47 protein-coding genes and 1 tRNA gene (2 of these 48 running past the window's edge) are annotated in these 57,671 nt (G+C 59.7%); 26 read left to right on the top strand and 22 right to left on the bottom strand.

Going from position 1 to position 57,671, the window contains the following annotated elements:
• The 4 genes from ACX3YF_RS06690 to ACX3YF_RS06675 form a co-directional block, all read right to left on the bottom strand.
• Positions 1-2,569: the 5' portion of an amino acid adenylation domain-containing protein gene (locus ACX3YF_RS06690; protein ID WP_458973577.1), read on the bottom strand. 848 nt of this gene lie to the left of the window's left edge; only the first 2,569 of its 3,417 coding nucleotides appear in the window; its start codon is at positions 2,567-2,569; the stop codon falls past the left edge of the window.
• 12 nt (positions 2,570-2,581) lie between these two features.
• The gene (locus ACX3YF_RS06685) at positions 2,582-3,511 is read right to left on the bottom strand and encodes a diiron oxygenase (RefSeq protein WP_130211269.1); all 930 of its coding nucleotides are present in this window, start codon (positions 3,509-3,511) and stop codon (positions 2,582-2,584) included.
• Positions 3,508-4,284: a DUF3050 domain-containing protein gene (locus ACX3YF_RS06680; RefSeq protein WP_130211270.1), complete on the bottom strand. Its 777-nt coding sequence runs from the start codon at positions 4,282-4,284 to the stop codon at positions 3,508-3,510. Before ACX3YF_RS06680 ends, ACX3YF_RS06685 begins: the two co-directional genes overlap by 4 nt.
• A 680-nt stretch (positions 4,285-4,964) precedes the next feature.
• Entirely contained in the window at positions 4,965-5,675 is a 711-nt protein-coding gene (locus ACX3YF_RS06675) for a GntR family transcriptional regulator (protein ID WP_448645525.1), read from the bottom strand.
• A 196-nt stretch (positions 5,676-5,871) separates the two neighbouring features.
• On the opposite strand from ACX3YF_RS06675, the gene lapG reads away from it, so the two are divergent.
• Positions 5,872-6,564, top strand: a complete 693-nt coding sequence (gene lapG, locus ACX3YF_RS06670; protein WP_458973576.1) for a cysteine protease LapG — start codon at positions 5,872-5,874, stop codon at positions 6,562-6,564.
• Positions 6,565-6,578: 14 nt separating this feature from the next.
• The gene (gene lapD / locus ACX3YF_RS06665; RefSeq protein WP_458973575.1) at positions 6,579-8,525 is read left to right on the top strand and encodes a cyclic di-GMP receptor LapD; all 1,947 of its coding nucleotides are present in this window, start codon (positions 6,579-6,581) and stop codon (positions 8,523-8,525) included.
• 75 nt (positions 8,526-8,600) lie between these two features.
• Here lapD and ACX3YF_RS06660 read toward each other — a convergent pair whose 3' ends face one another.
• The 11 genes from ACX3YF_RS06660 to ACX3YF_RS06610 form a co-directional block, all read right to left on the bottom strand.
• Positions 8,601-8,966, bottom strand: coding sequence for a hypothetical protein (locus tag ACX3YF_RS06660; RefSeq protein ID WP_047535976.1), 366 nt, complete (start codon positions 8,964-8,966; stop codon positions 8,601-8,603).
• Positions 8,967-9,149: 183 nt separating this feature from the next.
• Complete coding sequence (bcsC, locus tag ACX3YF_RS06655; protein ID WP_458973574.1) at positions 9,150-12,701, bottom strand: cellulose synthase complex outer membrane protein BcsC; 3,552 nt, start codon at positions 12,699-12,701, stop codon at positions 9,150-9,152.
• Between the two features lie 38 nt (positions 12,702-12,739).
• Positions 12,740-13,873: a cellulose synthase complex periplasmic endoglucanase BcsZ gene (gene bcsZ, locus ACX3YF_RS06650; RefSeq protein WP_288099196.1), complete on the bottom strand. Its 1,134-nt coding sequence runs from the start codon at positions 13,871-13,873 to the stop codon at positions 12,740-12,742.
• A complete protein-coding gene (gene bcsB, locus ACX3YF_RS06645; RefSeq protein WP_458973573.1) occupies positions 13,863-16,169 on the bottom strand; it encodes a cellulose biosynthesis cyclic di-GMP-binding regulatory protein BcsB in 2,307 nt (768 codons plus the stop codon). The genes bcsZ and bcsB overlap by 11 nt, the downstream gene beginning before the upstream one ends.
• Entirely contained in the window at positions 16,166-18,760 is a 2,595-nt protein-coding gene (gene bcsA / locus ACX3YF_RS06640; RefSeq protein ID WP_448645529.1) for a UDP-forming cellulose synthase catalytic subunit, read from the bottom strand. The genes bcsB and bcsA overlap by 4 nt, the downstream gene beginning before the upstream one ends.
• Positions 18,757-19,476 carry a cellulose biosynthesis protein BcsQ gene (gene bcsQ / locus ACX3YF_RS06635; RefSeq protein ID WP_448645530.1) on the bottom strand — a complete coding sequence of 240 codons (720 nt, stop codon included), beginning with the start codon at positions 19,474-19,476 and terminating at the stop codon, positions 18,757-18,759. Before bcsQ ends, bcsA begins: the two co-directional genes overlap by 4 nt.
• On the bottom strand, positions 19,473-19,727 hold the full coding sequence (bcsR, locus tag ACX3YF_RS06630) for a cellulose biosynthesis protein BcsR (protein ID WP_448645531.1): 255 nt from the start codon (positions 19,725-19,727) through the stop codon (positions 19,473-19,475). Before bcsR ends, bcsQ begins: the two co-directional genes overlap by 4 nt.
• Complete coding sequence (gene bcsG, locus ACX3YF_RS06625) at positions 19,697-21,340, bottom strand: cellulose biosynthesis protein BcsG (RefSeq protein ID WP_458943928.1); 1,644 nt, start codon at positions 21,338-21,340, stop codon at positions 19,697-19,699. Before bcsG ends, bcsR begins: the two co-directional genes overlap by 31 nt.
• Complete coding sequence (gene bcsF / locus ACX3YF_RS06620; RefSeq protein ID WP_288099208.1) at positions 21,333-21,527, bottom strand: cellulose biosynthesis protein BcsF; 195 nt, start codon at positions 21,525-21,527, stop codon at positions 21,333-21,335. Before bcsF ends, bcsG begins: the two co-directional genes overlap by 8 nt.
• Positions 21,524-23,068: a cellulose biosynthesis protein BcsE gene (bcsE, locus tag ACX3YF_RS06615; RefSeq protein ID WP_288099209.1), complete on the bottom strand. Its 1,545-nt coding sequence runs from the start codon at positions 23,066-23,068 to the stop codon at positions 21,524-21,526. Before bcsE ends, bcsF begins: the two co-directional genes overlap by 4 nt.
• A gap of 515 nt (positions 23,069-23,583) precedes the next feature.
• A complete protein-coding gene (locus ACX3YF_RS06610; RefSeq protein WP_288099211.1) occupies positions 23,584-23,940 on the bottom strand; it encodes a helix-turn-helix domain-containing protein in 357 nt (118 codons plus the stop codon).
• A 206-nt stretch (positions 23,941-24,146) separates the two neighbouring features.
• Here ACX3YF_RS06610 and ACX3YF_RS06605 point away from each other — a divergent pair, with 206 nt between their 5' ends.
• From ACX3YF_RS06605 to ACX3YF_RS06575, 7 genes are all read left to right on the top strand, one after another.
• Positions 24,147-25,775 carry a methyl-accepting chemotaxis protein gene (locus ACX3YF_RS06605; RefSeq protein WP_448645533.1) on the top strand — a complete coding sequence of 543 codons (1,629 nt, stop codon included), beginning with the start codon at positions 24,147-24,149 and terminating at the stop codon, positions 25,773-25,775.
• Positions 25,776-25,871: 96 nt separating this feature from the next.
• Complete coding sequence (locus tag ACX3YF_RS06600) at positions 25,872-28,421, top strand: EAL domain-containing protein (RefSeq protein WP_288099215.1); 2,550 nt, start codon at positions 25,872-25,874, stop codon at positions 28,419-28,421.
• A gap of 73 nt (positions 28,422-28,494) precedes the next feature.
• Positions 28,495-29,415, top strand: a complete 921-nt coding sequence (locus tag ACX3YF_RS06595; RefSeq protein ID WP_458973572.1) for a LysR family transcriptional regulator — start codon at positions 28,495-28,497, stop codon at positions 29,413-29,415.
• A gap of 125 nt (positions 29,416-29,540) precedes the next feature.
• Positions 29,541-31,076: an MFS transporter gene (locus ACX3YF_RS06590; RefSeq protein WP_458973571.1), complete on the top strand. Its 1,536-nt coding sequence runs from the start codon at positions 29,541-29,543 to the stop codon at positions 31,074-31,076.
• Positions 31,077-31,102: 26 nt separating this feature from the next.
• A complete protein-coding gene (locus ACX3YF_RS06585) occupies positions 31,103-32,167 on the top strand; it encodes an HlyD family secretion protein (RefSeq protein ID WP_458973570.1) in 1,065 nt (354 codons plus the stop codon).
• Positions 32,164-33,726: an efflux transporter outer membrane subunit gene (locus ACX3YF_RS06580; RefSeq protein WP_458973569.1), complete on the top strand. Its 1,563-nt coding sequence runs from the start codon at positions 32,164-32,166 to the stop codon at positions 33,724-33,726. Before ACX3YF_RS06585 ends, ACX3YF_RS06580 begins: the two co-directional genes overlap by 4 nt.
• A gap of 37 nt (positions 33,727-33,763) precedes the next feature.
• On the top strand, positions 33,764-35,341 hold the full coding sequence (locus ACX3YF_RS06575; protein ID WP_458974833.1) for a glycosyltransferase family 39 protein: 1,578 nt from the start codon (positions 33,764-33,766) through the stop codon (positions 35,339-35,341).
• Positions 35,342-35,347: 6 nt separating this feature from the next.
• On the opposite strand, the gene ACX3YF_RS06570 is transcribed toward ACX3YF_RS06575, so the two are convergent.
• Both ACX3YF_RS06570 and ACX3YF_RS06565 read right to left on the bottom strand, forming a co-directional pair.
• Positions 35,348-36,106, bottom strand: coding sequence for a slipin family protein (locus ACX3YF_RS06570; protein WP_047536013.1), 759 nt, complete (start codon positions 36,104-36,106; stop codon positions 35,348-35,350).
• A gap of 2 nt (positions 36,107-36,108) precedes the next feature.
• Positions 36,109-36,642 (bottom strand): NfeD family protein, encoded by a 534-nt coding sequence (locus ACX3YF_RS06565; RefSeq protein WP_196585665.1) that lies wholly within the window; start codon positions 36,640-36,642, stop codon positions 36,109-36,111.
• 196 nt (positions 36,643-36,838) lie between these two features.
• Here ACX3YF_RS06565 and ACX3YF_RS06560 point away from each other — a divergent pair, with 196 nt between their 5' ends.
• Positions 36,839-37,300: an aminoacyl-tRNA deacylase gene (locus ACX3YF_RS06560; protein WP_047536019.1), complete on the top strand. Its 462-nt coding sequence runs from the start codon at positions 36,839-36,841 to the stop codon at positions 37,298-37,300.
• Positions 37,301-37,462: 162 nt separating this feature from the next.
• Positions 37,463-37,708: a DUF2789 domain-containing protein gene (locus tag ACX3YF_RS06555; RefSeq protein WP_196585666.1), complete on the top strand. Its 246-nt coding sequence runs from the start codon at positions 37,463-37,465 to the stop codon at positions 37,706-37,708.
• Positions 37,709-37,712: 4 nt separating this feature from the next.
• On the opposite strand, the gene ACX3YF_RS06550 is transcribed toward ACX3YF_RS06555, so the two are convergent.
• Together ACX3YF_RS06550 and ACX3YF_RS06545 are read right to left on the bottom strand one after the other, a co-directional pair.
• Complete coding sequence (locus ACX3YF_RS06550) at positions 37,713-37,994, bottom strand: type II toxin-antitoxin system RelE/ParE family toxin (RefSeq protein ID WP_130210827.1); 282 nt, start codon at positions 37,992-37,994, stop codon at positions 37,713-37,715.
• Positions 37,991-38,269, bottom strand: coding sequence for an antitoxin of toxin-antitoxin stability system (locus ACX3YF_RS06545; RefSeq protein ID WP_130210825.1), 279 nt, complete (start codon positions 38,267-38,269; stop codon positions 37,991-37,993). Before ACX3YF_RS06545 ends, ACX3YF_RS06550 begins: the two co-directional genes overlap by 4 nt.
• Positions 38,270-38,466: 197 nt before the next feature.
• Here ACX3YF_RS06545 and ACX3YF_RS06540 point away from each other — a divergent pair, with 197 nt between their 5' ends.
• The 9 genes from ACX3YF_RS06540 (at position 38,467) to ACX3YF_RS06500 (ending at position 47,121) form a co-directional block, all read left to right on the top strand.
• Positions 38,467-38,895, top strand: a complete 429-nt coding sequence (locus tag ACX3YF_RS06540) for a MarR family winged helix-turn-helix transcriptional regulator (protein WP_130210823.1) — start codon at positions 38,467-38,469, stop codon at positions 38,893-38,895.
• Positions 38,892-40,964 (top strand): FUSC family protein, encoded by a 2,073-nt coding sequence (locus tag ACX3YF_RS06535; protein WP_458973568.1) that lies wholly within the window; start codon positions 38,892-38,894, stop codon positions 40,962-40,964. Before ACX3YF_RS06540 ends, ACX3YF_RS06535 begins: the two co-directional genes overlap by 4 nt.
• Positions 40,961-41,170 carry a DUF1656 domain-containing protein gene (locus ACX3YF_RS06530; protein ID WP_047536034.1) on the top strand — a complete coding sequence of 70 codons (210 nt, stop codon included), beginning with the start codon at positions 40,961-40,963 and terminating at the stop codon, positions 41,168-41,170. Before ACX3YF_RS06535 ends, ACX3YF_RS06530 begins: the two co-directional genes overlap by 4 nt.
• Positions 41,167-42,054 carry an efflux RND transporter periplasmic adaptor subunit gene (locus ACX3YF_RS06525; protein ID WP_047536037.1) on the top strand — a complete coding sequence of 296 codons (888 nt, stop codon included), beginning with the start codon at positions 41,167-41,169 and terminating at the stop codon, positions 42,052-42,054. Before ACX3YF_RS06530 ends, ACX3YF_RS06525 begins: the two co-directional genes overlap by 4 nt.
• Positions 42,051-43,499, top strand: a complete 1,449-nt coding sequence (locus ACX3YF_RS06520) for an efflux transporter outer membrane subunit (protein WP_458973567.1) — start codon at positions 42,051-42,053, stop codon at positions 43,497-43,499. The genes ACX3YF_RS06525 and ACX3YF_RS06520 overlap by 4 nt, the downstream gene beginning before the upstream one ends.
• A gap of 90 nt (positions 43,500-43,589) precedes the next feature.
• Entirely contained in the window at positions 43,590-44,225 is a 636-nt protein-coding gene (locus ACX3YF_RS06515; protein ID WP_090465971.1) for an NADH:ubiquinone oxidoreductase subunit N, read from the top strand.
• 222 nt (positions 44,226-44,447) lie between these two features.
• Positions 44,448-45,953 (top strand): YdgA family protein, encoded by a 1,506-nt coding sequence (locus ACX3YF_RS06510; protein ID WP_458973566.1) that lies wholly within the window; start codon positions 44,448-44,450, stop codon positions 45,951-45,953.
• Positions 45,954-46,213: 260 nt separating this feature from the next.
• A complete protein-coding gene (locus tag ACX3YF_RS06505) occupies positions 46,214-46,795 on the top strand; it encodes a YbhB/YbcL family Raf kinase inhibitor-like protein (protein WP_458943913.1) in 582 nt (193 codons plus the stop codon).
• A gap of 56 nt (positions 46,796-46,851) precedes the next feature.
• A complete protein-coding gene (locus tag ACX3YF_RS06500) occupies positions 46,852-47,121 on the top strand; it encodes a hypothetical protein (protein ID WP_223272721.1) in 270 nt (89 codons plus the stop codon).
• Between the two features lie 82 nt (positions 47,122-47,203).
• On the opposite strand, the gene ACX3YF_RS06495 is transcribed toward ACX3YF_RS06500, so the two are convergent.
• Positions 47,204-47,280: transfer RNA gene (locus tag ACX3YF_RS06495), tRNA-Arg, on the bottom strand.
• Between the two features lie 350 nt (positions 47,281-47,630).
• Here ACX3YF_RS06495 and gabD point away from each other — a divergent pair.
• The 3 genes from gabD (at position 47,631) to ACX3YF_RS06480 (ending at position 51,902) form a co-directional block, all read left to right on the top strand.
• Complete coding sequence (gene gabD, locus ACX3YF_RS06490) at positions 47,631-49,073, top strand: NADP-dependent succinate-semialdehyde dehydrogenase (protein WP_130210809.1); 1,443 nt, start codon at positions 47,631-47,633, stop codon at positions 49,071-49,073.
• Between the two features lie 197 nt (positions 49,074-49,270).
• Entirely contained in the window at positions 49,271-50,551 is a 1,281-nt protein-coding gene (gene gabT, locus ACX3YF_RS06485; RefSeq protein WP_130210807.1) for a 4-aminobutyrate--2-oxoglutarate transaminase, read from the top strand.
• Positions 50,552-50,687: 136 nt separating this feature from the next.
• The gene (locus ACX3YF_RS06480; protein WP_130210805.1) at positions 50,688-51,902 is read left to right on the top strand and encodes a response regulator; all 1,215 of its coding nucleotides are present in this window, start codon (positions 50,688-50,690) and stop codon (positions 51,900-51,902) included.
• A gap of 51 nt (positions 51,903-51,953) precedes the next feature.
• Here the strand turns inward: ACX3YF_RS06480 and ACX3YF_RS06475 are convergent, their stop codons facing one another.
• Entirely contained in the window at positions 51,954-52,943 is a 990-nt protein-coding gene (locus ACX3YF_RS06475; protein WP_454837634.1) for a GGDEF domain-containing protein, read from the bottom strand.
• Between the two features lie 219 nt (positions 52,944-53,162).
• Complete coding sequence (desA, locus tag ACX3YF_RS06470; RefSeq protein ID WP_288099740.1) at positions 53,163-54,347, bottom strand: delta-9 fatty acid desaturase DesA; 1,185 nt, start codon at positions 54,345-54,347, stop codon at positions 53,163-53,165.
• A 145-nt stretch (positions 54,348-54,492) separates the two neighbouring features.
• Between desA and dibA the strand changes: the two genes are divergently transcribed.
• The 3 genes from dibA to ACX3YF_RS06455 all read left to right on the top strand — a co-directional run.
• Entirely contained in the window at positions 54,493-56,412 is a 1,920-nt protein-coding gene (gene dibA, locus ACX3YF_RS06465; protein WP_458973565.1) for a phosphodiesterase DibA, read from the top strand.
• A gap of 225 nt (positions 56,413-56,637) precedes the next feature.
• Complete coding sequence (gene oscA / locus ACX3YF_RS06460) at positions 56,638-56,820, top strand: sulfur starvation response protein OscA (protein WP_028943833.1); 183 nt, start codon at positions 56,638-56,640, stop codon at positions 56,818-56,820.
• A gap of 142 nt (positions 56,821-56,962) precedes the next feature.
• On the top strand, positions 56,963-57,671 hold the 5' portion of the coding sequence (locus tag ACX3YF_RS06455) for a sulfate ABC transporter substrate-binding protein (protein ID WP_103406557.1). It continues 305 nt past the right edge of the window; 709 of the gene's 1,014 nt are visible here — the first part of the coding sequence; its start codon is at positions 56,963-56,965; its stop codon lies off the right edge, out of view.

Below are 57,671 nucleotides of genomic sequence, written 5' to 3'. Positions count from 1 at the left end.
CGGCCAGCCCCAGTTGGGGACGTGTGATGTCCGCTGCGTATACCCGAATCCGACTCAGGTCCAAGTGCTCCAGACGGTTTTCCCGGAGCGCATGGGCAAACCGTTCTGGAGCCGGTTGCCCATCGCTGTCGCGCACCAGGCATGCGACTTCACTGGCACCCCACGCCAGCAGCGCTTCGACAATGTGGACGCCGACAAAACTGTTGGCACCGGTGACGATGACTTTGTGCACGTCACCCAGGCGGTTGGCGGGCAATGGCTGCACCTCCAGTTCACGCAGGACATCGGCCATGGCTTGCGGGCTCAACACCTCTTCGCTGCCGGAGCCGCGAACCAGCGTCGCCAGCTTGGTGATGGTGGGCAGCTCGATGAAGCGGTTGATCGAAATGCTGCGACCGAACTCCTCGCGTAAACGCAGGAGCATGCGCGACAGCAGGATCGAGTGACCGCCCAGATTGAAGAAGCTTTCGTCGGTGGAAATATCGCTGCTCGGCAACTCCAACAGCTCGGCCCAGATCTGCAGCAACAGCGCTTCATCGGCACTGACAGGCAAGCGTCGGGGGGTGTTTTCGCTGACGGTCATCGGCAGTTCCAGCAGCGCCTTGCGATCGATTTTGCCGTTGCTGGCGTACGGCATGCTCGCCATTTCGGTCCAGGCGATGGGTTGCATGTAGTCCGGCAAGTGCTGCGCCGCATGGGCCTTCAGTGCCTGGCGAGCGGCGCCGGTTCGATCTTCCTGAGGCTGGGCGAGGAAGGCCAGAATCCGTCGCTGGGCGTCGATGACCACCGCCACCTGCCGGTACAACTGACTGTCGCGCAGGCAGCGTTCGATTTCCTCCGGCTCGACCCGAAAGCCGCGAATTTTCACTTGATTATCACGCCGTCCGCACAGCTCGACCCCCTCAGGGGTCCACTTCGCCATGTCGCCGGTTCGGTAGGCGCGCAGGCTTTGGCCATTGGGCAGGCTCAAGCTCAGATAACGTTCGGCGGTCTGCTGTGGATTATTCAGGTAACCCAGGCAAACACCCGGTCCGACAATGAACAACTCGCCAACGGTCTGCTCGCCAACAGGCTGCAAGTCTTCATCGAGAATCAGCACCTGGCTGTTGGCGATCGGACCGCCCAGCGACCGATTGTTATCGCCGGTCCGCAGTCGTCGCGCCGTAATCAGCACCGTGGCTTCGGTGGGGCCGTACAGGTTGTAGAGCGTGCCTTGGCGGGTCAGTTGCTGGATGACCCAGGGCTCGCAGACATCGCCGCCGGTCATCACGTGATCGAGGCCTTGCAGTTGCTCCAGCGGCAGGATGCTCAGCAAGGCCGGCGGCAAAAAGGCGTGGCTCAGACGTTGATGGCGGATCAACTCAACCAATTGCAGTGTGTCGCGACGCTGGTCCTCGCTGGGCACGATCAACTCGGCACCTTGCAGCAGGGTCGGGAAAATATCGATTAACGAAGAGTCGAAACTCAGCGACGAAAACTGCAGCACCCGACTTTGCTCGGTCAGCTGCACATAGTCGGCGTACCACGCCGTGAAGTGGGCGAGATTGGCCTGGCTGAGCAGCACGCCTTTGGGGTGACCCGTCGTGCCCGACGTGTAGAGCGCCATGCACGGTGCGTCGAGATTGAGGCGTTGGTGCATCAGCGGTTGATCGGGATCCGCGTCATCGACGTCGATAAGGGAAATGTCCAGCCCCGGCATTTCTGATGAGAGCGGATGTTGCCCGTCATGCAGCAGCAAGACCGCGCCGGCGTTCGACAGGATGTATTGCTGACGCTGTAACGGATGGCTCGGCTCCAGTGGCAGATACACAGCGCCGCAACCGAGGATCGCCAGAATTCCCGCGTACAACGCGCTGCATTTTGGCAGGCAGATACCCACCACAATGGGTCCTGGATGCCGGGCCAGCAGCGGTTGCAAACGCTGGGCGATGGCTCGGCTGTGGTTATGCAGTTGGCCGTAGTCGATTGATGTGCCGGCAATGTTCAGCGCAGGGCGATCGGCAGACCGAGTCAATCGCTGCTCCAGCCGCTCGATCATTGGCGTCTGTGCCAATTGCAGCAGGCGCGGTTCATCGGTGGCATTGAGCCGATGCACAAATGCCAGGCTCTCGAGAAACAGCAGACTTTCCACGCGCTCGAAGGGCGCCGAAGGGGTGGGGCCGGCGAGCAAAAAATAGTCGGCGTCCCTGGAGAAGCGGCTGACCAGCAGGGCCGCATGGTCCACCAGTTCCGCTACTGCGCGCAGACGCAAGGACTGGCCATTGCCCGAGGGTTCATCGGCTATCGGGACACGGCTGACCAGCGCGCAGTCGTGCAGGCACAGCAAGTCCAGCGACGGCAGCCCGGAAGCGCCCGGTAAACCGATGCCCAGTTGCAGCGTCAGTCGCGGCACATCCTCGAAGCGCTGAATCGTCAATGTGGCATCGTCGATCAACAAGTCCACGGGCTTTGGCATCAGCGCATCGCCGGCCTTTACCCGCGTCAGTACATGACCGTGTTGTTCGAGTTCCAGCGCCAGGTCGGTCAGGGCCTGGCTGTGTCCTACGAGCAATATGTCGAGACGTCTCATGATGGCTCCTCCTCAAATCAGGTAGTCGCTCAAGGCGCGTTGCACGCACGGCGAATCCAGCAGCGAACTGCTGTGGAAGAACCGCACGATGTTGGTCACCAACGGGTGATGGCGATTGATCGGGAAGGCCAGCCCCGACACTTCACGCCTGAGGGCGTGCCGCGCCGTGTCGCTGATCCGCAAGGCGTCGATCAACCGGAAGTCGAAGGACTTCTGGATGTCGTTGGTCAGGTAGTGGCCGATGAACACCGGCAGGATCCGCGCGATGCATTGGCGGTCTTCTTCGCTCGCGGTGTGCCAGTAGATGCGCACCATCCGCGACCAGAAGCCAGAGTGCCGGCCTTCGTCCAACAAGTGATCGGCCATCAAGCCCTTGATCGACTGCTTGACCGTATCGTCCTTGGCGAAGGCCGCCACATCGCCGGTCACGGTGTTTTCGGCGATGGCCACGCAGATCAGTTCCACGGCCCCACGCAGGTGCTGCGGCGCGAGTGCCACGGCCGTCGGGATCGCGCGGCTCAGCTCGATTTCGCCCGGCAGTTCGATGGGTGCGATGCCGGTCATGGCGACCGTCTGCTGCATGAAATCCATCGCCACCAGCGCGTGGTAATCCTCGTCCACGACGACGGTCATGGCGTCATAACGGCAGGCGAACGGGAAGGCCACGTCGAAGCGATTCTTGGCGATGCTGCGGGCGGTCTTGTCGACGATCTCGGTTTCGAAAATCACCACGTCGTTGATGAATTTGTAGAGCGTCTGCACCAGGGCGAAGTCGCGCTGTTCCGGGCACTCACGCTGGAAGCTATCACTGAGCACCAGCGGTTGGCGGCTTAGTGGGTAGATCAGTTTGTCGTCGTTCTCCAGCACGCGACGCGGGCGGGTGCGAATGGTCGCGCGGCTTTCCCAGGCGTCGGCGAAGGATTGGTAGTCGGCGGCGTTCATGCGTTCACCTGCGCAAGCTGTTCGCTCATGCTCAGGCGCAAGCCGTCCCACAGAGCGATGCGGCTTTCCACCGCGGCGATGGCGCTGGCATACACGTCTTCCTGTCGTTGCGGATCACCATCGACCAGTCGGGCGAGGAGTTTTTCCGCGGCCGGGCCGTGGTCTTCGGAGTCGACTTCAATGTGTCGTTGGAGGTAATAGCGGAAGGTCGGCGCCTGTTCGATGCCGATGCCCCAATCGTCGAGAATGCGCTGGAACATCTGCGGAATGACGCTCTCGCGGCCGTGTAGAAACGCTGCCGCCACGCTATGGCCTGGCGCATGTAGTGCGGTGTGCAGCGTATGGCGTACAAACCGAGCCGCCGCTGGATCGACGTTCACGCTTTGCAACGCCACGTCGTAACTCACGCCTTCTTGTTGCAGCGCGACGAAGTGCTCGATGGCGGATGTGCTGGCGCCGACTTCACGCATCGCATCCAGATACAGTTCGAAATGGCTGTAGTGACCATGGACCGGGCGGTCGTCGGACTCTTCGCCCAACACGATCTCATTGATTAACCGAGCGGCCTGTGGATCTTGCGGCGGCAGCCACGGCAGATGGATGCACGTCAATTCCTGCTGTAGACGCTTGGTCAGGGACATGAAGTCCCACACTGCAAACACATGGGTTTCCATAAAACGTTGCAATACGGACAGTGAATGTATTTCCGAGAAAATCGGGTGTGAACCAAGCTCGGCTTTCTTCTGATTGAGACGGTCTTTAGTTGGTTTCATGGGTGAACCTCTAAATAGTCAGATGGACTGTAATTGCGCACTAACTGTTGATGTTTCTTTTCTGCTGGCGAACGCGCGCCTCAAATGAATTGATCGGTTTAGTTGTATTTGGATCAGCGTTATATGGCGCTGCCGTCGGTGTGCATGGGCGGCGTGGAAAAATTAGTACACAAGTTAAGTGTTGGGCAAGTTATTTCGTTGACTTTTTAAAGTTAAACTTTCTTGGGTGTGAGAAGTTCCAATAAAACTTCTTATATAAGTTTTATTGGCATGTCGTTGCTCCTTCCGTCTTATATAAGTCAGAATTTAAATAAAGAGTGAATGCCTCACTCGAAGCAACTTTCTTATCTGAATGGTTGAGGTGATTTGACTAAGGGAGAAGTGACGGGGGTGACACCGACTCTTCCGCTCCCGTGGCGAGGCTCCTTCCGTAGGTTTCTGGTGCGAGGACTGCTCCGCGGTGGCGGCGCTTCACCCGTTCATCGTTCGTTGTCGACCCAAGAGTGAGCGTAATTCAAGGCAGCCGCTATCACCGAGGTGTGCGGATTGGAAAGGGAGGTAGAGGCGGGAAATTTGTAAGGGGATGGTTCGCTTTCAGGTACTAAAGAAACCGTGTGCAGGTTTTGTGGCCGCTGCGCAGCCCGGCGAGAGCAAGCTCCCTCGTCACAGGCCGATCGGTGTCATTTGGAGGTTTTTTTGTTTTGGGCTTCAAGGCTGCCCAGGTAGCGAGTAATGACTTCGACCCCACGATTGAGGTGGTTTTCCAGCAACGTTACCGACCTTTCGACGTCCCGGTCTTCGGCGGCCCGCAGCAGTGCCCGGTGATCTTCCTGGGATAACTTGCCCAGGCCCATGGCTTCCAGATTGAAGCGCAGGAAACGCTCTTCTTCGTTCAACCCGTCTTCGACCAGTTTCAACAGCCGGCGATTGGGGGCCTTGTTGTAGAGCGACATATGGAACAAGCGATTGAGTCGACCGATTTCGGTGTAGTCCTTTTCCGTTTCCAACTCGTCGATGTAACGGGCAGCTTGGTCAATATCCTCGTCTTCGAGCAAGGGAATCGACAAGCGCAGCGCTTCGGACTCCAGCAGGATCCGCAGTGCATAGGTTTCAGCAGCGTCGCCCTGCACCAGCGGCGCAACGACCGCGCCTTTATGGGCGATCACGTTGAGCAGTGCCTGGGCTTCGAGTTGGCGCAGGGCTTCGCGAACCGGCATGCGGCTGACGCCAAACAAGTCGGCGAGGTCTTGCTGGCGCAAGGCCGTACCGCAGGGAATACGACCGTCGAGAATGGCTGAGCGCAGGGTTTGTTCTATCACTGAGCGTGCCAGATGAGCGGGAATCGGCCCGTTGACCTTGATACTGCCGAGAGGGTTGGGCTTTTGTGTCACTACTACGCACCCTGATTGATTGAGGTTTTTGGATCCAACTGACACTAGTGACTGCCGGACAGGTTGTCAAACGCCCAACATAGGGGGCTTTGTCTTAGTCTAGCGCGTGGTCGCTGATCTCAGCGTGCCATTGTTTTTTAGCGGGCGAACCGACACCATCAACCGACGTTCTCCTGACTACCCTGGATGCCTTGCATTGGCGGTACGTTTCCCGATCTCCCGGATATTGCGCTGTCTGTGCGGCGCCTTGCTCCTGGCCGGCGTGCTGCTGGGCGGGGTGCATGCCGATTGGGATTTTTCCCTGATCAGCGGTCGGGCGCGGGCATTGTACGGCCCTTTGGGTGAAGGTCAGCAGCGCATTGATGATTGGCAACACTTGTTGGCCACCCAGAAGCAGGTCAGCGAGCTGGACAAGCTCAATGCGGTCAACCGCTTTTTCAACAAACGAGTACGCTACGTCGAGGACATCGACCTGTGGCACCAGGTCGATTACTGGGAAACACCCATCGAAGCCCTGTGGAAAGGCGCCGGTGATTGCGAAGATTACGCGATCGCCAAATATTTCAGCCTGCGCCACCTCGGCGTCTCCAGTGACAAGCTGCGCATTACCTACGTAAAGGCGTTGAGCCTGAATCGCGCGCATATGGTGCTGACCTACTACTCCAGCCCGGACGCCGAGCCGCTGGTGCTCGACAGCCTGATCGACGTGATCAGGCCGGCCAGCCAAAGAAAGGATTTACTGCCGGTCTACTCTTTCAATGCCGAAGGGTTGTGGTTACCGGGGGCCAAGGGTAATCAGAAGGTTGGTGACACCAAACGTCTGTCCCGATGGCAGGATGTGCTGAAAAAAATGCAGGCCGAAGGATTCCCGGTCGAGACGACCAACTAGGAGCGCGCCCACAGATGTCTTTGTTCAAACAACTTTTGATCGCTATCTGTCTGTTTCTGGTCGTCGCCTTCACCGGCAACTTCGTGGTCAGCCTGGAGAGCTCGCGCGCCCAATACGTCAATCAACTGCGCTCCCACGCGCAGGACGCGGCGACGGCGCTGGCGCTGTCCCTGACGCCGAACATCGACGACCCGGCGATGACCGAGTTACTGGTCAGCTCGATCTTCGACAGCGGTTATTACGCGAGCATCCGAGTGGTCGATATATCCAGCGATAAAACCCTGGTCGAACGCAGCGGCATTCCGGCCGATACCCATGTGCCGGACTGGTTCGTCAAACTCATTGGCCTGGAACCCGCTGGCGGCGATGCGATTGTCAGTCGTGGATGGGAGCAGGCCGCGCGGGTCGAGGTGGTCAGTCACCCGATGTTCGCACTGGCCAAGCTGTGGCAGAGCGCCTTGGGCAGCCTGGGGTGGTTGCTGGGCTGTGGCGTGGTCAGTGCGGTATTGGGCGCGCTGTTGCTGCGTCGGCAATTGAAGCCGCTGGATTACATGGTCCAGCAGTCCCACGCCATTGCCCGTCGCGAGTTTCTCAGCTTGCCGCAATTACCGCGTACGCCGGAATTGCGTCGAGTGGTATTGGCCATGAACCAGATGGTCGAGAAGCTCCAGGCGTTGTTTCAGGAACAGGCCGAGCGCAGTGAAAAACTGCGAATCGAGTCCTATCAGGACAGCCTGACCGGACTGGCCAATCGACGTTATTTTGAGATGCAATTGAACGCACGGGTGAGCAATCCCGAACAGGCCAGTTCCGGTTATTTGCTGCTGTTGCGGGTTCAGGACCTGGCGGGTTTGAACCAACGGCTGGGCGGGCAGCGCACCGATCAGTTGCTTCAAGCGGTCGGCCAGCAGTTGTCCCGCGAGTGCGCCAGATACCCGGAAACGCAAAATCTGGTCACGCGGATCCGAGGCGGCGAATTCGCCGTGCTGGCGCCAGGGCTGGTGCGTGAGGAGGCCCTGCAACTGGCGCAGCACCTCGACATCGCCCTGGCCAGCCTGCATGCGACCGGCGCCACGGACGTGGTCTCGGTGGCCGCCATCGGCCTGGCACCCTTTATTCATGGCGATACCCCGCAAGCCGTGCTCGGGCTGGCGGACCAGGCATTGGCGCAGGCCGAGGGCCAGACTGGCTCGAACTGGGTCTGCCTCGATCACAGTGCGTTGGCCGGGGTCGGTGACGACCACCATGCCTGGCATGAGATGCTGGATCAGGCGCTGAATCAGCGGCGATTCAAACTGTATTTCCAACCGGTCGTCGCCAGTCAGGACACACAGTTGGTGCTCAATTACAAAGTGCTTTCACGCTTGATCGACGATGAGGGTCAGAGCATCCCGGCGGGACGTTTCCTGCCATGGCTTGAACGGTTCGGCTGGGCTGCACGACTGGACCGGCTGATGTTGGAGCTGGTGCTCGAGCAGATGGACGATCACGAACATTCATTGGCGTTGAACCTGTCGCTGGCGACTCTGCAAGATCCGCAAGCGTTGAATGCGCTGTTCGAGACGCTACGTTCGCATTCCAATCTGGGGCCACGACTGACCCTGGAAATCGGCGAAGAGCAATTGCCGGAGCAAGCCGATCTCGCAGACCTGACACGGCGTTTGCGCGAACTGGGGTTCTCGTTGAGCCTGCAACATTTCGGTGGGCGCTTCAGCATGATCGGCAACCTGGCGAGACTCGGATTGGCCTATCTGAAAATCGATGGCAGCTACATCCGCGCGATCGATCAGGAGAGTGACAAACGCCTGTTTATCGAAGCCGTTCAACGTGCCGCCCACGGTATTGATCTGCCGTTGATTGCCGAGCGTGTCGAAACCGAAGGGGAGTTGGCGGTGATTCGCGAGATGGGTGTGTATGGGGTTCAGGGGCGGTTGGTAGGAGAGCCCAAGCCTTGGGCTTAGGGCATGGGGTTGTGTCGTCGTTGATGCCGCCATCGCGAGCTTGTTCGCGATGGCGGCATCAACGTCAGCGAAGCGTCAGATAAATCCTTCCTCATCATCCTCAACCAGAAGACTCAGCCCACCCAAGGCCTCACGGGCCTGGCTGCGGTCCATGAATTTGGCCTGCGCCGGCGCTGGCAGATCGGTGACCAGGATCACGCCTTTGCTGATCAGCACCTCGATCAAGTCATCGAGTACCCGGATCATTTCCAGGTCACTCTGTCTCAGTTGCTTGAGCTGTTTGATTTGCAGCAGTTGTTTGTGGCTGGTGGCCATGACTTCACTGGCGAACCAGGCCTGGAGGTCAGGGTGGTCGGCCGGAAGCGTTTCCGTGGATTCGGCGTAAGCTTCGGCTTCCACGCGCATCAGGTGGCCTTCTGCGTTGCGTTGCACGTAGAACATCAATCATCCCCCAATAGTGAACAGCATCATGCTGTCAGCAGCATAGCCAACATCGCGCCGATGGAGGGCTCAGCGCACATCCCCGAATACTCGTTACCCCGTCACTCACGGCTCCCGGTGACCTTAACCGTGAACACGTTCGCTTCTAGAGCCCAAGGGTTGCTGCCGTGAGACCTCTCATCATCACCGCATGTCCGCATACGGCGTTATTGGTTCGATCGGCATCGGGAGGTTGCCCTGCCATTCATCGAAGGTGTAACGCAGGTACAGCATCACCCGGCTTGGGGCGTAGCCTTCGCTGTGTTGCAAGGAGATCCCCGAGCCCAAGACCATGTGATCGGTCAGGCGGCGTTCGACCAAACCTTGCACACGGATACTCGCGCCGCTGCTGCTGCTTCCGGCCTTGGTCAGGGTCGTGTCCGGATCGATTTCCAATCCAGCGGCGGCGGCCTGGCTGAACACCTTGCCCGCCGGACCGTCCAGTGGGTACAAATCGCTTCCATCGGTTTTTGAGACGGACCAGCCCACCGAACTTTCCAGCAGAGTCGACCAGTTGGCATTACGCCAGGCATAGCTGAAGGGTATGCCGATGGAGTAATACCGTTGTGGACTGTAATAGCCGCCCTGACCCAGGGTGTACTCGCTCAAGTCTTTGTCATAACCCCAATACATAAGGGTCAAACCAGTGCGCATGCGTTCGTCGGCACGGTCCACCAGTCGGTAATAGTATCCGGTCATGGCCGAAAGCCGCTGATTGTCGACCACGTTCTTGCCGCGCAGCCAATGGCTGCCGAAACTGGCCCAGACACCATCAACACCCCCTTCATCATGGCTCAGGCTCAAGGTCACACCATTGCTGGTCACGCCACCCCAGCGCGTACCGGTCACCGGATCGACGGCTCCGGCGTAGGACACCACCGAGTTGCTCATGGGCCGGCGTGAGGCGGTCAACGTCCAGCCAATGGACCTCCAGTCACTGCTGTACGCGACACCACCCAGCCAGTTGCCCACTTCGAAACCTTGCGGCGAGTGGCCAAGGTCGAGCGCCCATTGATCGTTTTTCCAGCCCGCAGCGAGGCTTGGCCCGCTGGTGCTCAGTGAAGTGTCGGGGCAGCCATTGGGCACCGGCGTACCCGTCGCCTTAACCCGGTACTGCACGGCGCAGGTGCCGAACTGTTCCCGGTGTAAACCATCGGCGTCGGTGTCGAAGGCGCTGGCGTCAAGGTCCACCTGTTCGGCCTGGACGAATCCCTTCCCTTGGGCGAACGGCGAATCGATACGCAAAATGGTTATCTGCGTCGTCAGGTCGGAGATGCCCGGTGCAGTGTTGTCGGTGCGCCAAGCGAAGTCATGGTAAAGATTGACGGTCGGGTTCTGCTGTTTGTAAAGCTCGTCGACATCGCTGCGCAGGCTTCGCGCCAGCCACTCATCGCTGTCCTTGGCGCGACTGGCCTCGGTCATGGCTATGTTGTCGCGGGGGCTGGCTTGGGCAGGTGAAATCAAACCTGCTGCTGCCATGCTGCGGGCGTAATTATCCAGTGCCTGTTGCGGCTGATCCCTGGCCATCAGGCGCGCCGCATCGCGGTAGATCAGCGGATCGGTCTGTGGTGTTTTCAGCAGATTGGCGAACATCGCGGCGGCTTTGTCCTTTTCGCCCACCGCGGACCAGGCGTTGGATAGACGTCGTTGCCAGGGCGCAGGTGCCGACGGCGGCACGACGATTTTTTCCAGGCCGGCACGCGCTTGCTGGATGTGCCCGGTGGCAATCTGCGTTTCGATCAAGCCCAACTGCGCCTCGTCATTTTGCGGCTGGAGCTTGAGCACTTTGCGGTAGTAACGTTCGGCTTCGGCGTAGTCTTCACGCTGTGCCGCCCAGTCGGCGAGGGTGCCAAGATCATCCACGGTTGGGTCACGCAACAATAAAGCAATGGCCTGAGGCTCATGCCCGGCGTTGCGTAGCTGCTCGACCTGAGCCATCAACATCCGACGTTTGATCCGGGTTTCCAGTTCACGCATGTTATCGGTCCAGGCGGCGGCCGGGACTTGCCTGAGGGTGGCCAGCACTTCGCTGTCGCGGCTCTCGTTGGCCAGGTACAGGCCGTGGGCGTAACGAGCCTCAGGATTGCGGCTTTGGAGCGCCAGTAATTCACTGAACGCTTTATCAGCCTCTCGCGGTTGCCCCATGGCAATCTCGGCGGCGGCCAGGCGATAGGTCGTCCAGGGATTGTCAGGCTCCAGCAGGCGGATTTTCTTCAGCAGGGACGCCAACTGAGCCCAGTCCGAATGCTGGCTGGCTTGGTCAGCTTGCAAATTCAGCCGCTCAAGTTCAATGCTCCGACGCAGGCTGGAAAACTCACGCTGGTTGCTGGCGGGCAAGGTGTTGAGGAAGGCTTCGGCCCGCTCGTTTGACTGGCCACGATACAGTCGGACCAGGGCGCGCACTACGCTGCCATTGCCCGGTTCGATCTTGCGCGCCTGTAACAGTAACGCTTCGGCCTCGATTTCATTGGACTCGGCCATAGCGACATTGGCGAGGCCGATCAACGGGTCGGCGGAATCAGCCTTGAGGCTTCGCGATTGTTGATACGCGCTACGCGCCGCCGCATAGTCCTTGCGTTGCAGGGCTTCGTCGCCTTTCTGCAGGATCATCCAGTTGCGCGTGACAGTCTGTAGATCCTGCCATTTGCTGATGTAATCGGTGTCTTGCTCCTTGCTCAGCGCCGTGGAGAAAGCCTCGTGTGCCGCCGAATATTTTCTTTGGCGCATCAACGCGATACCCAGCGCGCCATAAAGGCTTGAGTCTTGCGGATACGCCTTCAAGGCACGGCGCAACAGTCCTTCGGCTGTCGCCGCCTTGGCCGCAGCGTCTGGGGCGTTGTCTTGCTCAAGCAGGCTCTTGGCTTTGACGCCGGCCTGCCAGGCAGGATCGGCCAACAAGCCTTGTTGCTGCGCCAGCTGCTTCTTGGCGTCTTTAGCGAACGATGAGTCCGGGTAATAGTGAATGAATGCCTGCCATGCCTGCGCCGTTTGCGGGCCGACCGGCAATTTGATCAGGTAGTTGTATTCCCGTTCGGCCGCATTGGCACTGGCCTTGGGATCAGCTGCCAATTGATGCAACACGGCCAGGGCATCGTCGTTGCGACCTTCGGCGAACAATAGCCCGACGAGCATCTGTCGTACGGCGCTATTGCCTGGATATTCCCGGTCCAGCGCCTGCACATGACCGATCACGGCCGCACGCTGGCCGCTGATGCGGCTGCGCGCGCTCCAGTATTCAAGCGCCGATGCGAGGTCCGGCGGCTCCTTTGCGAACAACTGCTCAAAGGCCTGGCTGGCTTCTTCGAAGCGCCCGGCAGCCGCCAATAGCCGAGCCTGCTGCAGCTGGCGCAGACCGTCCTGGCTCTGCAGTTTGATCAGTGCCTGAGCCTGGCGCAGTTGCGCGGAGTCCGGGGCCAGCTGGCGCAGGCGAGCCAATCGCTGCTCGATCCAGGCGCTGTTCGGCGTTTGAGACTTGTCAGCCAATGCCTGGCGTATTTCGCCCACCAGAACCTGAAGATTGTCCGGGGCAATCAATTTCAACCGCGCCAAAGAGTCGCGAACCAAGTCTTCGCGCTGCAACGCTTCACCGATACGCATCTGTTGAAGCAGCCATTGCTGTTGCTCTTGTTGAGTAACAGGAGCCGTCGCTGCCAGCGCGGCACCGCCCAGGCAGGGCAGCAGCAGTGTGCAGCGCAAGACTAAAACCTTAAATGCGCTGGTTTGGGGAGCTCTGTTCACTGCGTGCATGTACTCGTCCAGTTCGGTTGAAGTCGCCCATCCTTGTCGAACCGATAGCGCTGTTCGTCCCAGCCCTGGCCAAACATCAGCAGCGACTGGTTGTAATAGGCATCGGCCAACGGCGGCGATTGGCGCAGGCGTTCACGCTGGGCAGACAGTGCCGCCGCCGACGATGCATCGGTGGCCAACAACGGCAAGAGTGCCGCCGAAAACCCGACCGGCCCGGAGCCCTTGTTCTTGCCGGAGCCGGAGTCGACGTGTTCTGGCACATACCCCAGGCGGGCAGTGGCCTCAAGCATGGGTTTGAAGTGATCGAGCAAGTCGGTGCGCCCGGGGGCATCGGTCGCCAACATGCCGAGCCACAGATAGACACGAATCGCGTCGTAGCTGCCCTGTGCGCCTTTCCCATCGACTGAAACAACTTTTCCGGCCTGCCACATCAACCAATCCGGTGCGAAGCCCTTGGGGGCGCCTTCGATCAACAGGCGCCGGGAGTTTTGCGCCACTTCGGCCCAAACCGGTGCGATGAGCGCGAATCGGGACAACAATTGTGGCGGCAGATAGCTGGGGTTCAGGCGCCAGCCCTTGCCGGATTCGAAACCGACGTCCCCTGGCAGCAACATAAGGCCAAGCCCCGGCAGCTTGCGCAGGGTTTGTGCGGCGCTTCGCCACAGCATGTGATTACCCAAAGTCAGGTAATCAGGCCTGCGCCACAGGCGACCGGCTTCCAGCAAGCTGTAGGCAATCCACAGATCAGCGTCGCTGGCGTTGTTGTTGTCGAGCACGCCCCATCGACCGTCCTTGTTGAGTCCCCATTCCCAGGCAGGAAGATGACGGCTGAGATCGCCGTCCGCCAGGTTGTTGCGGGTCCAGGTCAACAGCCGGTCAAAGCTTTCCCCATCGTTGGCCACCAACGCAAAAAACAGCCCGTAGCTCTGCCCTTCAGACGTGGTGATTTGCTGCGCAGAGGACGCGTCTATAACCCGCCCATCAGCGCTGATCATGTGCTGCTTGAAGCTTTCCCAGGCTGGCCAAGCGCATTGGCTCGCACCATGTGCGGGCCATGCCAGGATGGGTAGAACCGCCGCAAGAAGTCGCGACCGGACATTTCTCACCGACTTATTCTTCATAAGCCAGACGACGACGAGCGGCCCATTTCAGGATACGCCAGGTCAGGAATGCGCTGAGCAGTACGCCAGACACCGCGAGAAATGCGATCAGGATCGGGTGCTCGGACAACTTGAACCAGAGCATCAGCCACCAGGGCAGACTGCCGACGTAATAGTGGTCGCCGACCATCTGGCCCTGAACGCCACTGCTGCGGATCAACACCACCGAGCCCGCTACCGCGTCCATCTTGCCGCTGTCATTGAGCGTCTCGCGCAATAACTGGAAGCCCGCGTCTTCATTGGCCAACAGGGCCACAATGCTGCGTTGTTCGTGGGACGGTGATTGCATGCCGACGATTGCAGCAATCGGGCCTTTGGCTGAGACCTCGACGCGACTGGCAACAGGACTGCCTGCGTTAGTGGTTTGCGACGAACCCGGTCCCTGGTGGTTTGCTTTCAGCAGCCAGTCCCGGGAGCGGTCCAGCAAAACATTCATGTCCTGGTTATCGCGCAGGTCTGGAGGGAGAGAACCGAGGATCAGCACGTCTGCATCGCGCTTCGACGCCTCTTCCCAGTTATCGCTCAATGTCAGATTGATCGCGGGCAGGCCCGAGCGTGCCGAAATTCCGGCTATTGCTTCCAGGTACGTGCTCAACTGCACGGCGCTGGACTGCGACGGCACCATCACCACGGTTTCGGAAAGATCCGCCATGCGGCTGAAGGGGAAGCCACTGCGGGCAAACGCTGCCAGATCAGGCATGGCGATGTAATGGTGATAGCCCGACAAATCGATCGTCGACTGATCGTCGATGACCGCTTGAGTGTCCACCGGTAACGAGGTCTGGCAACGATCCCGCTGGGAACTGCTGGTCGTCGTGGCGAAGCTGAAATTGAACCGCAGGTTGTTGCGGTCGCCGATTTTCAGTGCCGGGACCGACAGTTTTTCGTTGATGTTCGCTGACTCGCTGGATAACACGGCAAGGCGCAATTCTTCGAGCCGGTCCTTACTGCTGGCCACTAACGGCAGGCTGGTGATGAACTGATTATTGAGGCTGATGTTCAGACGCGAACCGTCATTGGACGCCGGTGGCGTATAGCGGTATTTCGTTTGCAGCGGAATGCCCTGGTTGCGCCACACAAACAGATCCGGCGGCAGGTTAATGTCCAGGCTGATAGGCAATGGCTGCAGGCCGCTGGCCCGCAATTGTTCGGGGTACTTGATCAGCTCGGCAAAACGAACGGCCCGGTCGGTACGCATCCAGTTCGGAGCGTCATAAGGTTGGCGTGGCTGGATCTGCTGCACCTTGTCGATAACAACCCGATCACCCCGAAACAGATCGCCACCCAGCACCAGCGCTTGCGCGGCCACGGCCAGGTCGGCCTCGTCACGGCCCAGCACCAGCAACACCTTGCCGTAGCGGTCGGTCGGGTTGTCGATCATCTGCACCACCGGCGCCTCGACCGGCGGGAACTGCTTCATGTCACTCAGGAATGCGGGACGGTGAGTGTTGGTGGCAAATACGATGGACGCGGTGACCGGCTTGGCGGGTGTCGCTGCGGGCAGTTGATCGAACGACACCGGGAGTTTTGTGCCGCGCCACGCGGCCTGGCTGCCGAAGTACGAGGCAAGAATGCCTGCCGCACGTTGCTCCCCAAGCGTCGGCGAAGCCGCGAACACCATATTCAGAACAGGCTTGTCATAGTCGCGAGCATCGAAAAATGGCATCGGAAAATAGGCCAGATCGTTCTGCACGATCAACGCCTGCTCTTTCAGGGAAACCAGGCTGGCCCGGCTGATGTTGACCCACAGCGCGCTGTTGGAAGGCTCTTCGCAAATGTCGGTGTAATGGCCGACAAACTCCAGCCTCACCCGGTTGAAGTCGCTGATCAGGCGCGGATCGAGATCGACTTGGCGGACGGTCTTTTTCCCCAATTGCTCCTTGTCGATGGTGATGACGCTCATCAACTCGTCATTGAGGTAAACCCGCAGATGCGACAGCGTTGGCAGCAGTCCCGGTGAGGGTGTGTATTCAAGCTGCAGCTTCGCATCGCTGGCGATGCGGTCGCGACGCATGGTGAATTCAAACTGATCGGTGTTATGCGTGCCCAGCAACAGACTGTCGGTCAATCGCCCCAGTTCTTCGAAGTTACGCGAAACGTCCCAGCCAGGCACGTTGCTCACTGCAGCCGAATCTGACGCTGGCGTCGTAACCGGTGGCTGCACCTTGGCGGTTTGCTCCTTGATGGGCTGCGCCTGGGCACAACTCATTGCCAGCGACAGCAGGCTTACCAGCGTGAAATTGAAATAGCGACTCATGGGGCGCATACCGATCGAGATGTAGAAGAAAAGGGGGCGGCTTTGGCGAAGCGCGGTACATAGCTGATCAGCCAAGCGAGCAGACGCATGACCGGGCGGGCCAGGGACCGTGTCCAGGCAGGCAAATATTGATACAGGCGGTAGTAGCCACTGGCACCCAGACGCAGGACGTCGATGAAACTATGCAGCGGCCGGTCTGGTTCGAAGTTTTCGTTCCAGTTCAACCAGGCATCGGCACGGGAAAACGTGCATTGCACGTAATCGATTTTCTGTTCCGATGACAGCTCGTTCAGGGCGATGGCAATGAAGTTCTTGTGGCTGCGGCTGATGATGCCGGAGAACAGAAACTCGCGTTCGCCGCGCTGCATCATCAGGAAAACCCGCTCACCGATTGGCAGGGAAAGCTCAACGTCCAGCTCGACGCCGGTACCACTTTCGGAGTAATCCACCAGCATGCAGGGATAGAATCGCCCGTTTTGCAGACGCACCGCCGCCGGCAATTTGGCCTGCACACGATGGGACTTGCGCACCTGGTGAACCTCCGCGGCAACGGCCACCGCAGCGCCCACGATCAGCAAGTTGTAAATGACCCACAGACTGCTGACCAGCGTGGTCCCGATTTCAGTGCCCGGCCCGTAAATCAGGCGCCATACCGCAAAACCCAGGCCAACGATATTCAGCAGCGCCAACACCAGATACGGCTTGGCGATCCCCCAGTCGAACTGGTCCTCAGCCATCAAGCCGCCTTTGGCGGTCACGTTGAACTTGCCTTTCTTGGGGTTGAACAGGGCAACGGTGGTCGGCCGAGCGATGTACCAGGCGAGCACGGTTTCATAGACCTCTCCCCAGAACGTCAAACGGTATTCTCCCTGCATGCGTGAGTTGGTCAGGCTCGCATGAACCATGTGCGGGATCACATACAGAATGATCATCAAGGCCGGCGCATAGATGATGTAGGCGTGCAACAGCAGGAACGCCAAAGGCGCGGTCAGGAACACCAGGCGCGGCAGGCCTGCGAGGAAGTGGAGCATGGCGTTGGCGTAGCAAATGCGTTGAAAGAACGTCAGGCCTTTGCCCAGCAGCGGGTTGTCCGTGCGGAAAATCTGCGCCATGCCCCGAGCCCAGCGAATCCGCTGACCGATATGTGCGGACAGGCTTTCAGTGGCCAGCCCCGCCGCCTGGGGAATGCGCACATAAGCCGAGTTCCAGCCCTTTCGGTGCAGGCGCAGTGCGGTATGGGCATCTTCGGTAACGGTTTCCACGGCAAAGCCACCGATGTCATCAAGCGCCGAACGTCGGAGCACGGCACAGGAGCCACAGAAAAATGCGGCGTTCCACATGTCGTTGCCGTCCTGCACCAGGCCGTAAAACAGCTCGCCTTCATTGGGCTGGTGCCGAAAGGTATCGAGGTTGCGCTCGAAAGGGTCTGGCGACAGGAAGTGATGCGGCGTCTGCACCAACGCCAGCTTGGGGTCGCGCAGGAACCAGCCCACCGTGAGTTGCAGGAATGAACGCACTGGCACGTGATCGCAGTCGAAAATGGCCACCAGCTCTGCATCGAGCTGCTTCAAGGCTTGATTGAGGTTGCCCGCCTTGGCATGCCTGTTGTCGCTGCGAGTGATGTAATTCACCCCGGCCTGTTCAGCGAACAAGCGGAATTCATCGCGGTTGCCGTCGTCGAGTATCGAAATACGCAGCTTTTCGCGGGGCCAGTCGATACCGAGGGCGGCATACACGGTGCCGCGTACGATGGACAGGTCTTCGTTGTACGTCGCGATCAACAGATCGACCGTAGGCCATAGCTCTGTATCACGAGGCAGTTGTGCCGGTGGGCGGTTCAACGGCCAGCAGGTCTGTATGTAACCGAACACCAGTACCAGCCAGGAGTACGTTTCGGCAATCAGCAACAACACTCCGCAGGCCAGATCCAGCGGACTGTCCCAGTTCAGGGTCGCGGTGTAGCGCCACCACAGGTAACGGCAAGAGACGATGAGCGACAGCATGATCAGCAGCAGCGTCGGAAACCGGCCCGGCACGCGACGGATCACCATGGCGACCACCCACAGCAAAATCACGAAAACCGATTGCGATAAGTAGTTGAAGGGCTCGGTGATGCACACCACCAGGAGGATCAACGCGACAGCGGCGCAGCTGTAATTCAGCCAATATTGCTGGCGAGGACGAAGGTTGCGCCACCACTGGGCACCATCCTGTACGGCTTTGCTCTCGCTGGCGTGCTCCGGCAGGCCACTGAGAAAAACACCGATACGGCTCCAGAAGCGGTGGTTGGACTCGCCAGCGCGATGCATCCATTGCGGTGCAGTGCGCCGCCGGGCTTGCGGCCAGGGACGGAACACCAGTAACCACAGGCTTTGCAGGGCAATGCGCAAAGGGTCACCGGCGCTTGGGACTTTGCTGGCCAGGTGCGGATACCAGCGCTGGCGCTGCTCGATCAGACGCTGCCAGGCCGGCGACTCCAGGCGCAGGAACAGCCAGGCCAGCGCGGTGCATGACGCCAGCAGCAACGCCGTCAACGAGTGGCAGTCGTAGCGCCGACGCAGGTACAGGTAAGGAAACCAATGCGTGATCATGTCACCTCTCGGCGTCTTGCCAGGCACCAGGTCGCCAGACTCAGCGCATCTTGCGCCGCAAGGCTTTCCGGTGCGTATCGCCCCACTGGCTGCTTGAACGCGAGCGCTTCACGCATGGCTTCATCTGCATGCACGGTCAGGGGCAAGAGACGAGCGGCATAGTATTTACGCCAGATGAGTAACAGATCGCGTTGCAGCTGGCTGCCCGGATCAAAGCGGTTCACCAGGACGGGATTGCTGCCCGCCTGCTGCAACAGCAGCACATGGCAAGCGGCATCGGCCTCGGCTATCTGGATCGGGAGCAGGCAGGGGCCGATGGTGCCGTGCCCTGGCAAGCGTTGCGGTATGTCGAATAGCAGCCAGTCAAAGTGGGCCGCCAGACTCGCCTGGCGCCGGGCCCAGATCTGCGGGTCATGGATCAGTTGCTGCTCAATGCTCATGGACTCATCGGCACTCAGGCGACCATAAGGCAAAAGCTGCAGAGTCGGCGTCAGGCTCCAGGCCTGCTTGTGCCATTGCTGACCGTCGAGCATCGCCCGCGCCCAACCCGACTCCCCGCCATCCAGCAGATTGAAATGCAGTCGCAGCAGGTTTTCCGGGCACATGTCGATCATCAGTACCCGCTCACCGAGGCTTTCCAGGGCATAACCGAGTGCGGCTACCAACGAAGTGGTACCGACACCTCCACGTACTCCGCAGATACTCAGCGCTGTCACTTAAGCGCTCCGACCTTGCCCGGTTGTACGGGCTCGGCAACCGGAGATGGCGACTGCTTGCCAGTGATCGCGAAATCAGCCAGCAACGGCCAGCGCTTGAGCGCGCGGTTTAATTCCAGCAATGCCGAGACATCGACGTATTCCAGGCTCGGCAAGTGCAGCTCGGCTTTAAGCCGGGCAATATCATCGGCTCGCTCGTAGCGCGAGAGCGTCTGGTTCTTTACTTGAGATTTTGCGGGTAAGGAAGCCAAGCTCCTTTCTCCTTGATCCGAACGTAAGGCTTGCCCGCGTAATCGAGGACAACGGTACCCGCGTTTTCCGAGACCACCGGGGTTTGCGGCAGATCGGCCAGCAATGCCTGCCAGTCCGGGCCCAGGCCATCGCCTTGGGGCGGCGCGGCGTACAGGCGCGAGATAATTTCCGACAGCGCCAGATAACTGCTCGGTGCGGTGACGAGAATCGGCTCCGATCGCGTGTTCTTGCCCATGCCGACCAACTTGATGCCGACCGGCACGTGGGTAATCGACGAACTCGGGATTTCCCGCATGCCGGATATCTGCATGCGGTCACCGTGCAAGGCCGCACCATGCTCAGGCACGATCACCACCGCCACCCGGCGTCCGCTCTTCTCCAGGTCTTTAAGGAAAGTGCTCAGGTCATCGATCAATGCCTGGGCGCGGGGCTTGTACTCGGCGCTCTTCGTGCCGCCATCGAGGGTCAGGCTGCGGTTGCCGTCATGCAGCGTCGTGGTGTTATAGAAGAGCGCCACCCTGGAATCACTTTGCCCCTCTCGGTGCTGCCACCATTTGTTCAGAACGTCACGATCACGCCAGATTGACGAACCATCGAAACCCACCAGGGCACGCTGCAGGCTGGAGACACTGACTTCCGGCGCAGGTAATGAGCCTTGGGCACGCACTTCGTCGATAAAACCTTCGAACTGGCCAGTGTGGTTGAGCATGACTTCGCTGTTGAAGCCCAACTTGCGCAGGTCATCCATCAACAGGCATTGCTCGGGTGCCACGTCATAAAGCTTGCTGTGCGGCTGCTGGCCGCAACTGGCGCGCAGCAGCCGAATGGCGGCCGGCCCGCTGTAGGAAGTGGCCGAGTTGAAGTTCTCGAACACAATGTCCATCTGCTGCAGCAAGCTGTTATCACGCAAACCCACAGCGTCCAGATCATCCCAGGCCATTGAACATATATTGATCAGCAGCAGATCGAATGGCTGAGCAGCCGACTGTGATGGCTGGAATACAACCTGCCGACCGGCCTCGGTGTTGTAGAAGTTTTGCAAATAAGTGTCGAGTGTCGCGTTGTCCGGCTCGGCGCTGACAATCGGTGCGCCACCGGTACTCGGCGCTTGCGTAGTGCTTTGCTGTACCGGCGCATGCATTGCCATCAACCCTGCTCCGCCCAGCCAGGCGAAACCGGCCAGGGTCAAGGTGGTCAGGCGCAGCCACTGACGCACGAAGAAATATGCCACCACCAGCAGCAGCAATGCGCCGCACAGGTTCGGGTCAATGAAACGGCCGGCCAGGTCGAGCAGATAATCGCCGCTGAAATTCAGCACGCCCGGCTGGTCCAGTAACCTGCTGAAGGGTGGCAGCCAGGTGTCCTGATAGAACAACGCTACAGCGGGTGGTATGGCAATCAACGTGCGCAGCAGCGCCAGGTATCGATTGCGCAGCGGCACCAGCAATACAGCGGCGAAGACCAGGTTCGGCAGGATTTGCAGGTTCAGGTAGCCGCCCCAGAACATCGCCAGCTTAATCAGAAAATACAGGTTCCACAGCCCCAGGCCCGGCCAGGTCCAGTCGCTTTGTACGGCTGTCTTGTCCACTTCGAATCGCTCGGGACTATTCATGTGCGTCACTCTCAACGGGCGACACGGACTTGCGCCGACGCACCCCGCGCGGCTGCAGATAACGCGGTGACAAATACTGCTGAAGCAGGCGATTGAAGCGCTGCAAAAGACTGCGCAGCGCCAGCATAAACGCGACGGTCATCAGGCAGCTTGCCGCGATAACCTGGAGCAGTTGGGCGTAATTCATGGGCACGGCTCCGACAACGGCAGCGTAATGCGTTGCGGCGCGTAACCGCTCTGGGTGATGGCGTGAGTCAAATCAGCGGTTACCTGTCCGGTGGCCAGGCGTGATGCTTCAGGCATCTCGGGGGCATCGACAAAGTCCTGACGCGGCAACGCGTCCACACCGGACAGGACCTTGCACTCGCTGAAAATGTCCCGCCATGGCAGGCGGCAGATATTGCCCAGTGCCGGCTCCAGTCCGTCGCCACGGCAAGCGAACAGAAACAGATAAAACATTCCGTCGAGGGCGCAGGCGACATCGCCGAAGCGGCGCAAGGTGATCTGACTCAAGTACTGATCGATGTTCAGGTCGCCTCTGGGGCGCAACCTCAGCAATTGATGAGCAAGCTCGCCCGAAGTGCCACCGTAGACCTCATCCAGCAGGTCGATAAACTCACGTGGTGGCAACAATCCGCGTCGCGCCGGAGGACGCAGTCGTGCAAACAGTGACTGGATATCGGCTGTCTGGCGATAACGCCAGATCTGTCCCTGGGCGCTTTCCACCATGCTGAGGAAGTTCGCCAGTGTGGTTTTGGCGGGCACGATCAGGTTGGCCCCGCAAGTCAGCAATAGACGCTCGTCGCGGTAGCGCAGGCAAGACTCCATTTCCCGCACGATGATCTTCAGCGCGGCACCACATTGCTCGCGTAATCCGTGTAATTGCCGAGCCAGCGGTTCCACATCCTGGTTGCTTTCCAGCGTCACGATCACGCAGGCGGCGCGCGCGCGGGCAGCCTGTTGCAGGAGATCGGCACGATGTTCAAAAAGGCGCCATTGCTCAGACAACGGTGCCGATCCCTCAAGGGCTGATCGCTGGGTCAGGTAGATACGCTGGTCGTCGGTACGGATTTGCGAGGGGCTGGATAGCTGCGAATCGCTCAAGGAAAAACCGCTGTCGGTCACTTCCAGGTCAAAAGTTTGCGCGGCGCAAACACCCAAGTCACTGTGCCAAAAGTTCAGTTGGTAGTGAATTGCACCATCTTGGCGATACAGTTGCGCCAAACCGGAAAGTTGTTCATTAAGACGAGACAAGCACTCATGCAATAAGGGCGCTTGACCGCTGCAAAGCACTAAAAGTGTGCAGTCGATACTTAACAACCATTGTCGGGTATTTTCACACCAGTGCTGTAACTGTTGAGTGCCGAGATTGTCCAGAAAGTCCGAATTGACCATCAACAGCAGATAACTACCGCGTGCGATCTTGATTCGTTTCAAGTCCGAGGTCAGGGTCGTGAAGGCTTTGCGAGCAGAGGCATCGTGAGGCATGGAAAACATGCGCAGCGCAGACGGGCCGCTGTCTGCAGCCAAGGTCTCGACAATTGTCAGGGGGTCGGTGCCGCTGCATATCAGCGTGGCGATATGTTCTTCTGACAAGGCTGATAGAAACTGCTGAGCAAGAATTTCCGCATCGCTCGCACGGTCCAGGGCGATCCAATACAAGCCGCCCTTGCGAAGCAACATTTGCTCATCCTGTAGATGCCGGATGGCTAACGTGACATGACCCACAGCCTTCTACTCCAATCATCCGAACTGCACGAGAAACACTCAACTCGAATGGTTAAGTATCGGCAAAATTTGACGGCTGCTAATTAAGAGACAAAGAGTATCCAGGCATCGCTGTCGGTGGCGATGCTCGTCTCAATAAGATCATGAAAAAACTTTCATCAATCAACTAAGCCAGAGAAATCTACCACCGTGCCATGCACATATAGCCGTTTTCAAGCGGGCGAATGATGTGATATGAAACTGGCGGTGTCAATATTTCGTAACAGAGTGCTTGAGCTTTGAACGGCAGGTGAAGTCATGTCATTTTATTGGCGCCTTTAAACGGTTGGTGAAAATGGGTGGCGGGCGGCAAGCGACATCCATGAGCCAATTGCCGTGGGCGGTGTTGATTCTGATCGGGTCACGGGTGGAGAGTCTGGTGTTTGATTCGCTTGAGTTTGTGACAGAGAAGCGTGGGGGGATGCGGCGGTGAAGTCACAACCTCGGGCGAGGTTCTGTCATCAGTCGGGGGGCAATCACAGCTGTTGAACGGACCCTTTGGCTTTCAAAACTTTGACGATTTCAGCCACGAAATTGACGACCATCACTCGCTCACCGACCGGCAAGCTTGCAATCAGCTCATTGATGTTTTGGGACTGGCTATGGGCGTCCGTGGCATTTGTGCGCACCAGATCGCTGAGCGAACAATCAAGCACCTCGGACATTTGTTGCAGTCGTTGCAGGGTCAGTGAGATCACGCCATTTTCCATCCGGCTGACGGTCTCCTTTTCCACGCCTATGGCTTCGGCGATTTGGGCTTGAGTCAGACCCTTCGCCTTGCGGCGCGCGGCGATAGCGGCACCCACTTGGTCTGCGACTTTACGTTCCTTCATGTTCTTAACCTCTTGCGTCAACACCCTCGTCGTTGTGCGACATTTTCCGGCCTTACTACGTTCAAGCGAATGATGTTATAAGACGAAGGTATTGATGGATTACGTCATTGTTTGTTTGATTCAGGTCAAAATCGGCCGATAGCATGGGAGTAATCTAATCGTCGGCTTTGGCCGGTTACTGCTGATGCAACTAGGAACTGTCCAAGATGCTGACTCATTTGAAGATCCGAACAGGAATGTTCTGGGTGCTTGCGCTTTTTGTGTGTGCATTACTGATTTCGTCGTTGACGAGCTGGCGCAGTGCATCCAGTAGCGATGAACAGATCCAGGCCTTGAATGAGGTGGGGGTGACCCAGAACAGTCGGGTTCACCTGGCTTATCTGCGCCTGTTGCGCACACGGGTCGGGATGGCGGGAGCTTTCCTCGAAGCGCGCATGGGCGATACGGTCAAAGCTCAAGCTAGCCTGCAACGGTCCACGATCCTGTTCAAGGAGGCCATTGATTTCTTCGACGCGTTTGCGGCGCAAGAAAAAAGCAGCGGTTCGACCCTTCAGAGCGATGAGTTGCAGCAGGCTTTCGCAGCCTATCGCAGCACGCTGGAGGAGCAGATGCAGGCGCTGAAGGAAGGGACTGAGGCGCGTTACGTTGATGTCAATCTCAAGGCGAGAGCGGCCAACGACCGGTTTGACCAGGCTCTGCAAGGCTTCGAACAACAGCTCGATACTCAGATCGCTTCAATCATGGTTCAGGCACATTCACGCTACAACCTGGCCCAGGTTCAAGCGTTGATCCTGTTGATGATTGCCGCCTTGCTGGTGGCCGGTTGCTGGTGGTTTATCGCCAGCCGCTTGTTGCGTCCACTGCGCGAAGCCGGGGAGCATTTCGATGAAATCGCCTCCGGGGATCTGCGTCGTTCGATCATTGTGCAATCGAGCAACGAAATCGGTCAGTTGTTCTCGGGCTTGCAGAAAATGCAGGTCAGCCAGCGCCAGACCATTGAGCAGATCAGTCAATACGCCCATCAATTGGCCAGCTCCGCCGAGCAGTTGAGGCAGGTGACGGTGGAAAGTAATCACGGCCTGCATCAACAACACAATGAGCTTGAGCAAGCGGCCACCGCCGTGACTGAAATGACTGCTGCGGTGGAGGAGGTTGCGAGAAACGCGGTGTCCACGTCAGAGGCTTCCAACGCCACCAACGAGTTGGCGGGCCAGAGTCGGCGCCAAGTGCAGGCGACCGTCGAAGAAGTGGACGCCATGAGTCGGGAGATCAGCACCAGTTCCGCGCTGGTCCAGGATCTGGCCACTCAGACTCGTGATATCGGCAAGGTGCTGGAGGTCATTCGCAGTATTTCCGACCAGACCAATCTGCTGGCGCTCAACGCGGCCATTGAAGCTGCGCGCGCCGGTGAAGCGGGGCGTGGATTTGCCGTGGTGGCAGACGAGGTTCGAACGCTGGCTTATCGCACCCAGGAGTCGACCCGGGAAATCGAGCAGATGATTGCCGGAATCCAGGCCGGCACGCACCAGGCTGTTGATGCCATGGGCGCCAGCACGTTGAGAGCCAGTAGCACGTTGCAGGCGACGGAAGCGGCGGGCAAGGCACTGGAAGAGATTTTTGTTGCTGTCCACCAAATCACCGAACGCAATCTGGTCATTGCCAGCGCTACTGAAGAGCAGGCCAAAGTCGCCCATGAAGTGGATCGCAATCTGTTGAATATTCGTGAGTTGTCTACACGTGCGGCTGACGGTGCGCATCAGACGAGTTCAGCCAGTGGCGAATTGTCCCGTCTGGCCGCCGAGCTGAGCGCGATGGTCCGTCACTTCAAGACCTGATGCCTTGGGGGAATGGGAAGGCAGGCCGCGTCGAGCATTTTTTGTACAGCGAATTTAGCCTGGAATGTTAAATCGTAGTTAGCGGATCACTGCCATATGTCGGATGTTCAGGATTTTTCGCAGGTCTTTACCCAGGCACTAGAACAAAGTATCGATAGCGTTGTGGTTATCGACAGCCAGAATCGGGTCATTGTGTTCAACGATGCCGCTGAAAGCCTATGGGGCTATACCCGCGATCAAGTCATGGGCAAGAACGTCAACTTCCTGGTGCCACAACTGATCCAGGCTAGCCACGATAGTTACATCGAAGCCAATCGTCGCAGCGGTATCAACAAAATTGTCGGCACCAGCCGAGACGTGCTGATTGAGCGCCAGGACGGCGACTACCGCTGGGGGGCCATGTCCATCTCCAGAGTCAGCGCTGCAGGGCAACAGTTTTATGCCGCGATCATCAGGGACATTACCCATCATCATAAGGAGCACGAGCGCCTGCAACTGTTGTCGCTCGTCGTCGACACCTCGGAAAATGCCATCATCGTCACCGATGCCCAATGGCGCATTGTGTATGCCAACGGTGGGTTTTCCCGCATGTTCGGGCACGCCACCGATGAGGTCTACGGACAACCACTCGACAGCGTGATTGCGCCGGACTTCGATCAGCAAGTCAAAGTCGCCATGTGCGAACAGGTGATGGCGGGGGAGATTTACCATTCGCAGGCGGTCGCCTACCCCCATGAAGGCCGCCGGGTGTGGTGCAATGTCACGATTTACCCGGTCTGTGATGCGCAGGGTAATTTGATCAATACCGTCAGCGTAATGATTGACGTGACCCACTCTCGGATGCCGGAGATTCTGCGCAATAAAATGCTCGAAGCCATGGTGCGGGAGGAATCCATAGAGTCCTTGATGACCCTTGTTTGTGACGAGGTCCAAAGGATCGCGCCGGAGGTGATTGCCTCGATCTTGAGCGTGGATGACGACGGATTGCTGCGCACCCTGGCGTCTCCTGATTTGCCAGAAAGCTACTGTGCGGCGCTGGATGCAGTGGCTATCGGGTCTGGTGTGGGTTCCTGCGGCGCGGCAGCGTTCAGCGGCAAAGCGGTCATGGTCCGCGATATTGCCTCTCATCCATTCTGGGTCGGTTTCCGCGACCTCGCGTTGCCTCTCGGGCTCAGGGCTTGCTGGTCGACGCCTATAAAGTCGAGTTCAGGCAGGGTTTTGGGTACTTTTGCCTTCTACTATCGTGAGCCCCGCGAGCCGTCACTGCTGCATGAGCATTTGGTCAATGCCAGTATTTACCTGTGTGCACTGGCGCTTGAGCGTGAGCAGTCCCGCGCTCACATCCAACAGCTGGCGTTTTATGACGACTTGACCGGTTTGCCGAATCGCAATCAGCTTCATGTCCGTGCCAATCAGGCCATTGCCGATGCCTCCCGCAACGGCACGCCGCTCACGGTCCTCTTTATCGATCTGGATCGCTTCAAGCAGGTCAATGATTCATTGGGGCATCCTGCGGGTGACGAGTTTCTTCGAGTGATCGCCCGGCGCCTGACCAAGTATCGTCGCAAAGTCGACATCGTCAGCAGGTTGTCGGGTGATGAGTTTGTCGTCGTGTTGCCTCAGTGCGCATTGGGCCAGGCACAGGTGGTGATCGAGTACTTGAGAGAAGAACTGAGCGCACCCTGTCAGATTTCGGGCGTGACGCTTAAACCGTCGGCCAGTATCGGTGTCAGCCTTTTTCCCGACGATGGCCGCTCCATGGAGACCCTGCTGCATCGCGCCGACATGGCCATGTATCAGGCGAAGACAAGTGGGCGGGGTTGTGTCAGCTTCTTCAGTCACGGCCTGGACCAGTTGGCCCGCGGGCGATTGAGGCTTGAAACGGCGTTGCGCGAAGCCATTGATCAGCAACTGTTGCATCTGGTTTACCAGCCTCAGATCAATCTGCAAGACAACGAACTTTATGGCGTAGAAGCGCTGGCGCGTTGGAAGCATCCGCAGCTAGGCGACATCTCGCCCGGGTGCTTTATACCGTTGGCCGAAGAGTGTGGGCTGATTGCTGAGTTCGGGCAGTGGGCACTGCGTGAAGCCTGCGGTCAATTGGCTGCCTGGCGGCGCGAAGGGCTGAGCGTTCCAGCCATTTCGGTCAATCTGTCGCCGACCAATTTCCATAATCGCCAATTGCCCGACATTCTGACCCGAATCCTTTCCGAACAGCGGCTGACCGTTGACGACCTGACGCTGGAAATAACCGAAAACGTCTTAATGGACAGCAATCCAGACACCTTGACCACGATCAACGAGGTCCATGCCCTGGGAATACGCTTGGCCATGGATGATTTCGGTACAGGTTATTCGAGCCTCAGTTACCTGCGTCGCATACCGCTCCAGGAGCTCAAGCTCGACCGTAGCTTCGTGCACGATCTGGAGAATGACACCACCAGCCAGGCGCTGAGCGAAGCGGTGATTCGCATTGGCGAGAGCCTCAAGCTGAGCGTGGTGGCCGAAGGTATCGAAACCCTGGCCCAACAGCGCATTCTGAAGGAGCAAGGTTATGAGGTCGCCCAGGGTTATCTGATTTCCAGGCCACTCTCGGCTCGTGGACTGGGGCTGTGGCTGGAAGATCGTTCGTACTGTGAGTCTTGATGAACGGCGTTGTCCGGTAGAGAACTGCTAGCATTGTGTTTGAGTCAGTTCTGACCAGACATGAGTGCTTGCCATGCAACTACCGGACATGAACCTGCTGGTCGCCCTCGACGCCCTGCTCGACGAAGGCAGTGTGGTCGGCGCGGCGCGGCGGATGAACCTCAGTCCCGCGGCCATGAGCCGCACATTGACCCGCGTGCGTGAAGCCATGGGCGACCCGATCCTGGTGCGCGCCGGTCGTGGTCTGGTGCCGACACCCAAGGCGCTGGAATTGCGCGGGCAGGTGCGTGACGTGGTGGATCAGGCGGCGTTGCTGTTTCGCTCGGCCGATGGGGTGGAGCTGGGCTCGTTGCGGCGGCGTTTCAACATTCGCGCCAACGACTTCTTCGTTGGCGTTTACGGTGGCCGGTTATTCGACACCCTGGATCGTCAGGCGCCCCACTGCGAATTGCGTTTCGTCCCCGAGGGCGATGGCGACGATGAAGCGCTGCGTGAAGGACGCATCGATCTGAACGTCAGCAATACCCGGCCGCTGACCCCGGAAGTGAAGGTGCAGAACCTGTTCTCCACTCACTTTGTCGGCTTGGTGCGTGAGGATCATCCGTTGTTCGACGCGGAAATCACCCCCGAGCGTTACGCCGGGTTCTCTCACATCAGCATGTCCCGTCGGGGGATTGCCCGTGGACCTATCGACGCTGCGCTCAATGCCCTGGGGCTGGAACGGCGGGTGGCCGTGATTGCGCCGAGTTTTCATGCGGCGATGTTTGCGTTGCCGGATTCGGATCTCATTTTGCCCGTGCCCAAGGAAGCCTTGTTAAGCGTGCGGCGCCTGGGCTTGAAGTTGCGCTCGTTCACCTTGCCGATCCCGCTACCGACCTTGATGCTGACCCAGGCCTGGCATCCGCGATTCGACAAGGACCCGGCTCACCGCTGGCTGCGTGAAACCCTGAAAACCTGTTGCGAAGAGACGTGGCAGGCCGCAAACCAGGCCTGAGAGAAGCCCGCTCCGCCCAGACGCATTGCTGCATAAAACGCACTTATAAGCTGCCAATAAGTCAATTTTCGTCAGGTCACACGCTCCATAGAATGCTCCGCAGGTTAATTCCGGAGCTCGCAGTAATGACATCCCTCACGGCCACGGCACCTCTCGCTGCGACCCGACCAGCAACTGCCACGCCGCCAGTTTTCGGCCTGCGAATCATCATCGGGCTGGTGGGCGTGTTGCTGGCGGTGCTGGTGTCGGGCCTGAACGAGATGGTGACCAAGGTGGCCCTGGCGGACATTCGCGGTGCCTTGGCCATAGGCTACGACGAGGGCACCTGGCTGGTCGCCAGTTATGCCGCGACCTCGGTGGCCGCCGCAGCCTTCGCGCCGTGGTGCGCGGTCACGTACTCGCTGCGCCGCTTCACCCTCTGCGCCATTGGCGCGTTTACTCTGCTGGGCGTGCTGTGCCCACTGGCGCCGAATTACGAAAGCCTGCTGATCCTGCGCACCTTGCAAGGCCTGGCTGGCGGTGCATTGCCGCCGATGTTGATGACCGTCGCGCTGCGATTTTTGCCCCCCAACGTCAAGCTGTATGGCCTGGCCGGTTATGCACTGACGGCGACCTTCGGCCCGGGACTGGGCACACCGCTGGCCGGGCTCTGGACCGAGTATGTCGGCTGGCAATGGACCTTCTGGCAGGTCGTCGTGCCCTGCCTGATTGCCATGGCCGCCGTGGCCTACGGCATTCCCCAGGACCCGCTGCGGCTGGAGCGTTTCAAGCAGTTCAACTGGCGTGGTTTGCTGCTGGGGTTTCCGGCGATCTGCATGCTGGTGATCGGTATCCTGCAGGGCAATCGCCTGGACTGGTTCGAGTCGAACCTGATCAGCGGACTGCTCGTGGGTGGGGCGCTGCTGTTGGTGGCGTTTCTGATCAACGAATGGTCGCAGCCGATTCCGTTTTTCAAGATGCAGATGCTCGGCATCCGCAACCTCTCATTCGCCCTGATGACCCTGGCCGGGGTGCTGGTCGTGCTGCTGGCGGTGATCATTATTCCCTCCAGCTACCTGGCTCAAGTCCAGGGTTATCGCCCGGTGCAGACGGCGCCGGTCACCTTGCTTGCGGCATTGCCGCAGTTGATCGCGCTGCCGTTGGTGGCGGCGCTGTGCAACCTGCGCCGGGTCGATTGTCGCTGGGTGTTGGGGATCGGCCTGAGCATGCTGATGCTGTCCTGCCTCGGGGGCTCACAGCTGACGTCGGCGTGGATTCGCGACGATTTCTATGCGCTGCAATTGCTGCAAATCTTCGGTCAGCCGATGGCGGTGCTGCCGCTGCTGATGCTGGCGACCGGCAGTATCAATCCGATGGATGGACCGTTCGCGTCGTCCTGGTTCAACACCGTGAAAGGGCTGTCGGCGGTGATCGCCACCGGCGTGCTGGAAACCCTGACCACCACGCGTCTGCACTTTCACTCGACGATGCTGGTGGATCGCCTGGGCAATTCACCCCTGGTCGACGCTGACAGCGCAGGCCTTGCGCACCGATTGCACGAGCAGGCCGTGGTGTTGACCGCCGCGGATCTGTACCTGTGCATGGCCGGTATCGCCGTGGCGCTGATCCTGCTGATTTTCTGGTTACCGACTCGGGTCTTTCCGCCACGGGCGGCGACTTGAACGCCTCACTGAAACAGAAGGTTTTTATGACGACTCAATCAAAGCAAAAATTGGCCATGGGCGTCGCCGTTGTGATCGCGGTGGGCGTGCTGGTGTATCTGCTGGGGCCGGGGGTATTCGGTCAGCGCACGCAACAAAGCACCAACGATGCGTTTGTCTCGGCGGACTACACCCTGGTGGTGCCGCGGGTGGCCGGGTTCATCAAGGAGGTGCTGGTCGAAGACAACCAGCAGGTCAAGGCCGGCCAGTTACTGGCGCTGATCGATGACCGCGATCTGCGGGCCGCCGCCGAAGCGGCGTCCGCCGAAACCCTCGTGGCCCAGGCGCAATTGCAGAATGCCCGGGCGACCCTTGAACGCCAGGCCTCGATGATTGCCCAGGCACAAGCAACAGTCGTGTCGGCCAAGGCGGAAATGGCCTTCGCCGAACATGAACTGAACCGCTACGACCACCTCGCCGGCGTCGGCGCCGGCACGGTGCAGAACGCTCAACAAGCGCGCACCCGCATCGATCAGGCCAGCGCACGATTGGCCAACGTCACGGCAATGCTGGCGGCGGAACGCAAGCAAGTGGACATCCTCACGGCGCAGCGCGACGCAGCCGAGGGGGGCCTGAAACGGGCGCAGGCGAAGCTGGAAATCGCCAGTTATGAGCTGTCCTACACACGCATCGTCGCGCCGCAGGACGGCATGGTCGGTGAGCGGGCGGTGCGGGTCGGTGCCTATGTCACGCCAGGCAGCAAGCTGCTCGCGGTGGTGCCGCTGGCGCAGGCCTACGTGATGGCGAACTTTCAGGAAACCCAATTGACCCATGTGCATCCGGGGCAGGACGTGCAGGTACGTGTCGATACCTTTGACGGTGCGACGCTGAACGGGCGTGTCGAGAGCATCGCACCGGCCACCGGCGTGACCTTTGCCTCGGTGAAACCGGATAACGCGACCGGCAACTTCACCAAGGTCGTGCAGCGGATTCCGGTGAAGATCGTGCTGGAACCGGGTCAGCCACTGGCCGAACGGTTGCGCGTGGGGATGTCGGTGGAGGCGAGGATCGATACGGCTGGCGTCGGTGACCATGGGGTTGCACAACGATGAACTTCAGCAACTATTCATCATTGTGGCAAGGGCGCTTGCTCCCGCAGGGCCGCGCAGCGTGCCCAAAATCGGCGAGTGCACGCAAGCGACCTCGCCACAGGTTTTGCATGCAGTCGTTGGCCATTGGGTTCAGTCTTGCTTCGTTGAGTGCCTGCACCGTCGGCCCGGACTTCCAAAGGCCCCAGGCCCCGCCAATCACCGAATGGTCAAAACCATCGAAGGCCGCGGCCAGCCAAGCCATTACCGAAACCCTGGGCGAGCGCTGGTGGGAAGTCTTCAACGACCCGAAACTGTCGGCCCTGACCCAGCGTGCCCTGACCGACAACCTCGATCTGAAACTCGCCAGCAGCCGCTTGCAGCAAAGTCGTGCCGTGCGTCAGGTGATCACCGCCGACCGCTATCCCACCACCGCCGCCACGGCCAGCTATTCCCGTGAGCGCAGCAGTGGCAAAGGCCTGAGCGATCCGTCGGGGTACAACGGCCATTCGGCGTTCAACCTGTGGAATGCGGGTTTTTCCGCTGCTTGGGAGTTGGACTTGTGGGGGCGAGTGCGCCGCGAAACCGAAGCCGCCGACGCGACCCTGGAAGTCGCCGAAAACGACCGTCGCGCGGTGTTGTTGTCGGTACTCGCTGAAACCGCCCAGGACTACATTCAGCTGCGTGGCGTGCAAAACACCCGCGCGGTCACCGAGCAGAACCTTGAAGTCGCACGCAACAGTTTGAAATTGTCGCAGCTACGGCTGGCCGACGGTGTCGCGACGGACCTGGATGTTGCCGAAGCCGCCGCCCAAGTCGCGGCCATCGAATCGCGACTGCCCGCCCTGGCGCAACGTCAGACGCAACTGATTAACGCGCTGAGCCTGTTGATGGGCGAGCCGCCGCAGGCACTCACCGCCGAGTTATCCACCGATGCGCCGGTGCCGCAGACCCCACCCCAGATCGCCATCGGCCTGCCGTCGCAACTGGCCGAACGGCGTCCGGACATTCGCCAGGCCGAAGCGCGTTTGCATGCCGCGACCGCGAGCATTGGGGTGGCCAAGGGCGATTTTTATCCGCGCATTACCCTGTCGGGCAACGTCGGCTCGCAAGCCATGCAGTTGAGCGATTTCGGTTCATGGGGCTCGCGCGCGTTCGGCATCGGCCCGCAATTGAGCCTGCCGCTGTTCGACGGTGGACGCTTGCGCGGCGTGCTGGACCTGCGCGAAGCCCAGCAACAGGAGGCCGCCATCGCCTATCAGCAAACGGTATTGCGCGCCTGGCATGAAATCGACGATCAATTGAGCGCCTATAACGCCAGTCAACTGCGCCGCGACAGCCTGGCCGAAGCCGTGCGTCAGAACCGGATCGCCCTGCGCACGGCACAACAGCAGTACGTGCAAGGGGTCGTGGACTTCGTCAACGTACTCACTGTACAAGGCGCCTTGCTGGCCACTCAGGAGCAATGGGTGGAAAGTTCGACCGGTGTGTCGCTGGCAATGGTCGGGTTATACAAAGCGCTGGGCGGGGGGTGGGAGTCGGTGTATCCGCTGGCCGTGGCGGCTGACATTAGCCTAAAGTGAGGCCAACGTTTCGGCAGCGCAGGTGAACAGAGTGGTAGTGGAGGCGCAGCGAAAAGAGCGGTTGGCCAAACCCCGGTCATCGACCGCGAACTTGGCAGTGCTCGACGCAAGGCAGCGACTGCTGTGGTGGGGCGGTGGGTTGCTGGTCCTGGTGCTGGCCGTCCTGACCCGTTTATACGGCCTGACCGATGCCGCGATTTGGGGCGATGAAGGTTCCAGCCTGTTGATGAGTCGGTACACCCTGGATGGTATCTGGGCTCATGCCGCCCGTGACGTCCATCCACCGATGTACTTCATGATGCTGCACGGCTGGATCGGGCTGTTTGGCGATGGCATTTTTTCGATACGCAGTTTGAGTGCGCTGCCGGGTGTCGCATCGGTCATGTTGGGGATGTGGCTGGTCCGGTTGATCGCCAATCCGCGGGCGGCATTACTGGCCGGGTTGATGCTGGCGCTGTTGCCTACGGCGGTGCGCTACAGTCAGGAAGTGCGGATGTATTCGTGGCTGGGGTTGTGGTTGCTCGGTGCCACCATTGCGCTGGTGTATTGGGTCAAACAGCCTCGCCACACCCATGCACTGGTGATCTACACGCTACTGATGGCCACCGCGTTCTACACCCACTATTTCACTGCGCTCTGTGTGCTCGTCCATTGGGCGTACTTGCTGGTGTTGCGCCTGCAGCCAGACCCACCCTTGAAACACATCACTCGCCCGGCCTGGTGGCTGAGCAACGTAGCCATTGTGGTGCTGTTTGCTCCATGGATCCCTGGCCTGGTCGGCCTGACCCAGCACATGGCCGAGCTCAAGGCCAATGGCGATGTGGGTTGGGAATTGCCGGTCACCCTCAGCTCCCTGCCGTCGATGGTGTGGGACTTTCTGATCCAGGACGATGGGGATAACTTGCCCCGGCTCCTGTTCGTTGCGCTGCCAATACTATTGCTGGTGGTGATCCTGCTGACGGTTCTGCGTGATCGCAGCTCCTTTCGCTGGAGTGCATTGCTGGCACTCTACACCCTGCTGCCGTTGTTGCTGGTTTACGGGGTTTCGTTTATTTCACCCGTGTTTATCGAGCGCTATCTGAATGCCTATGCGATGGGCCTGCCGCTGATCATGGCACTGGCCATCGACCGCTTGCTGAGCGGCTTTCGGGTATTGGCGCTGGGGTTGTTGGTGCTGTTTGTCGGCACCGAGCTGGTCGGGCTGAAAAACAACTCCACCGTGGATGTGAATGACCAGATCAGTGTGATGGTCGAGTTCGTCAACCAGCACTACGTGGCCGGTGACCGAATCGTCATCAGCGACATGCTCTGGTACATGAGCTACGTCTATTACAACCGCACCGACACGGATCCGCTGCTGTACACCCCGCCCTTGGCCAACGGGACATCCAGCCGCCCGAATGATTATGGCTTTGGCACCCTGGTCAACGGTGATGCGCCAAGGATCTACCTCGACCACCTCAGTCAATTGCCCAGGGGAACCGGTCGCGTATGGTTGATCAGCACGGCGGATCAACCCGACGAATTCGCCCCGCTGCCTGGCGGTTGGCAGAAAGCCGCCGAGACCGCTGCGGGTAACACTCGGGCACGGTTGTTTGTCATGGGGGCTGAGTGACGGCGCTCAAGGTTTCGACGACAAGTCCGCCATGCCCTTGAGCAGCTCGATCGGCAGTGGGAAGACGATGGTCGAACTTTTGTCGCCGGCGATCGAGCTGAGCGTCTGCATGTAACGCAACTGCATGGCCCCCGGCTGGCGACCGAGCATTTCGGCGGCCTGCATGAGTTTTTCCGAGGCCTGCAATTCGCCTTCGGCGTGGATCACCTTGGCCCGGCGCTCGCGCTCCGCTTCGGCCTGTTTGGCGATGGCGCGAATCATCGATTCATTGAGGTCCACGTGCTTGATCTCGACATTGGCCACTTTGATCCCCCATGCATCAGTCTGGGCGTCGAGCACTTGCTGGATATCGATGTTCAGCCGTTCGCGCTCGGCCAGCAGCTCATCGAGTTCGTGTTTGCCCAGCACCGCGCGCAAGGTGGTTTGCGCCAACTGGCTGGTGGCCATCAGGAAGTCCTCGACCTGGATAATCGCCTTCTGTGGGTCGAGCACGCGGAAGTACAGCACGGCGTTGACCTTGACCGAGACGTTATCGCGGGTGATCACGTCTTGCGCCGGGACGTCGAGCACCACGGTGCGCAAGTCGACGCGAACCATTTGCTGAACCACCGGAATCAACAGAATCAGGCCCGGGCCCTTGACCTGCCAGAAGCGTCCGAGCTGGAACACCACCCCGCGTTCGTATTCACGCAGGATGCGGAAGGTCGAACCGGCCAGCGCGATCAGCAGTAACAGCAGCGCGACAAAACCCACTTGCAGGCCCATGACTATTCTCCCGCTGGCACCGCGTCAGTCGCGGCCACTTTCAGCATTAATCCCTTGCGCGACACCACGCGTACTTTCTGCCCGATCTGCAGGGGCTTGGCGCTCGACACTTGCCAGTATTCGCCCTGTAAATGCACCCAGCCGTGGCAGGCATCGTCGGCCAGCAATGACGTGATCGGGGTGACGCTGCCGACCAGTACGGCATCGCCGCTGACGGTATGGCGCGGGCGGGTCTTCAGGGCGCGGATCAGCAGGAACACCAGCAGCAATGCACTGATCAGGCCTAAAACGATCATCAACGGAGCGGGGAGTTCGGCATTGGTCAGGATCAGCGCGCCGATCACGAACATCACGATTCCGCCCAGGCCAATCACGCCGTAATTGGGCAGGGCCGCCTCGGCGATCAGGAACGCGAGGCCGAAGGTGATCAACCAGACTCCGGCGGGATTGGTCGCCGGTAGCCCGACAGTGTCTGCGGCGAAGGCTGATGCGCTCAACGCCAATAGCAGTGCAGCGGTACAACAGCGCGTATTCACGTGACCCTCCGGGAGAGTCGTGGGCGGCTCTGTATACAGTTTAGTTGACCGATCGGTTGTATGAATTTTGTTCAGATGTCGACGTGTCCAATGGGCGGATTTCCCACCGGTTTGGCCCGGCGGGCCTAGACTTTCACTACGTGGAAAAGCGTCAACCATCGTCCGCCAGACGTTGTTGCGGACACCGAGGTGCATCATGCGTATGGCAAGAACCGTGCAGCGAAGCCTGGAAAAGGCTCAATGCGAATATGACATCGTCACCCACCCTCACTCGGCCAGTAGCCTGGAAACGGCGCGAGTCGCGGGCATTCCAGCCGAGCGGGTGGCCAAGTCGGTCATCCTCGACGACCACCACGGCCATTACCTGATGGCCGTGTTGCCCGCCAGTCGCCACCTGGACCTGAGCAAAGTGCGCAGCAGCGGCGAATGGCAAGTCTCGCGCGAAAGCAATCTGCCGCACCTGTTCGATGACTGCGAACGCGGCGCCGTACCCGCCCTGGGCGAGGCCTATGGTCTGGACGTGGTCATCGACCCGCTGCTGACCCGGCAAAAGGACATTTATCTGGAAGCCGGCAACCACATCAACCTGCTGCACATGGATATGCCACAGTTCCTGAAAATGGTGCCGCATGCCGAGGTGCGGGAGTTGAGTCATTGAGTTTCGCGACGCCAGTGCCGCCGTCATCGCGGGCAAGCCTCGCTCCCACAGTGATTGAGTTGAGCCGCAGATTTGTGATCAACACTGAACCTGTGGGAGCGGGCTTGCCCGCGATTGACCGCGCAGCGGTCACCCATTCAACCCTTCCCCAAGGAGTCAGCCATGGAAAACCCGACCCACAGCCTCCCATCGCTGTTCAAACAACTCGGCCTGCCCGACGACGCCGAAAGCATCGATAAATTCATTTCCACCCATTCACCGCTCGAACCGGAACTGCACCTGGCGGATGCGTTCTTCTGGACCCAAAGCCAGGCGGATTTTCTGCGCGACGATATTCTGGAGGATGCCGATTGGGCGGAGGTGGTTGATCAATTGGATGTGATGTTGAGGAAAGGGCGGGGGGTATAGACGTTCAATTCTCTGGCGGCCACTGACGGGACGTATGAACCAGAGCAAGTATCCAGATTGCGTTCACTGCCTGTTCATAAACAATTCGATAACTCTGATGTGGAATCAGCTCGCGAGTGCCGGCAATGATTCCGGCAGGGCCACTTTCAGGGTGTTGCGCAAGCCTGGATATCGCATCGCTGAAGCGATTGTCCATGTCGATGGCCGCTTTCGGGTTGATGGCATACAGGTAGTCCCAAATATCTGCACGATCCTGTGCGGCTTCTCGCGTCCAGATTATCCTCATTGTTCTGTGGCTGCCTTCCCACGCCTGGCGGCGAACTCTGCTTCCACTTCCTCATTCGCCAGGCCGTTGCCGCTGTGCATTGAGGTGCGGGCGATGTCCACTTTGCGTTGCAGGAAGGCCTCGTATTCACGAGATTCTCGTTGCGTTTGGACAAACTGGCGCATCATTTCCCGGACGATTTGTGAGGCAGGGCGGTGAGCGGCTTCTGCTTCGGCCATGAATTGTTCGCGCAAATCTGATTCGAGCTTCATTGTAAAAACGGCTTGTTTTGACATGGTGAGTGTTCCTGGATCGGGTACCAAGAAAGTATATACATCATCAGTACTCTGTCAGGTCCATCGCGTTCTGCTTGCGACGGGTGGAAACCAATTTGTTTCAAAACTTGACGGAAAAACCTCTCCAATGCCATATTGATAGTTAGCAAACTAACAGTGTGTTTTCTCCCGTGCCGAATAATCTCGACGTTCTGCAGATGAACATCAGCAGCTCCATGGTGGTGGCCGCCAGGCATTGGCGGAAAATCTGCCAGAGCACGCTGCTCAATTACGGAATTTCCGAAGCCTGTGCCGTGCCGTTGTTGATGATCGGACGGTTGGGCGAGGGGGTGCGGCAGGTGACGGTGGCGCAGGCGGCGGGGATGGAGAGCCCGTCCCTGGTGCGGTTGCTCGATCAGTTGTGTCACGCCGGCTACGTCTGTCGCACCGAGGATGCGCAGGATCGCCGCGCCAAATGCCTGAGCCTCACCGACAGCGGCCGGACACTGGTGCAAGCCGTCGAAGTTGAGCTGGTGCGCTTGCGCAGTGAGGTGCTCGAAGGCATCGATCCGCGCGATCTGGAAGCCACCTTGCGTGTATTGAAGGCCTTCGAGTCGGCCGGCCAAGCACCGGTGCTCCACCCTTGAGCGGCTTTTTTACCGGCGTGCCCCCGGCGCGGGACTGGTTCTTCGGTGTGCGCACGTTCGCCGCCTCGATGATTGCGCTCTACATCGCCTTGCTCATGCAAATGCCGCGGCCTTACTGGGCGATGGCCACGGTGTATATCGTTTCCAGCCCGTTTGTCGGCCCCACCAGTTCCAAGGCGCTGTACCGTGCAGTGGGCACCTTTCTCGGTGCTGCCGCGGCGGTTTTTTTCGTGCCGATGTTTGTCCAGAGCCCCTATGTGCTGGTGCTGGTCATGGCACTGTGGACCGGGACTCTGCTGTTTCTGTCCCTGCATCTGCGCACCGCGAACAGCTACGCGTTGATGCTCGCCGGTTACACCTTGCCGCTGATCGCTCTGCCGGTAATGGATAATCCGTTGTCGGTGTGGGACGTGGCCGAAGCGCGCACGGAGGAGATCTTCCTCGGCATCGCCGTTGCGGCGGTCGTCGGCGCGATGTTCTGGCCCCGGCGGCTGGCCCCGGTGTTCAACGGTTCGGTGAGCAAATGGTTTGCCGATGCCTCGACCTACAGCCTGCAATTCCTCGGTCGCCATGTGCAACCGGCCGAAGTCAGTGCGCTGCGTGCGTCGATGGTGGCAACCTTCAACAGCCTGGAGCTGATGATCGGTCAGTTGCCCCACGAAGGCGCGCGGCCGCAAACGGTGCGCAACACCAAGGAGCTGCGCGGAAGGATGATCCACCTGCTGACCGTGGTCGATGCCCTGGACGATGCGCTTTACGCCCTGGAGCGGCGCACTCCCGAACTTGTGGATAAGTTCGCGCCACTCCTCGGCGCCGCCAGCGAATGGCTGCAACACAAGGACGCGGATGTCGATCGCTGGCAGGCGCTCAAAGACCGGGTCCAAGCCCTTCAACCCAATGTCGAAGCGCTGGAGGACCGCAAGCAGCTGTTGTTCTCCAACGCGCTGTACCGCCTCGGCGAATGGATCGATCTGTGGCAGGACTGCCGCAGTCTGCAAATCGCCATCCAATGCGAAAACCAGGACAGTTGGCACGCGGTGTATCGGCATTGGCGGCTCGGCCGACTGTCGCCATTTCTGGATCGCGGCCTGATGCTTTATTCAGCGGCGTCCACCGTCACGGCGATCATCGTCGCCTCGGTGCTGTGGATTCTGCTGGGCTGGACCGATGGGGGCTCCGCCGTGATTCTGGCGGCCGTGGCCTGCAGCTTCTTTGCCTCGATGGATGACCCTGCGCCACAGATTTACCGGTTCTTTTTCTGGACGGCGATGTCGGTGTTGTTCGCCAGCCTTTACCTGTTTCTGGTGCTGCCCAACCTGCACGATTTCCCGATGCTGGTGCTGGCGTTCGCCGTGCCGTTCATCATCGTCGGCACCTTGACCGTCAAGCCGCAGTTTTACCTGGGCATGTTGCTGACACTGGTCAACACCTCGTCCTTCATCAGCATTCAGGGCGCGTACGACGCCGACTTCCTCAGCTTTGCCAACTCCAACCTGGCCGGCCCCGTGGGCTTGCTGTTTGCGTTTGTCTGGACCCTGATCGCCCGGCCATTCGGTGCCGAGCTGGCGGCCAAGCGTCTGACCCGATTCAGTTGGCGTGACATTGTCGGCCTGTCCGAGCCGGCCAGCCTGGCCGAGCATCGGCATCTTGGCGTGCAAATGCTTGACCGCCTGATGCAGCATTTGCCGCGTCTGGCTTTGACCGGGCAGGACACCGGGATCGCCCTGCGGGAAGTCCGCGTGGCGCTGAATATGCTCGATCTTCTCGCCTACGCGCCGCGCATTGACGGGGTGCCGAACGCGCTGCTGCGCCAGGTGGTGGCCGAGGTCGGCGAATACTTCAAGGCGTGCCTCAAGGCTGACAGGCGCTTGCCCGCGCCGAGCCCGTTGCTGATGACCATGGACCGTGCCCGCCGGGCGCTGGGCGGTGCGGGTGATGACGAGACCCGCCTGCAACTGTTGCACGCCTTGAGTGGCTTGCGCCTAGCGTTGTTGCCCGGCGTCGAATTTGTCGGTTCCGCCGAGCTTGAAGAACCGCTTCCCCATGGCATCGATGGAGCGCCTTTATGATTGGTGACCTGGATCTCAGCGGGGTTTTCCTGCCCACACTGCTGGTGCTGATGGGCATTACCTATGTGTTGTTCCTGTTGGTGCACGGGGTGCTCACGCGTCTGCACTTTTATCGTCTGGTCTGGCACCGGGCATTGTTTAACGTGGCTCTCTACGCCTTGCTGCTTGGCGTCGTGGACTCACTCAGTCGATACCTGATGACATGAAAAAGCCTTTATTGACCATCGGCCGCGTGGCCCTGACCCTGTTGATCGTGAGCTTCGCCGTGGTCGTGGTCTGGCGGATGGTGCTGTATTACATGTTTGCCCCCTGGACCCGCGACGGTCACATCCGCGCCGACATTGTGCAGATCGCTCCGGACGTTTCCGGGCTGATCCAGCAGGTGGACGTGCGCGACAACCAGCCGGTCAAACGCGGCCAGGTGCTGTTCAGCATCGATCAGGACCGTTTCAAACTGGCCCTGCGCCAGGCGAAAGCCGCCGTCGCCGACCGGGAAGAAACCCTGGCCCAGGCCCAGCGCGAAGCCAAGCGCAACAAGGGCCTGGGCAATCTGGTGCCTGCCGAACAGCTGGAAGAAAGCCAGTCGAAGGTCGCCCGTGCCCAAGTGGCGTTGATGGAAGCCCAGGTGGCGGTGGACAGCGCTCAGCTCAACCTCGACCGCTCGGTGATTCGCAGCCCGGTGGACGGTTATGTCAACGACCGCGCGCCGCGAGCCCAGGAATTCGTGAGTGCCGGGCGGCCGGTGCTGTCTATCGTCGACAGCAATTCGTTTCACATCGACGGCTATTTTGAAGAAACCAAACTGGACGGCATCCATATCGGCCAGAGCGTCGACATCCGGGTGATCGGTGACCGCGCGCGCCTGCGTGGCCATGTGGTCAGCATCGTCGCCGGTATCGAAGACCGCGACCGCACCAGCGGCAACAATCTGTTGCCCAACGTCAACCCGGCGTTCAGCTGGGTGCGCCTGGCCCAGCGGATTCCAGTGCGGATTGCTTTCGATGACGTACCGGCGGATTTCCGCATGATCGCCGGGCGCACCGCGACGGTGTCGATCATCGACGATCAGGTCCGGGAGCCTGCGCAATGAGCAAAGCCACGGGTTTGGCGGTTGCCGGATTAGGCTTGTTGCTGTCGGCGTGTCAGGTGGTCGGGCCGGACTATCACTTGCCAGAGGCGGCGGCCATCCACCGTGATGACTTGCAGGGCGAACTGGCGGTCGAGGGCAAGCCCGTGGTCTCGGCGCCGGTGCCTGCCGATTGGTGGCGCCTGTATCGGGATCCGCGTCTCGATCAACTGGTGCAGCAAGCCATGGCATCCAACACCGACCTGCGCGTGGCGGCGGCCAGCCTGTTGCGCGCTCATGCGCAAGTCGACGAGGCCGAGGCGGCCGGTGGCTGGAGCGGTGGCGTGAAAATGGGCGCCGAGCGTTTGCAGGAGTCCGGCCAAGCCTTCCTGTTGCCGGAAAAGGTGCCGGTGGCCAACATCGGCGATATCGGTATTTCCGCGTCGTACCAGTTCGACCTGTTCGGTACGCTGCAGCGTGGCATCGAAGCGGCCAAGGCCAATGCCGATGCCACCCAGGCCGCCGCCGACACCGCGCGCATTACCCTGGTGGCGGATGTGGTTCGGGCCTACACCCAAGTCTGCGCGGCCAACGAAGAGCGGGAGATCGCCCAGCATTCCCTTGATCTGCAATCCCAGAGCACCACGCTGATCCAGCGCTTGCGCGACGCCGGACGCGGCGACGAAACCCAGGTCACGCGCTCGCAAACCCAATTCAAGTCGTTGCGTGCCGACATGCCCCGTTATGAGGCGGCGCGTCAGGCCGGGTTGTTCCGTTTGTCGATGCTGCTGGCCAAGCCTGTGGATCAATTGCCGGCCGGCACCGCGACTTGCGCTGAACTGCCGAAAATCGCGCAGTTGGTGCCCGTGGGCGATGGTGCCGCATTGCTCAAGCGTCGTCCCGACGTGCGGCAGGCCGAGCGCCGACTGGCGGCCGCGACGGCCGGTATCGGCATCGCTACGGGCGAGCTGTACCCGAACATCAGCATCGGCGCGACCATCGGTACCGTCGGCATCCTGGGTGATCTCGGCGACCCGTCCACCAACCGTTGGGGTTTCGGGCCGTCGCTGACCTGGACCATACCGTCCAACGGCACCCGCGCCCGCATCCGTGAAGCCGAAGCCACGACCCAGGGTGTGTTGGCACACTTCGATGGCGTTGTGCTCAACGCCATTCGCGAAACCCAGACCGCCCTGGCCCAGTACTCCGCGCTGCTGCAACGCCGTGATGCCCTGGCGGATGCCGAGCAATCGGCGAAACTGGCGGCCGACCAGACGCACCGCTTCTTCCAGGCCGGCCGCGAGTCGTTCCTGGCGGACCTGCAAGCGACCCGCACTTACACCGACGTCACGGCACAACTGGCCACGGCGAACACGCAAGTCGCCATGAGCCAGATCGATTTGTTCCTCGCCCTGGGCGGAGGGTGGGAAAGCGGACGAACGCAAGCCTCGAACTCCGGCAAACCCTGAGGCCGTTGCTATGCTTTGAAGTGTTGGAGGGGCGTTGGAGTCAGGCGCCCTTGCTTCGCAAGGCTCGCGCAGGTCATGGGGAAACCAATAATGAAAAACCCTTATGCTCTCGGCTTCTGGTGCGCCGTCGTAGCGTTAGTGCTGCTTTCGGCCACCTACTTCTACGGCGTCATGCTGACCCACCAGATCGACAAGGCTCTGGTGTTCCTCGACAGCGCCACGGCGCTGATTGCCGTGATGTCCATCGCGGTGGTGGCCTGGGCCTCGGTCCAGAACCAGCGAATCAAAAAAAGACAACTCGAACAAGGCAAGACCCTGGTGCTGATCTGGGACACCAAGGTCGCGCTGCGTCGTGTCGAAACGGTGTTCGACCGTTATTTCTGGGGCAGTTACTGGCAGCCAGGGCGCACGTTCCAGGAGGTCATGGGCGAACTCACCGGCACGCCGCTGGAAAAGAGTCTCGAAACCCTGAAAAAACAATGCCTGGCGCTCGACAAGCAAGTGGCCGACGACGGCTGGCACTGGCTCAACAATGCGCGGGAACTGGCCGATGTCGCCGCCGCCATGGCCCGCGAACGCTATCAGCTGGATTTCTGCGACCCGCAGGGGGAAGTGACGGGCGGGGCGGTGATCAATCGCGACTTTGAAGTGCTGGTGTACACCTGGACCGCGCGGCTTAAAACCTTTGATCATCAGCTCGATGAGATCGAGGTTCAGTATTCCTGATGCTGCGTTGTCAGGGCTGACGCCATCGTCGGAACGCATGGACACCGAATACTGACCGGCCATGAAGCCGCCGTAGACACTCTTTCACCTCTAATCATTGGGCTGCCCCGCGCGCCTGATGCTAATCTGCACCCCACTTTCAAAGCGCAGTCGTGACCACAACCCGCTTCGGGTTCAGGGAAGACGACCACCTCTCAACAACGGACATTGAACGGGTCATTCATGAATAAATCAGCAGGCGTGTTACTGGGAATTGTCGTGGCCATCGGTGCAATCAGCGCCGGCGGTGCCTGGTACACCGGCACCAAAATCGAAAGCGTGCTGAACACTTCCCTGGCTGATGCCAACCAGCAACTGCAAGCGGCGCTGGTCGGTCATAAAGGCACGGCATCGCTGGAACTGGTCTCGCTGGAGCGCCATGTGTTCAGCAGTACCGCACACTATCGCCTCAAGGGCGAAGGTGAAATGTTCGGCGAGGAGCCGATCGAACTGCTGTTTGTCGATCACATCGAACACGGTCCACTGCCGTTCTCGCGCCTGGTGTCGCTGAAGTGGCTGCCGGTCATGGCCACCAGTCATTACGAACTGGAAAAGACGCCGCTCACTGAAAAATGGTTTGCCGCCGCCAAGGATGTCTCCCCGCTCAAAGGCGTGGTCAATATCGGCTACGACAACTCCACCAACGGCACGCTGGAAATGCTGCCGCTGGAAACCGCACTGGATGACAAGTCCAGCTTGAAGTTTTCCGGCCTGAAACTCGACGTTTCGGCCAGCGCCCAGGCGCAGAAGGTCAAGGCCGACGGCTACATGGACAGTCTGAAGCTGACCACCGTTTCCGAAGATCAGGCACCGGTGCAGGTCGAATTGAACGGCCTGACGCTGGCCAGCAACCTGAGCAAAAGCACCTACGGCTACTACACCGGCGAAAACACTGTTGTGCTGACCAGCAGCCAAACCACGTTCGGTGCCAAGCAGTCAGTGCTGGGTTTCAAGAATTTCGAAATGAAGAACCAGACCGAAGAATCGGGCACCAGCGCATCCGGGCGTGCCGATTACAAGGTGGGTGAAGTGTCCTTGAACGGCAAGGCGTTCGGTTCGGCACAGTTGGCGATGAGCCTGAAGAACCTCGACATACCGGCGACGATGTCGCTGATGCAGATTTACCAGAGCAAACTGCAACCGTACGAGCAACTTGCCGCCGAGGCAGCCGAGGCGGGTCAACCGGTGCCGGAACTGAAGCTGACCGAAGCCGAAGAGGCGCAACTGAAAACCGGTCTGGAGCAATTGCTGGCGGCCGGCCCGCAGGTGGCCCTGGAAAACTTCTCGTTCAAGACCACCAACGGCGAAAGCCGCGCCAACCTGGTGCTGGACCTGACCAAACCGCAATCGATCGAATTGCCGACCGACCAACTGATCAGGCAGTTGATTGCGCTGCTGGACATCAATCTGCAGGTGTCCAAGCCAATGCTCGTTGACGTGTTCACCGTGCAATCGCAAATCGACGGCCAGACCGACGCCAAGCTGATCGCCGATCAGGCCACCGCCACCGCCGACATGTTTGGCAGCATGGCCGTTGGCTCGCAACTGGCGAAAGTGGACGGAAGCAACATCGTCAGCAAACTGCACTACGCCAACAATCAGGTCGAGTTCAACGGCCAGAAAATGACAGTCGAAGAATTTGTCGGCTTCGTCATGAGCAAATTTGCTGGCGCAGGCGAGGTTCAATAAAACCGCCACCCTCCAGACAACGCTCGGCCTCTGTGCAATGCAGGCGCCGGGCGTTTTGCTGTCCGGCGGTTGAAATGCGGTCGACCTATCCTCGTCACCTTCTTCAGCAACGGGTGTAGGACGGTTCCGAGGCGCGGTGCTTCATTGAAAAAAAGCGGCGCAATTGTTGAAGGTTGCGCCAAATCCTGGTGCCACCAAATGAAAGCTCCAGCTATAGTTTGCACGCCGACGACGGCCCCACCCGCACAAGGTACTCCGGCATGACCCGATTGACCTCTCTGAACCCTTGGCTAGCGGCCATAGCGGTCGCCCTTTGCGTGCAATTGCCGGCGCATGCGGCGCAGGCGGCACAAGCGACCCAGGAGCGTTTTACCCTGAACATCCCAGGCGTGTCGGATGACCGGCTGTTCACTTCTGCCGCTGCCAGCGACGCCTCGGGCTGCGGCGGGCACAATGTTTCACCGGCGCTGAGCTGGAACGCCGGCCCGGCCGGTACGCTCAGTTATGCCATCGTCATGCACGACCCTGACGGCCAGAAAGGACAGGGCGTCGATCACTGGGTGCATTACGGCATCAAAGCCAGCACCCACCAGATCGCGTCCGGAGTCGGCGCAAAGTCCACACTTGAAGGCGTGTCCGGCATCAACAGCAAAGGCACCGCCGGTTACGTCGGCCCTTGCCCGCCGGCTGGCGACAGTGCGCACCATTACATCATCCAGATCTACGCCCTGGACCTCGCACCGGATGCGTTGCCGGCAGGCCTGACCCGTGCGCAGCTGCTGGAACGAATCAACGGTCATGTGTTGAAAAACAGCAGCGTGGTCCGGCGTTACCACCGCTGAAGCCTGATCACTTCAGCGGCTTTGCAGAAAGCTGAAGTGCGCGGCCTTCCGGGGATTTGGCATCCCTCCCTGAAAGCGCGCACTATCAGCCTGTAGTCGATGCGTTGGAGGATGCCGTGACAAAAAAAATCGACCGCATCGCCCAAATGCTCAACTGCCCGGAAAAGGGTGAGGAACTACGGCGAGCGATTACCGAGAGTCGTAAGGATTTTCTGCTGAATCAGCCGGACGAAGACGTTGTTGAAGACGACGTGCTCGAAGATGAAGTCTTCGAGGATGACGAGGACGATGATGAATACGACGAGTTTGATTGGACGACGGAATGAAAAAAACCGCTTAGGCGGTTTTTTTGTGCACCCACAAAAAAGCCCCAGTCCCTACGGCCTGAGGCTTTCTCGTTTCTATAGATGGTGCACCAGGCGGGATTCGAACCCACGACCCCTGCCTTCGGAGGGCAGTACTCTATCCAGCTGAGCTACTGGTGCAGCGCGGGCGCCATGATACTCATATGCACTGCGGGCGTCCATGCTGCTGAATCGCCTGCGTTTTTCCAAAGCGTAACCTGTCTTTGTTACGTTGATCAGAAAATCGCAGCAAAAAAGACGTTTTCGTTCTTTTTTTCGAACGCCCTATTGTCCTTTAACCCCTTTGATCCTAGGATTCGTTTGAGATTTCAAACGCTCTTGTCTGGGTGCTGAACCGCACGAATTCAATCCGTGCGCTATTTATGTGCTTCAGCCCGGTGAATGATTTCCCTGACGGCAGCCTACTGAGGCGCCTTTCTACAATCATAATTTGCTCCGCGTATCGCGCGGTGCTGTTAAGGAAAGCCGACATGCAGCTTAAAGACACCCAGTTGTTCCGCCAGCAAGCCTTCATCGATGGCGCTTGGGTTGATGCGGACAATGGTCAGACGATCAAGGTCAACAACCCGGCAACGGGCGAAATTCTGGGTACTGTGCCGAAAATGGGCGCTGCCGAAACCCGCCGTGCCATCGAAGCTGCTGACAAGGCGCTGCCGGCCTGGCGTGCACTGACCGCCAAAGAGCGTGCGAACAAGCTGCGTCGCTGGTTCGAACTGATCATCGAGAACCAGGACGACCTGGCTCGCCTGATGACCCTGGAACAAGGCAAGCCACTGGCCGAAGCCAAGGGCGAAATCGTTTACGCCGCTTCCTTCATCGAGTGGTTCGCCGAAGAAGCCAAGCGTATCTACGGTGATGTGATTCCGGGCCACCAGCCAGACAAGCGCCTGATTGTGATCAAGCAGCCAATCGGCGTGACCGCTGCCATCACCCCGTGGAACTTCCCGGCCGCAATGATCACCCGTAAAGCCGGCCCGGCCCTGGCCGCCGGTTGCACCATGGTGCTCAAGCCTGCTTCGCAAACCCCGTTCTCCGCGTTCGCCCTGGCTGAACTGGCCCAGCGTGCCGGCATCCCGGCTGGTGTGTTCAGCGTGGTTTCCGGCAGCGCCGGCGACATCGGCACCGAGCTGACCAGCAACCCGATCGTGCGCAAACTGTCCTTCACCGGTTCGACCGAAATCGGTCGTCAACTGATGGCCGAATGCGCCAAGGACATCAAGAAGGTTTCCCTGGAACTGGGTGGCAACGCTCCGTTCATCGTGTTCGACGACGCGGACCTGGATAAGGCCGTCGAAGGCGCGATCATTTCCAAGTACCGCAACAACGGCCAGACCTGCGTCTGCGCCAACCGCCTGTACATCCAGGATGCGGTCTACGACGCCTTCGCCGAGAAACTCAAGGCCGCAGTGGCCAAGTTGAAGATCGGCAACGGTCTGGAGGCCGGCACCACCACTGGCCCGCTGATCGACGAAAAAGCCGTGGCCAAGGTGCAAGAGCACATCGCTGACGCCGTTGCCAAAGGCGCCACCGTGCTGTCCGGCGGCAAGCCGATGGAAGGCAACTTCTTCGAGCCGACCATCCTGACCAACGTGCCGAACAACGCGGCCGTGGCCAAGGAAGAAACCTTCGGTCCATTGGCGCCGCTGTTCCGTTTCAAAGACGAAGCCGACGTGATCGCGATGTCCAACGACACCGAGTTCGGTCTGGCCTCGTACTTCTATGCGCGTGACCTGGGTCGTGTGTTCCGTGTGGCTGAAGCCCTGGAATACGGCATGGTCGGCGTCAACACCGGGCTGATCTCCAACGAAGTCGCGCCGTTCGGCGGCATCAAGGCCTCGGGCCTGGGCCGTGAAGGCTCCAAGTACGGCATCGAAGATTACCTGGAAATCAAATACCTCTGCCTGGGCATCTAAGCTCGAGGGCATAAGCCCGGCAAGGCATTGCTTCAAACGCAAAGGGCACGAGAGCGCTGTTCCTTTGCGTGCTTCAAACGGAATTTTCTCTGTGGCGGGGAAAGCTGTGGCAGTCGATCATCGCATGCTGCCGAAGTTGCCTCCTCGCTGCCTAATCCTTGAACCACGCCGACCGATGAGCGGCGAATGAGGAATGTATGAGCAAGACTAACGCTTCTTTGATGGCCCGCCGTACCGCTGCTGTACCACGTGGCGTAGGCCAGATTCACCCGATCTTCGCCGAGTCCGCGAAGAACGCTACCGTGACCGACGTTGAAGGTCGCGAGTTCATCGACTTCGCCGGCGGTATCGCTGTGCTGAACACCGGTCACGTGCACCCGAAAGTCATCGCCGCCGTGACCGAGCAAATGAACAAGCTGACTCACACCTGCTTCCAGGTACTGGCCTACGAGCCGTACGTGGAACTGTGCGAAAAAATCAACGCCAAGGTGCCAGGTGACTTCGCCAAGAAAACCCTGCTGGTCACCACCGGTTCCGAAGCCGTGGAAAACGCCGTGAAAATCGCTCGTGCCGCCACTGGCCGTGCCGGCGTGATCGCCTTCACCGGCGCTTACCACGGTCGCACCATGATGACCCTGGGCCTGACCGGTAAAGTCGTGCCTTACTCGGCCGGCATGGGGCTGATGCCAGGCGGTATCTTCCGCGCGCTGTACCCGAACGAACTGCATGGCGTGAGCATCGACGATTCGATCGCTTCCATCGAGCGCATCTTCAAGAACGACGCCGAGCCGAAAGACATCGCCGCGATCATCATCGAGCCTGTACAGGGTGAAGGTGGTTTCTACGTCGCGCCGAAAGAATTCATGAAGCGTCTGCGCGCCCTGTGCGACCACCACGGCATCCTGCTGATCGCTGACGAAGTACAGACGGGCGCTGGCCGCACCGGTACGTTCTTCGCCATGGAACAGATGGGCGTTGCTGCCGACCTGACCACCTTCGCCAAATCCATCGCTGGCGGCTTCCCGTTGGCCGGTGTGTGCGGCAAGGCCGAATACATGGACGCCATCGCTCCAGGCGGCCTGGGCGGCACCTACGCCGGTAGCCCGATCGCTTGCGCCGCGGCCCTGGCCGTGCTGGAAGTGTTCGAAGAAGAGCACCTGCTGGACCGCTGCAAGGCCGTCGGCGAGCGTCTGGTCACTGGCCTCAAGGCCATCCAGGCCAAGTACCCGTCGGTGATCGGCGAAGTCCGTGCCCTGGGCGCGATGATTGCTGTCGAGCTGTTCGAAAACGGCGACAGCCACAAGCCGAACGCTGCCGCTGTGGCATCCGTTGTGGCCAAGGCTCGCGACAAAGGCCTGATCCTGCTGTCCTGCGGCACCTACGGTAACGTTCTGCGCGTCCTGGTACCGCTGACTGCTCCGGACGAACAACTGGACAAAGGTCTGGCGATCATCGAAGAATGCTTCGCTGAGCTCTGATCGCCAAGTGTGACTTGATCGACAAAAAACCCGCTTCGGCGGGTTTTTTCATATCTGCCAGAACAGATACAACGTATTGATACTATTTCGAAGGAGCGGCATTGGATAAGGTTCGAGCATTGTCAGGGAGAGCTGTATGACAGCTGTCATTTTACCCGCGGTTCCGAGAGTACTGATCGCTGAGGCCGACCCTTGGTCCCGTGATCTGCTCAAGGAAGTGTTGTTGAACGTTCGCTGTGACGCACGACTGGATCTGTGCGCCGACGGCCAGCAGGCGTTGGAGCTGCTGGCAGCCAACCCTTACGATCTGGTGATCGTCGACTGGGAGTTGCCCGGTGTCGATGGCCTGAATGTGTTGCGCAGTGTTCGCCAGCGCAAACGCAACCCTCCGTTGCCATTCATCCTGATGAGCAGCCGCAACGACAGCGCCAGCGTACGCGAGGTCTTGCCGCTGGCGCCTGCCGCCTACCTCACCAAACCGTTGAATATGGAAAGCCTGACTCAACGCTTGCAGGGGTTGCTGCTCGATGCGGGGGAAGAGGTGTCGTGCGAAGTGCCGGCACTGGCGCCGGGCATGACCCTGTCCGTATTCCTGGAGCGTCGTCGCGAACTGTCCGAGGGCGCGCCGCTGATGACCGACGTGCAGTTGGCGGTCAAGCGTAGCCTCAATCCTGACGGTCTTGACTTGACGGCGCTGGAAGACGAGATCCGCACAGACCCGCAGGTCACGGCGGTTCTGATCGCCGCCGCCAACAGCGCGGCCCAGCATCACGGCGCACCTGTACAAACCCTGTCGCAGGCGCTGCACCGACTGGGTACCGGGCAAAGCATGAACCTGATTCTCGGCCTGGCCCTCAAACGCAGTGCACGGCTCAGTGATCCGTCCCTGTCGGACTACGCCGAGCGCTATTGGGACTTGTCGCTGCACACCGCCGAATACGCGCGAACGCTGGCGCGCTTGCTCGATCTGGATCAGGCGCGATGCTATTGCGCGGGCATGTTGCATCGGCTCGGCGATCTGGCGTTGTTGCGTTGTTTGCAGGAATGGAAGCAGGCCGGTGGCGAGCTGGACGAGCAAGAGGCGGTTGGCGAGGCGTTGGCCGAATTCAGCGCGGCCTACGGTTCGGCGCTGCGTACCCGCTGGCGATTGCCGCTGGAGCTACGAGAGCTGATTGCGGCGACCTACCAGCTCGGTGGCGGGGTCTACTCCCGTGAAGCGCTGGTGATGAACATGGCGGCGCAGCTGGCGCGCTTGAGCGAGCATGAGGGGCTTGAGGACCTGGCCAAGAGCCGTACGGCGCGCCTGCTCAAGATCGGCTTGCCGGAGTTGGTGCGCCTGCGCAAGAAATAAGGCTTCACCCAAACCCTGCAGGAGCTGGCAAGGCAGTTCCTGGAAGGGCATTCAGGCCGTCACTATCCGGTTCTTGCCCTCACGCTTGGCCTGATACATCGCTGCGTCCGCGCGGGCAAACAGGCTATCCACATTTTCGTCCCCGGCGACAAGGCTGGTCAGCCCCTGACTGACGGTGATGCCAAACGTCTGGCCGTCATGCCTGAAGCTCAAACGCTGGATCTCCCTCTGCAGTCGTTCAGCCACTTGCAGGGCCATGTCCGGCGAGCAGCCGGGGAACACCGCCGCGAACTCCTCACCGCCAATGCGCCCGAACAGATCGCCACGGCGCAACGCCGCTCGACCGCTCTCCGCGATACGTTGCAGCACGTTATCGCCTTCCTGGTGACCATAGGTGTCATTGATCATTTTGAAGTCATCGATGTCCAGCATCAGGAAGGACAACGGCGTCCCTTGTTGACGTGCGATTTCGAATTCCTGATGAGCGCCTTCGAAGAAGTGGCGACGATTGCTGCTCTGGGTCAGGGCGTCGGTGGTGGCCAGGCGTTGCAGCTCGGTTTCCATTTGCTTCTTGTCGGTGATGTCTTCAGCGATGCCAACGATGATGACCGGCTGCCCTGGCTCGGCCTGGCGGTTCATGAAGCATTTGTCGCTGAGCCAGCGCACCTGGCCGTCGGCGGCAATGATCCGGTATTCGCGGTCTTCGATCGCGCCTTTTTCCAGCACGTCCGCCAGGCTGCGCTCGGCATATTCCAGATCGTCGGGGTAGATGCTGTCACGCCACTGGTTGTAGTCGGACAACAGCAGGTCGGCGGAGCGCCCGAAAATCCGCTCATAAGCCGGGCTGACATACAGCACCTGGCGGGTTTCCCAGTTGAATGCCCAGAGCACGGCATTGACACTCACCAGCAGGGTGCTGAACAGCTGTTCGCGTTCGCTCAGTCGCGCCACTTCACCTTGGGCATGCATCAGCGCCAGCAGGGTTTGCGCGGCCTCGGGCCATTGCGAAGGGGATGGGTCTTCTTGGTTTTTAATGACCATGGGTACACATCTCAAAGGGCGTGCGCCGCTTTGGATTCGAAAGCGGCCACAACGAAGCCCGCCTGGATGGCGAAGTGTCTTTGAGAGGGACGATTTGAAGCGAAGTTCCCACATTTTTGTGGCGAGGGAGCTTGCTCCCGCTGGGCGGTATCGGCGACGCCTTTTATTCGATTAAAACGCGTCGCCGATTTTGCGTCTGCTGCGCAGCCGCCGCCACAGTCAGGCAGCGGTCGGACGCAGGGAGTAGGTTTTGAGTTGGTCGGCGAAGTCACGCAGGGATTGAATCCCGCTGGCTTCGGCTTCGTGTACCCAATCCTTGATGGCGGCCAGCATGTCGTGACCATTGGAGCTGGTCTTGACCCAGATCTGCTGCAAGGCCAGGCGTTTTTCGTAAATGACCTTCAGCGCCTGGCTGTGCTCGAGCATGTTCTGGATGCGCACATGGTGTTTGTCGTCCAGCAGGCTCGTTTCGCGCGAAAGCAAGCGCTTGGCGCGGTGGAACTGGTGACGGACCGAGTGATCGACCTTTTCCAGCTCCTGCTTGACCAGCGGCCCGATCACCAATTTGCGGTACTGGGCCATGATCTGGAAGCGGTTGTTGAGGATCGCCATGGCGGTGTCCATGTCCAGGTGGCCTTTGCCTTCGACACGATGGGCAATCGGCGCGACCCGCTGGACCTTGGCCAGACGCAGGAAGCTGAATACTTGAATCCAGGCCCAGCCCATATCGAACTCCCACTTCTTCACCGACAGTTTTGCCGAGTTAGGGTAGGTGTGATGATTGTTATGCAGTTCTTCACCGCCGATCAGGATGCCCCAGGGCACCAGATTGGTCGCCGCGTCACGGCATTCGAAGTTGCGGTAGCCGATGGCGTGGCCCAGGCCATTGACCACGCCGGCGGCCCATACCGGGATCCACATCATCTGGACGGCCCAGATGGTGATGCCGATGGTGCCGAACAGCAGCAGGTCGATCATGGCCATGATCGCCACGCCCAGCAGCGGGAAGGGGGTATAGAGATTGCGCTCGATCCAGTCTTCGGGGCAGTTCTTGCCGTAGATGCGCAGGGTCTCGGGGTTTTCCGCTTCGGCGCGGTACAACTCGGCGCCTTTGCGCAGAACGGTGGACAGACCCTTGATGACCGGGCTGTGCGGGTCATCGACGGTTTCGCATTTAGCGTGATGCTTGCGGTGGATGGCGGTCCACTCGCGGGTGTTCTGCGCCGTGGTCAACCACAGCCAGAAACGGAAGAAATGTTTCAGGCCGGCATTCAGCTCAAGCGAGCGATGGGCTGAGTAACGGTGCAGATAGACCGTGACGCCGACGATCGTCACGTGGGTCATCAGCAGGGTGACTGCCACCAATGACCAGGGCGACAAGCCGAGAAAACCTTCGTACCACATAGGTTATAGGGCCCTCGATAAAGAAAAAACAGCCGTTGCATTATCACTAAGCCCGCGGAGAAAACCAGTCGCCCTTTCGGATATGAGTGGCTGGATGTGTCTTTGCCCTATAATCCCGGTTTTTTGCAGGGATATGGACAGCCTAATGTCTGCCAGCTATCGCTATGCCATGCGTGCAGCGCTGCTTTACCTCTTGCTTTCCATGATCTGGCTGCAGTTCAGTGGCTACTTATTGAACAGCTTCTTCGATGGTTCTGCCGAGCTTTCGCGATGGCAACTGATCAACGGTTATGCCTGGGTGGTGATCAGTGCCGGGTTTATCTTCATTGCCCGGGCGCGATTGCTTCGTTGTCTCGGCATCGGCGCCAAATTGCGTGAGCGCAGTGAAGATCGGGAGCGACTGCGTCAAGCCGCCGCCGTATTCGATTGCACCCGCGAAGGGGTGTTGGTCACCAATCACGATGGGTTGATTGTCCATGTGAACCGGGCTTTCATCCAAATCACCGGTTATCAGAGTGAGGAAGTGCTGGGGCAAAGGCCCAACCTGTTCAAGTCCGGGCGCCATCCGGCCGCTTTCTACCAGGCGATGTTCGCGACACTCCAGAGCAAAGGCGAGTGGAGCGGGGAAATCTGGAACCGTCGCAAAAGCGGCGAAATCTATCCGCAATGGCAGACGATTCGCCTCATTCATGATGATCGGGGGCGGCTCAGCCATTTCGTGGCAGTGTTTTCCGACATCAGCGCGATCAAGAACTCCGAACACGAACTGATTCGCCTGGCGCACCACGATCCATTGACCGATCTGCCCAACCGCTTGCTGTTCACCGATCGCGCCCAGCAGGCGTTGACCTCGGCGCAGGCTCAAAAGCGCGGCTGTGCGCTGCTGATGGTCGATCTGGATCACTTCAAGATGATCAACGACAGCCTCGGGCACACCATCGGCGACCACATGCTCAAAGCGGTGGCGGAGCGTCTTGCGGCGATGTTCGGGCCGGGCATTACGCTGGCACGGCTGGGGGGCGATGAGTTTGCCGTGCTGGCCGAGAGCTGTCCGCAATTGGTCCAGGCGGCGGCGCTGGCGCAGCGGATCATCGATGGCCTCAAAGAGCCGTTCCTTATCGACGAGCACCAGCTGTTCATCAACACCAGCATCGGTATCAGCCTGTTTCCCGGCGATGCCTTGAGCGCAGAGCAATTGTTGCGCAACGCCGACTCGGCGCTGTTCAAGGCCAAGAGCGCCGGCCGCAATGGCTATGCCCTCTACACCGAAGAGCTGACCGCCCACGCGCAACAACGGGTCGAGCTTGCATTCGAGCTGCGCCGCGCGCTGGAGCAGCAGCAATTGCGGGTTTTCTACCAGCCGGTCCATGACTTGAAAACAAGCCGCATGATCGGCGTCGAGGCGCTGGTGCGCTGGGAGCATCCGGAGCGCGGATTGGTGTCGCCGGCAGAGTTCATTCCCGTCGCCGAGCGCACCGGGCTGATTTCCGAAATCGACGCCTGGGTCATGCAGCAAGCGTGTCAGCAAATGTGCCAGTGGCAACAGGCTGGCGTGGCCTTGTCGTTCGTCGCGGTGAATGTCTCATCGCGCCTGTTCGCCCGCCGTGAGCTGTATCAGCAAGTGGCTCAGGTGTTGCGTGACACCGGGCTGGACCCGGCCTATCTGGAACTGGAGGTCACCGAGAGCGCGGTGATGGAAGACCCGGAGGTCGCGCTTGAGCAAATGCACCGATTGCGCGAATTGGGGGTGCGCCTGGCCATCGATGACTTTGGCACCGGTTATTCGTCGCTGCTGCGGCTCAAGCGCCTGCCGGTGCAGAAGCTCAAGATCGATCAGGGTTTTGTCGCCGGGCTGCCGGGGGACGAAGACGACGGAGCCATTGTGCGGGTGATCATTGCCCTGGCGCACAGCATGGGAATGCAAGTGCAGGCCGAGGGGATCGAGCAGGTCGAACAGGCGGCGCTCCTGCTTGAGCTTGGCAGCCATCTGGGCCAGGGGTATTGGTTCGGGCGGCCGGTGCCGGCATTGCAGCTGGATTGGGCGCATGCACCGGTAATCCGTTAAATCTGCACAAAGCCTGTGGGCGAGCTTGCTCGCTCCCACCGGGTTTTGCATACCTCTGGAAGGGTTGTCTTCCCGAAAACCCTTGCCCCATCAAATAATGTCTTTTGGTTATATAAACATTCTTAAATAGTCTTTTTAAGAATATCCGCGCCTCTCTACTATTGGTCTCACGCCGCAAGCAGTGCCGCCACTGCCAGGCAACCTCTCAGTCGAAGGAGCAGCACCATGAGCGCATCTCTACGTAGCGTTGACGGCCAGGACGAAGCAACCATCCTGCGTGAAATCCAGAGCGCCCTGCGCGATCTGCGTTTTGGCGCAGTGGAAATCACCGTCCACAACGCCCAGGTGGTTCAGATCGAACGCAAAGAAAAATTCCGCCTGCAGAACCCGGGAAACAAACCGGGCTGAAGCGAAAAATCAAAAGATCACAGCCTGCGGCAGTTCTTGCGGGGGATTGTGCGGGAGCTGCCGCAGGCTGCGATCTTTGAACAAGCATCCGATTCCAGACCATAAAAAAAGCCAATATCCAAGAATTCCAGGAGCTTTCACCATGTCGTCGATTCGTCAGTTCGCTTTGGCCGCCCTGGCCAGTGCCCTTTTTGCGGGTTCTGCGGTTGCCAAGGATTACGAGTTACTCAACGTGTCGTACGACCCGACCCGTGAGCTGTATCAGGACTACAACGCCGAGTTCATCAAGTTCTGGCAGAAGGACCATGCTGGCGACACCGTGAAGATCCAGCAGTCCCACGGCGGTTCGGGCAAGCAGGGTCGGGCGGTGATCGACGGTCTGCGTGCTGACGTCGTCACCCTGGCCCTGGCCGGTGACATCGACGAAATCGCCAAGCTGGGCAAGACGCTGCCTGTCGACTGGCAAAAACGCCTGCCGGAGGCGAGCACGCCTTACACCTCGACCATCGTGTTCCTGGTGCGCAAGGGCAACCCTAAAGGCATCAAGGACTGGGGCGACCTGGTCAAGAACGACGTATCGGTGATCACACCGAACCCGAAAACCTCCGGCGGTGCGCGCTGGAACTTCCTCGCCGCCTGGGCCTACGGCCTGAAAGCCAACGGCGGCGACGAAGCCAAAGCCAAGGAATACGTGCAAACCCTGTTCAAGCACGTACCTGTGCTGGACACCGGTGCTCGCGGTTCGACCATCACCTTCGTCAACAACGGTCAGGGTGACGTGTTGCTGGCCTGGGAAAACGAAGCCTTCCTGGCGCTGAAAGAAGATGGCGGCGCCGACAAATTCGACATCG

The organism is Pseudomonas fluorescens group sp. PF-69 (genome assembly GCF_054481235.1).
The sequence above is the reverse complement of the archived record's forward strand: the minus strand, read 5'-3'. Positions and strand labels throughout refer to the sequence as shown.

Coding starts and splice junctions, on each gene's coding strand:
- ACX3YF_RS06685 (WP_130211269.1), bottom strand. CDS start 3,511: ATGAACGCCGCCGACTACCAATCCTTCGCCGACGCCTGGGAAAGCCGC.
- ACX3YF_RS06680 (WP_130211270.1), bottom strand. CDS start 4,284: ATGAAACCAACTAAAGACCGTCTCAATCAGAAGAAAGCCGAGCTTGGT.
- lapD (WP_458973575.1), top strand. CDS start 6,579: ATGTCTTTGTTCAAACAACTTTTGATCGCTATCTGTCTGTTTCTGGTC.
- ACX3YF_RS06660 (WP_047535976.1), bottom strand. CDS start 8,966: ATGTTCTACGTGCAACGCAACGCAGAAGGCCACCTGATGCGCGTGGAA.
- bcsZ (WP_288099196.1), bottom strand. CDS start 13,873: ATGAAGAATAAGTCGGTGAGAAATGTCCGGTCGCGACTTCTTGCGGCG.
- bcsB (WP_458973573.1), bottom strand. CDS start 16,169: ATGAGTCGCTATTTCAATTTCACGCTGGTAAGCCTGCTGTCGCTGGCA.
- bcsA (WP_448645529.1), bottom strand. CDS start 18,760: ATGATCACGCATTGGTTTCCTTACCTGTACCTGCGTCGGCGCTACGAC.
- bcsG (WP_458943928.1), bottom strand. CDS start 21,340: ATGAATAGTCCCGAGCGATTCGAAGTGGACAAGACAGCCGTACAAAGC.
- bcsF (WP_288099208.1), bottom strand. CDS start 21,527: ATGAATTACGCCCAACTGCTCCAGGTTATCGCGGCAAGCTGCCTGATG.
- ACX3YF_RS06610 (WP_288099211.1), bottom strand. CDS start 23,940: ATGAAGGAACGTAAAGTCGCAGACCAAGTGGGTGCCGCTATCGCCGCG.
- ACX3YF_RS06605 (WP_448645533.1), top strand. CDS start 24,147: ATGCTGACTCATTTGAAGATCCGAACAGGAATGTTCTGGGTGCTTGCG.
- ACX3YF_RS06600 (WP_288099215.1), top strand. CDS start 25,872: ATGTCGGATGTTCAGGATTTTTCGCAGGTCTTTACCCAGGCACTAGAA.
- ACX3YF_RS06595 (WP_458973572.1), top strand. CDS start 28,495: ATGCAACTACCGGACATGAACCTGCTGGTCGCCCTCGACGCCCTGCTC.
- ACX3YF_RS06590 (WP_458973571.1), top strand. CDS start 29,541: ATGACATCCCTCACGGCCACGGCACCTCTCGCTGCGACCCGACCAGCA.
- ACX3YF_RS06585 (WP_458973570.1), top strand. CDS start 31,103: ATGACGACTCAATCAAAGCAAAAATTGGCCATGGGCGTCGCCGTTGTG.
- ACX3YF_RS06580 (WP_458973569.1), top strand. CDS start 32,164: ATGAACTTCAGCAACTATTCATCATTGTGGCAAGGGCGCTTGCTCCCG.
- ACX3YF_RS06570 (WP_047536013.1), bottom strand. CDS start 36,106: ATGGGCCTGCAAGTGGGTTTTGTCGCGCTGCTGTTACTGCTGATCGCG.
- ACX3YF_RS06560 (WP_047536019.1), top strand. CDS start 36,839: ATGCGTATGGCAAGAACCGTGCAGCGAAGCCTGGAAAAGGCTCAATGC.
- ACX3YF_RS06555 (WP_196585666.1), top strand. CDS start 37,463: ATGGAAAACCCGACCCACAGCCTCCCATCGCTGTTCAAACAACTCGGC.
- ACX3YF_RS06550 (WP_130210827.1), bottom strand. CDS start 37,994: ATGAGGATAATCTGGACGCGAGAAGCCGCACAGGATCGTGCAGATATT.
- ACX3YF_RS06545 (WP_130210825.1), bottom strand. CDS start 38,269: ATGTCAAAACAAGCCGTTTTTACAATGAAGCTCGAATCAGATTTGCGC.
- ACX3YF_RS06540 (WP_130210823.1), top strand. CDS start 38,467: ATGAACATCAGCAGCTCCATGGTGGTGGCCGCCAGGCATTGGCGGAAA.
- ACX3YF_RS06530 (WP_047536034.1), top strand. CDS start 40,961: ATGATTGGTGACCTGGATCTCAGCGGGGTTTTCCTGCCCACACTGCTG.
- ACX3YF_RS06525 (WP_047536037.1), top strand. CDS start 41,167: ATGAAAAAGCCTTTATTGACCATCGGCCGCGTGGCCCTGACCCTGTTG.
- ACX3YF_RS06520 (WP_458973567.1), top strand. CDS start 42,051: ATGAGCAAAGCCACGGGTTTGGCGGTTGCCGGATTAGGCTTGTTGCTG.
- ACX3YF_RS06515 (WP_090465971.1), top strand. CDS start 43,590: ATGAAAAACCCTTATGCTCTCGGCTTCTGGTGCGCCGTCGTAGCGTTA.
- ACX3YF_RS06510 (WP_458973566.1), top strand. CDS start 44,448: ATGAATAAATCAGCAGGCGTGTTACTGGGAATTGTCGTGGCCATCGGT.
- ACX3YF_RS06505 (WP_458943913.1), top strand. CDS start 46,214: ATGACCCGATTGACCTCTCTGAACCCTTGGCTAGCGGCCATAGCGGTC.
- gabD (WP_130210809.1), top strand. CDS start 47,631: ATGCAGCTTAAAGACACCCAGTTGTTCCGCCAGCAAGCCTTCATCGAT.
- gabT (WP_130210807.1), top strand. CDS start 49,271: ATGAGCAAGACTAACGCTTCTTTGATGGCCCGCCGTACCGCTGCTGTA.
- ACX3YF_RS06480 (WP_130210805.1), top strand. CDS start 50,688: ATGACAGCTGTCATTTTACCCGCGGTTCCGAGAGTACTGATCGCTGAG.
- ACX3YF_RS06475 (WP_454837634.1), bottom strand. CDS start 52,943: ATGGTCATTAAAAACCAAGAAGACCCATCCCCTTCGCAATGGCCCGAG.
- desA (WP_288099740.1), bottom strand. CDS start 54,347: ATGTGGTACGAAGGTTTTCTCGGCTTGTCGCCCTGGTCATTGGTGGCA.
- dibA (WP_458973565.1), top strand. CDS start 54,493: ATGTCTGCCAGCTATCGCTATGCCATGCGTGCAGCGCTGCTTTACCTC.
- oscA (WP_028943833.1), top strand. CDS start 56,638: ATGAGCGCATCTCTACGTAGCGTTGACGGCCAGGACGAAGCAACCATC.